Raw genomic sequence first — 56,078 nt, forward strand, 5'->3', positions numbered from 1 at the left:
GCGAGGCCAACGCGCGCCTGGACGGCGAGGCGGAGGCCTTCGACCGGCTTCGGGCCCTGGAGCGCCGCGCTCCCGAAGCGCTGGAGACGGCCGAGGCAGCGTTCCGCGAGCAGACCGGGCGGGTCGTCACGGCTGAGGCGACACTGACCGCGATGCGCGAGCGGTACGCCGAGGCGGCCTCCGCCCCGGTCGCGAGCGACGTCGAGCAGGCCAAGGACCGGCTGGTCTTCGCGACGGCCAACCTCGACCAGGCCCGGCAGGCGCTCGACGCGGACGACAACGGCGCCGCGGCCGTGCACATCAGGGCGGCGGAGAGCGCCGTCGACCAGGCGGCGCGGCTCAGCGAGGCGGTGGACCGGCGGGCACGGGAGCTCGCCGAGGCGGTGGGGAAGCTGCCGACCGCGCTGAGCGAGACCGAGGCCGACCTCGCCGACGCCCGCGGTCTGCTCGGGGGCACGGCGGAGGGGGTCTCCACCGCTGATCTGCGGGGCCGCATCGCACGGGCGGAGACGGTCGTCGCCGATGTGCGGCGGACGGTGGACGCGGGACGTTACGACCCGATCGACGCGCTGCGGCGGGTCGAGGAGGCCGACGGGGCGCTCGACGAGGCGCTGGAGGGCGCGCGAGAGCGCGAGTCGGGAACACGGCGCGCCCGTGCGCTCCTGGAGCAGGCGATGCTGACCGCGCGCTCGGCGATCGGGGCGGCCACCGACTACGTCACGACGCACCGCGGGGCGGTCGAGAGTGAGGCGCGCACCCGGCTGGCCGAGGCCCAGCGCCGGCTGGAGGAGGCGCGGGCGCTGGCCGCCGCCGAGGACCCGCAGGGCGCGCTGGCCGAGGCCCGGCAGGCGGACGTTCTCGCCCGGCGGGCGCAGGACCTGGCCGAGCAGGACGTCCGTATGTACGGGAACCCGGACGGCATGGGCGGTATGACGGGGGTGGGAGGAGGCGGCGGCGGGCTCGGCGGCGCGGTGCTCGGCGGCATCATCCTCGGCGGACTGTTCGGGAGCGGCAGGGGCGGCGGCCACGGCGGGGGATTCGGCGGAGGTTTCGGAGGGGGTCTCGGCGGGGGCGGGAGGGGCGGGCCCGGCAGCTTCGGCGGCGGTGGTACTCGCGGCCGACTGGGCGGCGGCGGCCGTTTCTGACCCATTGGCGTTCAAGGAGAACGAACATGAGCAAGCAGACCATCCTCGGCCGTGTCGCCCAGTTGGCGAAAGCCAACATCAACGCCTTGCTGGACCAGGCCGAGGACCCGCAGAAGATGCTCGACCAGCTGATCCGCGACTACACGAGCAACATCGCGGAGGCGGAAGAGGCCGTGGCGACGACCATCGGCAATCTGCGGCTGATGGAGCAGGACCACCAGGAGGACGTGGACGCGGCCAAGGAGTGGGGCGAGAAGGCCCTGGCCGCGAGCAGGAAGGGGGACGAGCTGCGGGCGGCCGGAGAGACGGCGGGCGCCGACAGGTTCGACAACCTGGCGAAGGTGGCGCTGGGCCGTCAGCTCCAGTCGGAGAGGGAGGCGCGGACGGCCGAGCCGACGATCGCCTCCCAGACCGAGGTGGTGGAGAAGCTGAAGGCCGGCCTGGACCAGATGAAGCAGAAGCTCGGCGAGCTCACGGCGAAGCGCGACGAGCTGGTGGCGCGGGCCAAGTCGGCCCAGGCGCAGAACCGGATGATGGACGCGGTGAAGAGCATCGACGTCATGGACCCGACGAGCGAACTGAGCCGCTTCGAGGACAAGGTACGCCGCGAGGAGGCCAAGGCGCTGGGCAAGCAGGAGCTGGCCGCCTCCTCCCTGGACGCCCAGTTCGAGCAGCTGGACGCACTCGGCGACAGCACGGAGATCGAGGCCCGGCTCGCGGCGCTCAAGGGGTAGGCAGGTCGGCGGTCAGAACATGCTCAGGAGCTGCTCCACCGTCGGCTCGGCGACGCCGTCGCCGTCCGGGAGAGGCAGCTCGAACCAGACCGTCTTCCCCCGAGGGGTCCGGCGCGAGCCCCAGGCGGCGCTGAGCAGTCCGACCAGTTGCAGTCCACGGCCGCCCTCGTCGGTGTCCCGCGCCCGGCGGCGCCTCGGCTGGACCAGGCCGGCGTCCCAGACCTCGCAGACCAGGGTGCGGTCGCGCAGCAGCCGCAGCCTGATCTCCCCCTCGCCGTACCGCAGGGCGTTGGTCACCAGCTCGCTGACGAGCAGCTCGACGGTGTCGACGAGGGGTTCGAGACCCCATGCGGCGAGCTGGACCCGGGCCAGTTCGCGGGCCCGGCCGACCGAGCGTGGTTCGCGCGGCAGCCGCCAGTCGCCCACCGCGTCCGAGGGGAGCCCCTGGATGCGGGCCATGAGGAGGGCGATGTCGTCCTCGCCGTGCTGGGTGTCCAGGGTCGTCAGTACGTGGTCGCAGACGTCCTCGAGGGGCCGGGCGGGGTCGGCGAGCGCGCTGCGGAAGGCGCTCAGGCCCTCGTCGAGCGGGTGGTCCCGGGACTCGACGAGTCCGTCGGTGTAGAGGGCAAGCAGGGAGCCCTCGGGCAGTTCGACCTCCACCTCCTCGAAGGGCTCGCCGCCGACGCCGAGCGGCATCCCCGGGGGCACGTCGAGCAGCAGCGCCGCCTCGCCGGGTTCGACGAGGACGGGGGGCAGATGGCCGGCGTTGGCGAAGGTGCAGCGCCGGGTGACCGGGTCGTAGACGGCGTAGACGCAGGTGGCGAGGTAGACCTCGGAGAGTTCGGGTCCGCGGGCCTTGTGGGCGCGGGGGTTCTGCTGGGCGCCGGCCGGGGCGCCGAGGCCGCGGGCGATCTCGTCGAGATGGGAGAGGACCTCGGCGGGTTCGAGGTCGAGCTGGGCCAGGGTGCGCACGGCGGTGCGCAGTTCGCCCATGGCGACGGCCGCCCGCAGCCCGCGGCCCATGACGTCGCCGATGACCAGGGCGGTGCGGTGGCCGGGGAGTTCGATGACGTCGAACCAGTCGCCGCCGACCTCGGTGGCCGTCGTACCGGGGAGATAGCGGCAGGCGATGTCGAGACCGGCGGCCTCGGGGTCGCCGGGAGGGAGCAGGCTGCGCTGGAGGATGAGGGCGCGTTCGTGCTCGCGCCGGTAGAGGCGGGCGTTGTCGATGCAGACCGCGGCCCGGGCGGCCAGTTCGACGGCGAGGGCCCGGTCGCGTTCCCCGAAGGGCTCACTGCCCTTGGTACGGGAGAACTGGACGAGGCCGACGACGATGTCGTGGGCGACCATCGGCACCACGAGGGTGGTCTGGACGAGGCCGCCGTCCGCGCCCGGCATGGTCCGTATGCGTCCGGTGCGCAGCGCTCCGGCGCAGGGCGAGTTGAAGGGGTAGCGGTGGACGGAGCCGACCTGGACGGGGTCGGTGCCGCAACAGCCGTCGCCGTGGGCGGGGTCGGGGGTCCTGGTCGGGGTGTCGGAGACGGCGCTGGCGACGGCGACCCGGCGCAGTTCGGCGCTGCCGGCTCCGTAGCCGACGTCGTGGGAGCTGCCCCACCGCCCGGGCGGGGCCTCGTCGCCGGTCAGCAGTCCTTGGTAGAGGTCGACGGAGGCGAGGTCGCAGAAGCCGGGGACGGCGACGTCCAGGAGTGCGCGGGCGGTGGCCTCCAGATCGAGGGAGTTGCCGATGCGGGCGCCGGCCTCGTTGAGCAGGGCCAGATTGCGGCGGGCGTTGGCCGCCTCGCGGGCGGCGTTGTGCCGGCGGGTCACATCGATGCCGAGCCCGGCGACACCGATGGGCCGACCGGTGCCGCTGTGCACGCGGTAGAGGTTGATGGACCAGTGGCGCCGGTCCGTGGAGCCGGGGGCCGCGCCGACGATCTGGAGTTCGGTGACGGCCTCGCCGGTCTCCAGCACCCGCCGGAGGGCCGCTGTCATCCGCTCGGCCTCGGGGTGCGAGAGATAGTCGTGGACGGTACGGCCCCGGTGGTCGTCGGCCGATCCGCCGAAGACGGTGGCGAAGCGCTGGTTGGCGCGCTTGACGGTGAGGTCGGTGCCGAACAGAAGAAAACCGAAGGGCGATTGGCCGAAAATGGCCTGTGAGGCGGCGAGGTCGGTCTCGATGCGCCGCAGCGCGCGTACGTCGACGACGATGCAGAGCGCGGCCCGTTCCCCGGTGGAGGTCTCGCTGGGCATGACGTACATCTCGGCGATTCCCTCGGGGCGGTTCTGCCCCGGTATACGGAAGGGGACGAGGCCCGTCCACTCCTTGCCGTCGAGGATCTCCGCGACCCGACGGCGGCCACGTTCGCGCAGGTCCGCAGGCATGAAGGCTTCGACCGGGTCCTTGCCCATCGCCTCTTCGGCGGGCACGCCGAAGAGGTCGACGGCCCGTCGGCTCCACTGGTCGACGAGCCCGTCGGGCCCTATCGAGAAGGAGGCGACCCTGATGTAGTCATAGATCGACCCCGGCGGGCTGCTCTGCCACACGACGCCGCTCGCCGTCTCAGGTATCTCGCTCACGCGACCGTCCCCTCCAGCTCACCGCACCGGACCGGCCATGCCCGCAGTATTCAGCACTACGGCCCCCGACGGCACGACGTTCACGATCACAGGGTGGTCTCGTTCATTTTGAGCCGAGCCCCCGTTGATCGTTGTCCCAACCGTCTTCTAACCAGGCAGGGCCAGCTCGAACCACACTGTCTTGCCCGTCCTGCCTTTCCGGGTCCCCCAGCGGCGAGCGGAACAGGCCACGAGCTGGAGGCCGCGGCCGCCCTCGTCATCGGGTCCGGCGGAGCGTTCGGTGGGCGGATCCGGAAGCGGGTCGGAGACTTCTACGAGGAGGGCCAGGGGGTGGCGGGAGTCCCCGCCGTCGGCGTGGAGGAGGACCAGCCGCACGCCGATGGGGCCCGAGGCGTAGCGCAGGGAATTGGTCACCAGCTCGCTCACCAGCAGGACTGTGACGTCACCGATCACCGCGTCGAGCCGCCAGGCCCGGAGCGTGTCGCGCACCGCGTGGCGGGCGGTGCGCACGGCATTGGCCTCCGCCGGAAAGTTCCATTCGGCGCAGTCGCCTTCGGTGTCGATCACGCCCGATCACTTCCCCAGCCCAGCACCAGCAGGAAGGCCCACGTCCTATTTCGGGGGGTTAATCAGCACATACCCGATATTCAGGGCGGGATATCGCGGGCGGGGGCTCGGTGGGCGCACGGTGGCACGAACGGCGTACAGCTCAGCCGCGCACTCCGTCCGCCGGGACGGCCGGCAGCCGCAGCCCGGCCTCGGCGACGGCGGGCCGGTCCTGGTCGAGCCAGTCGACGGAGGCCAGCTCATGGCGGGCCAGCCAGCGCAGCTCGTCGTGGTCCTCCAGCGGGCGAGGTTCGCCGGAGAGCAGACGCACGGTCCAGACCTGAAGCACATAGCCGGGCTTCAGCGGCCACTCGCCGGGGACGCGCTCACCGGGCTCCGTCTCGATGCCGAGCTCCTCGCGCAGCTCACGGACGAGGGCGGCCTCGGGGCTCTCCCCCGGCTCGACCTTGCCGCCGGGCAACTCCCAGCGGCCCGCGAGCTCGGCGGGGGCGCTGCGGCGCGCGGCCAGCAGGCGCCCCCGGTGGTACACGGCTCCGGCGACCACGACCACCTGGTCGGCGCTGCGATCTGTCATGGGCGGGAGCGTAACCCGCGGGGCTCAGACGGCGGGCTGACCGATGCGCTCCACCCAGTAGAGCTGCTTGTGCCCGCTGGCGTCGAGGCTGTCGGCGATCTTCTGAGCCTCGTCCTTGGTCGCGTACCGGCCGACGCGATAGCGGTTGCCGTTGTCGTCCTGGCGTATGACAAGCCAGGAAAGGACAGGGCCACTGTCGGTCATCGGGCTTCTCCCTCCGCCGGTCCGGGCGTCTCTGAGGATCTCCAGGAAACCGCAATCCGCATATGCCCGAGCCTACGCCTGACCTTTACACAGCGGATATGGATTTTCACAAAGAGAGACGAATCCGGCCGGGAACCGACGAAGGGAGGCCGAAGGTCACGCCCCGGGGAGCGGGGACGCGGGGAGGGGGACGCGGGGAGGGGGGATGAAGGCGAGGACGAGGGAAGTTGAGGCGCCGTCACGTGGCATCACGCGGCTCGGACGCGTACGCCCGTCTGTCCGTCTGTCCGTCTGTCCGTCTGTCCGTCTGTCCGTCTGTCCGTCTGTCCGTCTGTCCGTCAGGTCACCGTACGGGCAGGTGGTACGCGATCCGGTAGCGGTCGGCCGGAACGACCACATCGGCGGTCTCCACGGCCCGCCCCGAGGCGTAGTACGTCCGCTCGACCACCATCACCACATGGCCGGGTACTCCGCCGAGCGCCAGCAGCTCCTCCGCGAGGCCCGGGCGGGCGCCGACCTCCTCGACCACGTTGTCGACCACCACGTCGATGGCCGCCATCCGCTCCACGACCCCGCAACCGCCCAGCGGACCCTCCTCGGGCAGCATCACGGGCGTCCGACCGGTGACCGAGAGCGGCTCCCAGGAGGTGGAGAGCATCATCGGCTCCCCCGCGTCCCGGTAGACGTACCGGGTGCGCATCACGCGCTCCCCCGGCGCGATGCCGAGCCGGGCGGCCACGGCCGCGCTCACCTGCTCCTGCTCGCTCGTGGACTCCCAGGTGCCGCGCGCGCCGTCATCGGCCTGCTCCTGCCGGAAGGGGCTGGCGCCGGACGGCGGCCGGTACCCGGAGCGGGCGATCCGGCGCGGCACCGGCCTCTCCCGTACGTACGTCCCCGAGCCGGACCGGCCCTCGACCAGGCCTTCGGCCATCAGGACCTTGCGGGCCTCCAGGGCGACGGTGTCCGAGACGCCGTACTCCTCGCGGATCCGCGCCTGCGAGGGCAGCCGGGTGTGCGGCGGCAGCGAGCCGTTGGCGATCTTCTCCCGGAGATCGCTCGCCACGCGGAGATAGGCGGGCTGCTCACCGAACGTCACTGGACACTCCCCTCAGGTTGACGGACAGCTACAGCCTGACAACCGTCGGTGCACACCCGCAACCATGGGCCAAAGTTTCACTCGAAGTGATGACTTATTTTTAGGAGAGCGTTACCGCGGGTATGGCCGCCTGCGCCGAAGCGCGCAGCGGCGGGGAACACGTCGAGGGGGCGGTCGTCCGCCGACGACCGCCCCCTCACTCATCCGCACCGCTCACGGGCGACGACTCAGAACTGGAGCGCCCAGGAGTCGATCTTCCCGGTGTCGTAGTTCGCGTTGTCGCTGACCCGCAGCTTCCACGTGCCGTTCGCGACCTCAGAGGAGGCGTTGACCGTGTACGTGGTGTTGATGTTGTCCGCGCTGCCGCCGGAGCCGTACGCCTTCAGCGTGTACGCCGTACCGTCGGGCGCGATCAGCTGGACCTGGAGGTCACCGATGTAGGTGTGCACGATGTTCACAGGCACCTGCAGGGCGGAGGGGGCGTTGCCCGAGACGCCGCTGACGGTGACCGGGGACTCGACGGTCGCGTTGTCGGCGATGGCGTAGTCCGTCGTGTTCTCGAACCTGCCACCGGGCGGCGGGGTGGTGCCGCCGTCACCGATGTACAGCAGCTTGTTCGGCGAACCGGTGCCCGGGCTCGTCACCACGTTGGACGTGGCGGCGCTGGTCAGCGCCGTCGACACCTGGGCCGGGGTCGCGGTCGGGTTGCCCGCGAGGTAGACCGCGGCCGCGCCGGCGACGTGCGGCGTCGCCATCGACGTACCGGAGATGGTGTTGGTGGCGGTGTCGCTGGTGTTCCAGGCCGACTTGATGGACGAGCCGGGCGCGAAGATGTCCAGGACGCTGCCGTAGTTCGAGAAGCTGGAGCGGGCGTCGGTGTTGGTCGTCGACCCGACCGTGATGGCCTCGGAGACCCGCGCGGGCGAGTAGTTGGAGGCGTTGGAGTTGTCGTTGCCCGCGGCGACGGCGTACGTGACGCCGGAGGCGATCGAGTTGCGCACGGCCGTGTCGAGGGCGGAGTCGACGCCGCCGCCGAGGCTCATGTTGGCGACGGCCGGCTTCACGGCGTTGCGGGTCACCCAGTCGATGCCGGCGACGACCTGCGCGGTCGTGCCGGAACCCTGGTTGTTGAGGACGCGGACGCCGACGATCTTGGCCTTCTTGGCGACGCCGTGGGCGGATCCGGCGACGGTGCCGGCGACATGCGTGCCGTGGCCGTGGCCGTCCTGGGCGACGTTGTCGTTGTCGATGGCGTCGTAGCCGTCGGCGGCGCGGCCGCCGAAGTCGCTGTGGGAGATCCGTACACCGGTGTCGATGATGTACGCCGTCACACCCTGGCCGGCGCTGTCCGGGTAGGTGTAGCTCTGGTTCAGCGGAAGGGCCCGCTGGTCGATCCGGTCCAGACCCCAGGACGGCGGGGAGGGCTGGGTGGCGTTGACCTTGAAGACGCGGTTCTGCACGACCGACTCGACCGCTGGGTCGGCGGCGAGCTTCTTGGCCTGTGCCTCGGAGAGCTCGACGGAGTAGCCGTTGAGCGCCGCGGTGTACGTCTTCTTGATCTTCGCGCCGTACTCGGCCGCGACCGCGCGACCCTCGGCCGACTCGGCCCGGGCGGACTCGTCGAGGGTGACGATGTAGCTGCCCGCGACCGTTCCGGGGGCTCCGGCGTTCTGGATGACACCTTCCGGGGCGGCCTCGGCCGCGGTGGCCGGGAGGGTGGAGGCGGTGCCGAGGGCCAGGGCGGCGACGGCTATGGCGCTGGCCGCGGCGAGTCTGCGCCGCGAATCACGCATCACTGACATGTGAGGGATCCTCCTCATTGGTGGTGCGCTGCTGTGGGGGAAGGCATGCGCATGTCAAAGCGGGCGTACAAGGCCACCGTGAGGTGTCCTCACCGTTTCGAGCATCCGGCTGCCGAGCGAAAGATTGACGGATCCATAGGAATCACACAAGGCCTCCGGGCGGCCCTGTCACAGATACGCCATACGCCTGACATCCTGGCGCTCATGACGGCCTACGTGTGCCCCCGGTGCCAGGTTCACGCCCCCGCGGACGCCCTCACCTGGTGTTGTCCCCGGTGCCGCGGCCCCTGGGATCTCGAGTTCACGAGCGGGCCGGTGTCACATGCGTCCCTCACGTCACGCGTGAATTCCTTGTGGCGTTACGAGGAGGCGTTGCCGCTGGCGACGCACGCGCCCACCGTCACCCTCGGCGAGGGCCGCACACCGCTCGTACCGCTCACTGACACCGTTTCAGCCAAACTCGACTTCCTCATGCCGACACTGTCCTTCAAGGACCGGGGCGCGGTGATGCTCGCCGAACTCGCCTTCCGCCTCCACCAGGGGGGCGGCCTCAGCCATGTGCTCGCCGACAGCAGCGGCAACGCGGGGACGGCGATCGCCGCGTACTGCGCGCGGGCGGGCCTCGACTGCGCCGTGTACGTACCGGAGGGCACGTCCCCCAAGAAGCTGGAGCAGATCCGGGCGCACGGAGCCCGTCCGACGGTGGTGGCGGGCGACCGCGAGGCCACGGCGCGGGCGGCCCGCGCCGCCGCCGACGCACCGGGCGCGTTCTACGCCTCGCACGTCTACAACCCGCACTTCCTGCACGGCACGAAGACGTACGTGTACGAGCTCTGGGAGGACCTCGGCGGCCGACTGCCGGACACGCTCGTCGTCCCGGTCGGCAACGGCACCCTCCTCCTGGGGGCCGCCCTCGCGGTGGACGAGCTGTACGGTCACGGACTCGTCGACCGCCGCCCGGCGCTCGTCGCCGTACAGGCCGAGGCGGTCTCCCCGCTCGCCGCGGCCTTCCACGCGGGCGAGGAGGAGCTGTCCGCGCCGGCGGCGGTACGCCCCACCCTCGCCGAGGGGATCGCGATCCCGCACCCGCCCCGCGCCCGTCAGATCCTGCGGGCGGTCCGCGCGTCGGGCGGCACCTTCCTGACCGTGACGGACGATCAGATCCGGGCCGCCCAGGGGGACCTGGCGCGACGTGGACTCTTCGTCGAACCGACGGGCGTGGCCTGCTGGGCGGCCGTGCGGGCGGCGCCGCAGCGGGGCCGGTGCGTCGTACCGCTGTGCGGCGCGGGGGCGAAGACGGGACTCGCGGGCGCCACCCCTCAGTCCGTCCAGTAGGTGTCGTGCTTGACGAAGAACTCCGTCCGCTCCTCGTCCGACATCCGCGCGACCGTCCCCACCTTCTCGAAGTACTCCTCACGCGGCGCGCCCGGCGCGAAGAGGATCAGGAACGACGCGGGGTCGTCGGATTCGTTGCGGAAGGCGTGCAGCCCGCCGGTGGGCACGTACAGGAAGTCCCCCTTCTTCGCGTCGACCCACCGGGCACCGTCGTAGAGGCGGACGGTCCCGTCGAGGATGAAGAAGCTCTCGGAGATCGTCTTGTGGAAATGCGTACCGGGACCGCCCGCCTTGGGCGTCATGTCGACGCGGTAGAGGCCGAACTCACCACCGGTGGAGGCGGTGGTGGCCAGATAGTGGGTCTGCGTGCCGTTGCCGACGGTGAGCTCCGCGGGGGCGTCGGCGCGGCGGAAGGAGGCGCTGACCTCGCCCTTCTCACCGTGGTAGCGGGGCTCGGGATACGACATGGCTGCTCCGTTCGTCATCGCTGTGCCCTCAAGATCCCAGGATTGCCGAGCCGCCGCCGCACGGTCACGGCAGAGAGGTGGGAAAATGAGGGCGGAGGCACCACCCGGATCCGTACCAGGAGGTGGATCATGGGAGAGGCACGCGCGGTCATGGACCGCCTCACCGAAGCGATCACCACCGCGGACCTCGACACCCTCGCCGACCTCTTCGCCGAGGACGCCGTGGCGATCACCCCGGACGCCGGCGAGCTACGGGGCCGCGAGGCCATCGTCGAGTACTGGCGCACGATGACGGGCTCCATCCCGGAGGCGACGTACACGCCGGTGCACTCGTACGAGATCGGCGACACGGCGATCGACGAGGGCATCTTCAGCGGCCGGAACACGGGCCCGATACCACTCCCCACGGGCGAGACCCTGCCGCCGACGGACAGGAACGTGACCATGCGCGGCGTCGACCTGGCCACGGTCAAGGACGGCCGCATCGTGAGCTACCGGATCTACTTCGACCAGCTGGAAATGCTGGGCCAGCTGGACCTGCTCCCTGAGGCCTGAGGCATTTCGCGGGCCTTCGGAAGGACGTCCCTTGCCTTCATGCCACCGTGGGCGGGCTCGGGCGCCCCGGGAGAGAACCTCCAGCGGCTACACCGGTGGCCCGCTCGGCATCGCCATCTGCGTGCGCTTCGTCGAACGACTCATCGCCGATCACCGCGGCATCCTTCAAGTGCCCAGCAACCTGACCGCGCTCCGTGAAATCTGCGACACCTTCATCGACGCGGGCTGGACATCTTCCGCCAGCCGGTCCTGGAATCCGCACATTACAAGGCGGCGTCCCGGCCTCTGGCGCGACCTGGAGATCAGTAGTGATAGCGAGCCGCAAGAATGACGATTTCCTTGTCCGTGACCAGGTAGACGAGGCGGTGCTCGTCGTCGATCCGTCGCGACCATGCTCCGGGCAAGTGGTACTTCAGCGGCTCGGGCTTACCGATCCCCGTGAAGGGGTCACGCTTGACGTCCTCGATAAGCTTGTTGATCCGAGCGAGCATCTTGCGGTCGTTCTTAAGCCAGGACGTGTAGTCCTCCCAGCCCTGATCCTCGGAGACGAGCCTCACGCGGCACCCTCACGTGCCGCATCCGGCGAGTCGGGGTCAATCAGCTCCCGCTCGGACACGTTGATGTTGGCCAGCGCGTTCTCGTACGCCTTGAGCAACCGGCGAGCGTTCGCCGGAGAGCGCAGGAGGTACGAGCCTTCGCGTAGCGCCGCATAGTCCTCGGCCGAGACGAGCACCGCATTGCCGTGCTTGGAGACGATCTCGATGGCCTCGTGGTTGTCGTTGACCTTCTTGATCAGCGGAAAGAGCGCCTTGCGGGCTTCGCTCGCAGTTATGGACATGACCTACCCTTTCCCGATAGTGGTACCGAATAACGTACCACTATCAGCGCTCCCGAGCGGAGTAACTACCTGACGAAGGATCAGGAATCCCAGCGCCGTCCCAGCACGGGAAATAACAGGTGGTCGACTCCTCGAGAAGCCAACCCCCTGCAACTGCGAACTTGACGAAGCGCCTAGCTCCTAGTAACCAGCCGCTCACACAGGGAAGCAGAACGTTCGGCGCAGAGCTGCGACCTGCGAAAACGTGATTTCCGGCCATCTCGTCCGGCCCAGATCCAGCACGGTGCGAATCCCTCCAACACATGCAGCACACGCAACCGTAGCGAGCGAAGCCCGTCCGGCTTCCCGGTGCGCGTTGTGTACACATGAGGCACTCGGTACTCTTGAGCGCATGCCAGAGCCACTGCCCAGAGAGTCCATCCGTGACGTTCGCGCTCACCTGGCCGAGGTCGTGGAGCGCGCGGACCGCGACGACGTGCCCACTGTGATCACACGCCGAGGCAAGGAAGTCGCAGCCGTGGTGTCCATCGAGGTGCTGCGCAGGTACCAGGAATGGGAAGAGCGCGAAATCAACCGGATCATCGACGAGCGCATGGCCAACCCGGCATCTGGTATCCCGATCGAGGACATCATGCGGGAGACGCTGGCGCGCGGTGAGTGAGTACCGAACCGTCTTCCGACCCGAGGCGCAGGCGGAGCTTCGTAAGATCCCTCGCGACATAGCGCTCCGCATCCTGGCCAGGCTGACCGAGTTGGAAAGTGACCCAGTCGGCTTCAACACCACCGCACTCGTGTCCCAGCCCGAGCGCCGCCGCCTACGACTGGGCGACTATCGCGTCGTCTACACGATCGACAACGGCGAGCTGGTGGTGTGGGTCGTGCACGTCGGGCATCGCTCCACCATGTACGACACCTGACACTGCGCCAGGAACACGTGCGGCCGGCCGGAAGCCGCAGGAGGCAGCGGCAGCACTGTCCGGGCCGGCCGCGCCGGACTGTCAGTGGCGGCTGCTTCCATAGCGCCATGAGCACCGTGTACGAGATCGCCACCCTTCTCCCCGACCCGGCCCAACTCCGTGCCCATGTGCGCGCACTGGCCGTCCTGGACACCGGGATCGCTGGCGATCCGCGGTTCTGCCAGTACACCTTCGACGCCGCCTGGGGCCCCGGCGCGGAGGCGGCCCTGATGGAGAACGGCTCGGGGGACGACTTCTCCGTCCTCTTCACCCCGGCCGGCGTGCTCATACGCGGCTTCGACCACGAGTCGCGGATGAGTCCGTACGGGACGGAGGACGAGCAGGTCTGGCCCGGTGTCATCGATGACGTGCCCGCCGCACTCCGCCCGCTCCTGGACGAGCCCGCCTTCCGCGATGAGGGCATCGACGCCCCTCGGGTCACCGCCTGCCTGTGGCGGGAGACCGGCGACACCGTCTGGCGCACCGGCTCGACCATCGCCTTCCCCACTGACAGCGAGGACCCGGACGGCTCCGGCTTCCTCTTCCACCTCCTCACCGACCGGTCCCCCGAGGCTGTCCAGGCCCACTTCGAGGACTACTACGAGCGCCCCGTCCCCATCGACGCCATCCGCCATGTCCTGGCCGGACATCCCCTCACCCCAGCGATCGCCGGGGCCCTCAACCCGGCCGTCCTCTCGGACAACGCACTGCTCCGCAGGATCGCCGCGCAACCCGAAGTAGCCTCCTACCTGGCTTGCGACGGCGAGTTCGACCTCGCCCGCACCGACCCGATCGAGTCCATCACCCTGCCCAACGGCCTCTCGGTGGAACCCGTCGCCGATGCAACGCGGGCGGCACCCACTACCTCTGCGACCCGGCCGTCCCCGACGGCCCCCGCCCCGTCCTCTATACCGACTCCGAGGGCCGGGCCTCACTCATCGCCGAGTCTCTCGCCGAGGCCCTGACCCTCGCCATCGTCCTCCCATCCTGGCACGACGCCCTGGCCGGCTTCCGTCCTCCTGCACTCAACTCCGACTACCTCGACGACCACCCGGACCACCCCACCGTCCGCGACCGCCTCCTCGCCGCACTTCGGCTCCCCCCGGCCACCGACCAGGAAGTCCTGGACCGCCTACTCGCCGCCGCCGCCCGCACCGTCCCTGACGGATACCTCCCGCACATTCCAGACGAGGAGGGGTCCGCCTTCGAGCCGATGCTCGAACGGTCTACCGAGTAGGGGCTGACCCCGCCCGACGTGGCCAACACCTCTTAGTGCGGCCCGGGGCACCGCTGCCACCGCGTCAGAATATCCAGCACCCATCCAGCACGGTGACGACGAAGGGGCCGGACTCGATAGAGCCCGACCCCTTCTGACCTGCACGTTTGCCACGTCAGCGACGTGGTGTTATTTCATCCGCTCAGACGTTGAAGCGGAACTCCACCACGTCGCCGTCCTGCATCACGTACTCCTTGCCCTCCATGCGCGCCTTGCCCGCCGCGCGGGCCTCGGCGACCGAGCCCGTTTCGACGAGGTCCGCGAAGGAGATGACCTCCGCCTTGATGAAGCCCTTCTGGAAGTCCGTGTGGATCACGCCGGCCGCCTCGGGGGCCGTCGCGCCCTTCTTGATCGTCCAGGCGCGGGATTCCTTCGGGCCGGCCGTCAGGTAGGTCTGAAGGCCCAGGGTGTCGAAGCCGACGCGGGCCAGGGTCGCCAGGCCCGGCTCCTCGGCGCCGACGGACTGGAGGAGCTCCATGGCGTCCTCATCGTCCAGCTCGGCGAGGTCCTGCTCCAGCTTGGCGTTGAGGAAGATCGCCTCGGCGGGGGCCACCAGCGCCCGCTGCTCGTCCTTGAAGGCGTCGTCGGTCAGCTCGTCCTCGTCGACGTTGAAGACGTAGAGGAAGGGCTTGGTGGTCAGAAGGTGCAGGTCGTGCAGCAGCTCCGCCTTCTCCGAACCCTGGACGATGCCGTGCGAGAAGAGGGTGTCGCCCTTCTCCAGGATCTCCTTCGCCGCCTCGACCGCCGCCACCTTCGGGGCCACGTCCTTCCTGATGCGCGCCTCCTTGGCCAGGCGCGGCAGGACCTTCTCGATCGTCTGGAGGTCGGCGAGGATCAGCTCGGTGTTGATCGTCTCGATGTCGTCCTTCGGCGAGACCTTGCCGTCGACGTGCACGACGTTCTCGTCCTTGAAGGCGCGGATGACCTGGCAGATCGCGTCCGACTCACGGATGTTCGCCAGGAACTTGTTGCCCAGGCCCTCGCCCTCGCTCGCGCCGCGCACGATGCCGGCGATGTCGACGAAGTCGACCGTCGCGGGGAGGACGCGCTGCGAGTTGAAGATCTCGGCCAGCTTGGTGAGGCGGGCGTCCGGGACGCCGACGACACCGACGTTCGGCTCGATCGTGGCGAACGGGTAGTTGGCCGCCAGCACGTCGTTCTTGGTCAGGGCGTTGAACAGGGTCGACTTGCCGACATTCGGCAGACCGACGATTCCGATCGTGAGCGACACGTTGACGACTTCCCTAGCGGTGTGGAGGCGGTGTGGGCGGTACGGATGATGGGCCGATCCCCCAGTTTACGGGCGTGGCGAACCAGCCAGCGACGTACGTTCCCCGTCGACTCTCGGTCGAACTCCACCGCAAGGTCACCCAAAGGGCGTGTCCCGTGGCGGTGACCCGCCCCTACCCGACCTACGTTGGTGGAGTGGAGCAGCACAGGACAAGTCAGCCTCAAGGGCGCCCGCGGCCGCAGACCCCCCTCACGCCGCCCGGCGCCCTCGTCGAAGGCGCCGCCGTCTACCGCGTCGCCGCCCGTACGGGGCGACCCGGCCGCGGCCGGGTCGAGCGGGCCGGCGGGCCGGTCCGCGGCAGGCCCGTGCCACCCGTCGTGCTCGCCCTGCGGCGGATGCCGAACCCCCGGCTGACCGGCCTCGGCGCCGGACTCTTCGCCTGCGCCGCCATGCTGGTCCTCGGTTTCCTCGACCGGCTGCTCCTCGACGGGTCGCCCCTGGTCTACGGCCTGCTGTTCCTGCCGGTCAGCGCCCTGACCGCGCTCTGGGTCCGTACCGCCGACCTCGTCACCGCCCCCATCAGCGTGCCCATCGCCTTCGCCGTCGGCGTGGTCCCCATCTCCGGCGGCTCGGGCGGCTTCGGCGGCCAGGCCATGGCCGTCGTCACCGCCCTCGCCGTCCACGCCGGGTGGCTGTACGGCGGCACGCTGGTCGCCGGACTGATCAGCAGCGTCCGGAAGGTACGGGACATGGGCCGCCGACAGCGCGTCGCCGCCGCCCGTGCCGCGGCAGCGGCCCCGCAAGGCGGGCGCCGCCCGGCGTCGTAACCGGACGCGCCCGCCCGCTCGATGGTGGCCGCGGATGCCGTAGCCCGCACCCGGGGCCGTAAACCCGGAAAGCCGGCGGTCCCCGACAGCCCGGACAGCCTGACCAGTGGCGAGGGCCTAGCGGGTCGCCGCCGCCATCGCCGCGCCGACGATTCCCGCGTTGTTCTGCAGACCCGCGGGGACGATCTCCGCCCTGATGCCCTCGATCAGCGGCAGGAACTTGTCCGCCTTGCGGCTCACTCCCCCGCCGATGATGAACAGCTCCGGCGAGAACAGCATCTCCACATGCTCCAGGTACTTCTGGAGGCGCCGCGTCGCCCAGTGCTCCCAGCTGAGGTCCTCGTCCTCCTTCGCCTTCGTCGAGGCGCGCTTCTCCGCGTCGTGGCCCTTCAGCTCCAGGTGGCCGAGCTCCGTGTTCGGCACCAGCCGCCCGTCGACGAAGAGCGCCGAGCCGATGCCCGTACCCAGCGTCAGCAGGATCACCGTGCCCTTGCGGCCCTGGCCCGCGCCGAAGGTCATCTCCGCGACCCCGGCCGCGTCGGCGTCGTTCAGGACCGTCACCGGGAGGCCGCCCAGGCGTTCGCCGATCAGTCTGCCCGCGTCGACGCCGACCCATGCCTTGTCGACATTGGCGGCCGTACGGATCGTGGAGCCGGTCACGACTCCGGGAAAGGTGACGCCCACCGGGCCCGACCAGCCGAAGTTCTCCACCACCTCCGCGACGCAGCCCGCCACATCGTCGGGCGTGGCGGGCTGGGGTGTCAGTACTTTGTGGCGCGGCTCGGTCAGATCGCCTCGCTCCAGATCCACGGGAGCGCCCTTGATCCCCGAACCGCCGATGTCCACTCCGAAGACGTTCATGGACTCCACGGTAGGGGGAAACGCCGCCCCGGCGCGGTCACTCCTCCAGGAGAGCCGCCGCCTCCGCCCGCAGGTCCTTGTTGCGCAGTTCCTTGGGGAGGGAGAAGGTCAGGGACTCGTCGGCCGTCTTGACGACCTCCACGTCGGCGTAGCCGCGTTCGGAGAGCCAGGCCAGAACCTCCTCGACCAGCACGTCCGGGACCGAGGCGCCCGACGAGAGGCCGACCGTCGCGACGCCCTCCAGCCATGCCTCGTCGATCTCGCTCGCGAAGTCGACGAGGTACGCCGCCGGCACACCGGCCTGCTTGGCGACCTCGACCATGCGGATGGAGTTCGAGGAGTTCTTCGAGCCGACCACGATCACCAGCTCGGCCTGTCCGGCGAGCTCCTTGATGGCGGTCTGCCGGTTCTGGGTGGCGTAGCAGATGTCGCTGGAGGGCGGCGAGATCAGCTGCGGGAACTTGTCCTGCAGCGCGTCCACCGTCTCCATCGTCTCGTCGACCGAGAGGGTGGTCTGGGAGAGCCAGACGACCTTGGAGGGGTCGCGCACCTCGACCTTGGCCACGTCCTCGGGGCCGTCGACCAGCTGGATGTGGTCCGGGGCCTCGCCGGAGGTGCCGATGACCTCCTCGTGGCCCTCGTGGCCGATCAGCAGGATGTCGAAGTCGGCCTCGGCGTACCGGACGGCCTCCTTGTGCACCTTGGTGACCAGCGGGCAGGTCGCGTCGATGGTCGCGAGCCGGCCCTGCCGGGCCTCCTCGTGGACGGTGGGGGCCACGCCGTGCGCGGAGAACATCACGATGTTGCCCGGGGGGACCTCGGTCGCCTGGTCGACGAAGATCGCGCCCTTCCGCTCCAGGGTCTGTACGACGTACTTGTTGTGGACGATTTCGTGGCGTACGTAGATCGGCGACCCGTACTGCTCCAGGGCCTTCTCCACGGCGATCACGGCACGGTCGACGCCCGCGCAGTAGCCACGGGGAGCGGCGAGCAGGACACGCTTCGGGCGGTTGGTCGCGGGCGTAGCAGTCATGCGTCCCATCGTAAGGCCGCGCCATGAGGCGCCTGCTCGTGCCACTCGCCGAGCCACCCGTCGGGTCCCACCGATACCCGTCCCCGCACGCGCGCGTGGAGGCGCCTCCATGCGGCACGCGCGCGTGGATGTCCGTAAGGCCGCGTCGGTCAGGGGGATGATCGACTGCGTGGCCGAGACTGGCCCCATGGCGCAGGAATCACAGCAGGAGCCGCAGGTCTCCGACCACACCGGGCTGCGGCGGACCCTCGGCTTCCGCGACCTCGTCGTCTACGGGTTGCTCTTCATCGCGCCCATGGCGCCCGTCGGCGTCTTCGGCACCCTCGACGCGAAGTCGCACGGCGCCGTCGCCCTCGTGTACGTCGTCGCCACGATCGCCATGGCGTTCACCGCGTACAGCTACGCCCAGATGGTCCGGGTCGCCCCCCAGGCGGGTTCCGTCTTCACCTACGCCCGCAAGGGCCTGGGCGAGGGGCCTGGCTTCATCGCCGGGTGGATGGCGATGCTCGACTACCTCCTCATCCCCGCCGTGGCCTACCTCTTCGCGGGGATCGCCATGGAGGCGCTGGTTCCGGAGATCGACCGGTGGGTGTGGACCGGGATCGCCGTGGTGATCACGACCCTGCTGAACCTCTGGGGCGTCCGCGCGGCGGCGCGGGTCGGCTTCGCCGTGCTGGCGATGGAGATCGTGGTGCTGCTGGTCTTCGTCGTGTCGGCCGTGACCGTTCTCGTACGGGACGGGGCGCGGCGCGACTGGTGGTCGCCGTTCGCCGGTGACGTGTCGTTCTCGCTCGCCGCCGTGTTGGGCGCGGTGTCGGTGGCCGTGCTCTCGTACCTCGGTTTCGACGCGATCGCCTCCTTCGCGGAGGAGGTCACCGGCGGCTCGGCGAAGGTGGCGCGGGCGGTGCTGTTCTGTCTGGCGCTGGCCGGAGTGCTGTTCGTCGCGCAGACGTATCTGGTGGCGCTGCTGGAGCCCATGTCGTCGGCGGAGCTGGCGGCCGATCCCGCGAAGCAGGGTTCGGCCTTCTACGACGCCGTGGAATCGTCGGTCGGCGGCTGGCTGCACGACCTGGTGGCGGCCTCCAAGGCGATCGGGGCGGCGTTCGCGGCGCTGGCCGGCCAGGCCGCGGGCGGGCGGCTGCTGTTCGCGATGGGCCGGGAGCGGCGGCTGCCGCACGCGCTCGCGCGGACGGACTCGGGCGTGCCGAGGGTGGCGCTGCTGGTCGCCGCGACCGTGACGATGGTGGCCGCGGTGTGGGCGGCGCGGCGGGACGACGGGCTCGACCATCTGGTGTCGGTGGTCGACATCGGGGCGCTGACGGCGTTCGTGCTGCTGCACGCGAGCGTGGTGGGGTGGTTCGCGGTACGGAGGATGGAGGGGCCGCCGCAGTGGTGGCGGCACGTGGTGGCCCCGGTGGCGGGGGCGGTGATTCTCCTCGCGGTGATCGTGGAGGCGGCGACGTCGGCGCAGCTGGTGGGCTCGGTGTGGCTGGGGGTCGGCCTGGTGGTCCTCGCCGTACAGGGCACGTCACCGCGGACCTGACCCGGCGCCGGGGGCGGTGAGCGAGACCGGGCGGGTGCCGGGCGGCTGCCGGCCACCGCGCGAACGGCGGGCTGGCGGGCGCGCTGGCGCGAGAGGCGGGCGCGCGGGGCTTCGGGCGGCGACCGACCATGGCGTGAAAGGGCTGTTCCGCGAGCGCCGGACCGGGCGTCGGGGCGGGTCGGGTGTCCGAGGCTGGGACTAGTCTCGGCGCATGGGTCTCAATACGTCCGCCGAAGCGCCGATTCCCGTAGGGGAGGTCTCCCGGCTCATCGGGGGGTGGATCGACCGGCTAGGAGCCGTGTGGGTCGAGGGGCAGATCACGCAGCTGTCGCGGCGGCCCGGGGCCGGGGTCGTGTTCCTGACCCTCCGGGATCCCTCGTACGACATCTCCATCGGCGTCACCTGCTACCGCCAGGTCTTCGACGCCGTCGCCGACGTCGTCTCCGAGGGCGCCCGGGTCGTCGTGCACGCCAAGCCCGAGTGGTACGCGCCGCGTGGACAGCTCTCGCTGCGCGCCGTGGAGATCAAGCCGGTCGGCATCGGTGAGCTGCTGGCCCGTCTCGAACAGCTGAAGCGGAGCCTCGGCGCCGAGGGGCTGTTCGCGCCCGACCGCAAGAAGCCGCTGCCGTTCCTGCCGCAGCTCATCGGCCTCGTCTGCGGCCGCGCCTCCGCCGCCGAGCGGGACGTCCTGGAGAACGCGCGGCGGCGCTGGCCGGCCGTCCGGTTCGAGGTGCGCAACGTCGCCGTGCAGGGCGTGAAGGCCGTGCCGCAGGTCGTCCAGGCCGTCAAGGAACTCGACGCCCACGACGGCGTGGACGTGATCATCGTGGCCCGGGGAGGCGGCAGCGTGGAGGATCTGCTGCCGTTCTCGGACGAGCAGCTGATCCGCGCCGTCGCCGACTGCCGTACGCCGGTGGTCTCCGCGATCGGCCACGAACCGGACTCGCCGCTGCTCGACCTGGTCGCCGACCTGCGGGCCTCCACACCGACGGACGCGGCCAAGAAGGTCGTACCGGACGTCGGGGAGGAGCTGGACCGGGTGCAGGGGCTTCGGGACCGGGCGCTGCGGACGGTGCGGGGGCTGCTGGAGCGCGAGGAGCGCGGGCTCGCGCACGCGCTGGCGCGGCCGGTCATGGAGCATCCGCAGCGGATGGTGGAGTTGCGGGAGGACGAGCTGGCCGCGCTGCTGGCGCGCAGCCGGCGGACCCTCAGGCACCTCCTCGACCGGGCGGACTCCGAGCTGTCCCACACCCGCGCGCGCGTCCGGGCGCTTTCGCCGGCCGCCACGATGGAGCGCGGGTACGCGGTGCTCCAGCGGGCGGACGGAACGGTCGTGCGGAGCCCGGAGGAGGTCGCCGTGGACGAGGAGCTGCGGGCGCGCGTGGCCGCGGGCGAGTTCGCGGTGCGACGGGTCGACGGGCCCGGGGCCGACGCATCCGGGGCCGACGGGTCCCCGGCCGACAGGGCCCCCGTCGACGGATCTTGATCCTTTGTCCGAACCCACACATAGGCTGGTGCGCATGGCAGGAACGGTGGAAGAGGCGGCGCTCGGCTACGAGCAGGCACGCGATGAGCTGATCGAGGTCGTCCGGCGGCTGGAGGCGGGCGGAACGACCCTGGAGGAGTCCCTGGCCCTCTGGGAGCGCGGCGAGGAGCTGGCGAAGGTGTGCCGGCGCTGGCTCGAAGGGGCGCGGGCGCGGCTCGACGCCTCGCTGGCGGCGGAGCAGGACGGGGCCGGCGAGGACGAGTGACCTGATTCCGGTAAGGTGGGCGATGTGAACCGGATCACTATCCGCATGAGTTAGTTGAAAATTAACCAATCACCGTCGTACCGTCGGGGCAACGGTTTGTTCCCTTGCTTGTCCGGAAGGTACGCAGCATGTCTCTCGCCCTTGACCCCGCCGCCCAGGACCTCCTCTTCCGTGAGGCCCGCACCGCCAACACCTTCACCGACGAGCCGGTGACGGACGAGCAGATCCAGGCGATATACGACCTGATGAAGTTCGGCCCGACCGCCTTCAACCAGTCGCCGCTGCGCGTCGTGCTGGTCCGCTCCCCCGAGGCCCGCGAGCGCCTGGTCAAGCACATGGCCGAGGGCAACCAGCCCAAGACCGCCACCGCACCGCTGGTCGCGATCCTGGCCGCCGACAACGAGTTCCACGAGGAGCTCCCGGCCCTCTTCCCGCACTTCCCGCAGGCCAAGGACGTCTTCTTCGCCGAGCGCCCGGCCCGCGAAGGCTCCGCCGCCCTGAACGCCGCTCTCCAGGCCGCCTACTTCATCATCGGCGTCCGCGCCGCCGGCCTCGCCGCCGGCCCGATGACCGGCCTCGACTTCGCCGGCGTCCAGAAGGAGTTCCTCGACGACGACCACACGCCCCTCATGGTCGTCAACATCGGCAAGCCCGGCGACGACGCGTGGTTCCCGCGCTCCCCGCGCCTGTCCTACGACGAGGTCGTCACCACCGTCTGATCCCACCACGGCACAGGACGAGACAAAGGCCCCCGGCGCTTCCCGCGCCGGGGGCCTTTCCCGTTCCTCACGTACGTCGCCCCGCGTCTAGACCTTCTTCGCCGACTGGAGCGCGCCTGCCATCTCCGCCAGCCGCTCGAACGAGGCCGTACCCGTCACCACCGTGGTCGCCTTGCCGTCCGTCCGCACCAGGGCGTCGTACTTCGAGCCCTCCCAGCGCTGCCAGACCTGACCGGCCACCGTCTGCGTCTTCCCGGTGTCCGCGGCCTGCTGCGTGACCTCGGGAACGAACTTCTTCGGCTCCGCCGTCGACTGATGCAGCGAGACGTACTGCGTGTCCGGGTCCAGGAAGCCGAGGTGCCAGGCGTCGCCCTTCTCGCGCTTGTACGAGACGACCGTCGCCTTCCACTCCTTGTCCAGGCCCTCCGGGGCCAGCACCGGATAGGGCGCCGCCCGCTGGGCCGTCAGAAGCTCGATCCGATAGTCCTTCGCCCGGACCGGGTTCGCGTCCTCGTCGTGCGGGATGAAGAGATACATCACGCCCGCGGCGACCATGATCACCGCCAGGGACTGGAACATCCCGCGTACCGTCTGCCTGCCTCGCATACCTGCCACGCCCCCATGGTCGCATCATGGTGCTGTGCTCATACGTGGGCCCCTCTGCTCAATTTGTCGACGTACCGATAGAGTCGCAGCACCCTCTTTATTTCCGGCCGTCGCCGTACAGAAAGGTGCGCTCCGATGACCGAGCATCATCTGCCGTCCGAGCTCGAGGTCTCTCCCGAGGCCCCCGACCGCAACCTCGCCCTGGAGCTGGTGCGTGTCACCGAGGCCGCCGCCATGGCCGCCGGCCGCTGGGTCGGTCGCGGCGACAAGATCGGTGCCGACGGCGCGGCGGTCAACGCCATGCGGACCCTCGTCTCCACCGTCTCGATGAACGGCGTCGTCGTCATCGGCGAGGGCGAGAAGGACGAAGCACCCATGCTCTACAACGGCGAGCGGATCGGTGACGGCACCGGCGCCGAGGTGGACATCGCCGTCGACCCGATCGACGGCACCACCCTGAACGCCAAGGGCATGCCGAACGCGATCGCCGTCCTGGCCGCCGCCGACCGCGGCACCATGTTCGACCCGTCCGCGGTGTTCTACATGGACAAGCTGGTCACCGGCCCCGAGGCCGCCGACTTCGTCGACATCAACGCCCCCGTCTCGGTCAACATCCGCCGGGTCGCCAAGGCCAAGAACATGGCGCCCGAGGACGTCACGGTCGTCATCCTGGACCGTCCCCGCCATGAGGGGATCGTCAAGGAGATCCGCGAGACCGGCGCCCGGATCAAGTTCATCTCGGACGGCGATGTCGCCGGCTCGATCATGGCCGTCCGCGAGGGCACGGGCGTCGACCTGCTGCTCGGCATCGGCGGAACGCCCGAGGGCATCATCTCGGCGTGCGCGATCAAGTGCCTGGGCGGTGTGATCCAGGGCAAGCTGTGGCCGAAGGACGACGCCGAGCGCCAGAAGGCGATCGACGCGGGTCATGACCTCGACCGGGTGCTGTCCACGAACGACCTGGTCAGCGGCGAGAACGTGTTCTTCGTGGCCACCGGCATCACGGACGGCGAGCTGCTGCGCGGCGTCCGCTACCGCTCGGAGACGGCCACCACGTCGTCGCTGGTGATGCGCTCGAAGTCCGGCACGATCCGGCAGATCGACTCGACCCACCGGCTCGCGAAGCTGCGCGCCTACAGCAAGATCGACTTCGACCGCGCGAAGTAGCGTCGGAGGCGGAGATACGAAGAGGGGCGCCCCCATGTGCGGTGGGGGCGCCCCTTCTCGTACGGCCGGACCGTTCCGCCCCGTCCGGCCGACTGTTCCGTTCCGCGTGGCCGACCGTCGGAGCCCCGACTGTCAGCCGGCCGCGGCGATCCGGTCCGTCGCCGCCTTCCTGAGCTCGACGTCGCGCCTGCGGCGGCGGGCGAGCACGACGCGGCGCTCGGCCGCGGTCAGCCCGCCCCACACTCCGTACGGCTCCGGCTGGAGCAGCGCGTGCTCCCGGCACTCGACCATCACAGGGCATCGGGCGCAGACCCGCTTGGCGGCCTCCTCACGGGAGAGCCGGGCGGCGGTCGGCTCCTTGGATGGGGCGAAGAACAGCCCGGCCTCGTCCCGGCGGCACACCGCCTCCGTGTGCCAGGGGCCGGCCTCGTCCTCCCGTGCGGGGGCACGCTGGGGAGGGACGGCGGCGACCTGGACGGGCTGATGCGGCAGATGCAGCACGGTCTACTCCTGACGACGGCTTCGCGAGCGAGAGACGATGCAGCAGCCTTACCCGCTGTGCGTGCGCCTATGCACTGGGTACTGTGGAGTTCCGGACTCCGGAACCTCAGGGGCGGATTCCGGTCACCGAGAGCCCGTTCCGTTCACGGCCCCTGTCCGCCGGGGGCAGTCGCCCTCCGCTCAGTGGCCGAGGTGCTTGCGCATCCGGTTCTGGAGGTCGGTGATCCACTTGCCCCGCTTGGGCTTCGCCTCGATGTTGCCCAGGATCGAGTAGCCGTTGACCACGACGACCGGCGCCTGCGGGTCGGCGGCCTCCATGTTCACCACCTCGAAGTTTCCGAGGATCCCGGTGCCGTTGCCGCGCAGGCTGATGTTCTCCGGGACGCGCACCTCGACGTTGCCGAAGATCGAGGTGGCGTTGATGGTGGTGAGCCGCTGCGCGAAGAGCGCCTCGGTCAGGTCGATCTCGATGTGCCCGAAGAGGGAGAAGGCGTTGGTCCTGCGCCCCACGCGCCAGCGGCCCTTGCGGGTGGTGCTGGAGAAGACGGCGACCACGTTGTCGGCGGGGGCCGAGGTGTCGTCGGGGCCGTACGCGTAGGCCGATTCGGGATCCTGGCGTGGCCGGGCCCCGGCGGGGAGGTCGCGGACGATGGGCTCCAGTTCGCCCACGGTCTTGGCGCGATAGACGGCGTCGATCCGCTCCGAGTGCTCCTCGGCGTCGATCCGCCCCTCGGCCAGGGCGTCCCGGAGGATGTCCGCGATCCGGTCCCTGTCGGCGTCCGAGGCCCGCAGGGAACCACCGGCAGCGGCGGGGGCCGGCGCCACAGGGGCGGGCTCGGCGGGGGCGACCGGCTTCTGGGGCTGCTTTTCGAGGTCCACGACCTCAGAGTAGCGAAACGCGATAGATCGCGACCAGGGGCGCGGCGCGGCTTCCGGCCATGGGCGGTTGTCGGCCCCGGAGCGGCAAGTGAGCCTTACCTCAGGATCCAAGTGAGCCTTACCTCACAGGATCGGTGTCGGTGGCGCGTCTTACGCTTGAGGACGCGCTGCCAATGGAGGCGGCGCAGCTGTCTGCCGAGTGAGGAATGGCCGCCGTCATGCCAGAGTTTGCGTACTCCGATCTGCTCCCCCTGGGAGAGGACACCACGCCCTACCGCCTGGTGACCTCCGAAGGCGTCTCCACCTTCGAGGCCGACGGCCGTACGTTCCTCAAGGTCGAGCCCGAGGCGCTGCGCCGGCTCGCCGCCGAGGCCATCCACGACATCCAGCACTACCTGCGCCCGGCCCACCTGGCCCAGCTGCGCCGGATCATCGACGACCCGGAGGCGTCGAGCAACGACAAGTTCGTCGCGCTCGACCTCCTCAAGAACGCCAACATCGCCGCCGCGGGCGTCCTGCCCATGTGCCAGGACACCGGCACCGCGATCGTGATGGGCAAGCGCGGCCAGAACGTGCTGACCGAGGGCGGCGACGAGGAGGCCCTGAGCCGCGGTGTCTACGACGCGTACACCAAGCTCAACCTGCGGTACTCCCAGATGGCCCCGCTGACCATGTGGGAGGAGAAGAACACCGGCTCGAACCTGCCCGCGCAGATCGAGCTGTACGCGACCGACGGCGGGGCGTACAAGTTCCTCTTCATGGCCAAGGGCGGTGGCAGCGCCAACAAGTCCTTCCTCTACCAGGAGACGAAGGCCGTGCTCAACGAGGCGAGCATGATGAAGTTCCTGGAGGAGAAGATCCGCTCCCTCGGTACGGCCGCCTGCCCGCCGTACCACCTGGCGATCGTCGTCGGCGGCACCTCCGCCGAGTTCGCCCTGAAGACCGCGAAGTACGCCTCCGCGCACTACCTGGACGAGCTGCCCGCCGAGGGCTCGGAGCTCGGCCACGGCTTCCGCGACAAGGAGCTGGAGGAGAAGGTCTTCGAGCTGACCCAGAAGATCGGCATCGGGGCGCAGTTCGGTGGCAAGTACTTCTGCCACGACGTGCGCGTGGTCCGCCTGCCCCGCCACGGCGCCTCGCTGCCCGTCGCGATCGCCGTGTCCTGCTCCGCGGACCGTCAGGCCGTCGCGAAGATCACCGCCGAGGGCGTCTTCCTGGAGCAGTTGGAGACCGACCCCGCGCGCTTCCTGCCGGAGACCACGGACGAGCACCTGGACGAGGCGGGTGACGTCGTCAAGATCGACCTGAACCAGCCCATGGACGAGATCCTCGCCGAGTTGACGAAGTACCCCGTCAAGACCCGGCTCTCGCTGACCGGTCCGCTGGTGGTGGCCCGCGACATCGCGCACGCCAAGATCAAGGAGCGCCTGGACGCCGGCGAGGAGATGCCGCAGTACCTCAAGGACCACCCGGTGTACTACGCCGGTCCGGCCAAGACCCCCGAGGGCTACGCCTCCGGCTCGTTCGGCCCGACGACGGCCGGCCGCATGGACTCGTACGTCGAGCAGTTCCAGGCGGCGGGCGGCTCCAAGGTCATGCTGGCCAAGGGCAACCGCTCGAAGCAGGTCACGGACGCGTGCGGCAGCCACGGCGGCTTCTACCTGGGCTCGATCGGCGGCCCGGCGGCGCGCCTGGCGCAGGATTGCATCAAGAAGGTCGAGGTCGTCGAGTACGAGGAACTCGGCATGGAGGCCGTCTGGAAGATCGAGGTCGAGGACTTCCCGGCGTTCATCGTCGTCGACGACAAGGGCAACGACTTCTTCCAGAACCCGGCTCCGGAGCCGACGTTCACCCACATCCCGGTGCGCGGCCCCGGTCTGGGCTGACAGCCGCGGGCGGTACGGCGCGGCGGTACGGCGCGGCGGTACGGCGCGGCGGTACGTACGTCGATGATTGGCGGGGCCCTCGGCGGGAGCCGGGGGCCCCGTCGTGGTGCGGGGGCTCGGGGCGTGGAGGGGCCCCTGTGCGGGGCCGGTCTCCGCGAGTACCTGGCACGGACCGCCCTTCCTTCCGAGAGTCGCGCCCTCCGGCGACGCCTCAAGGGCGCTCCTCGTTCCTCGTCGCGTCGCTGCGCGATGGCCTTCGGCCACCCTTGACCCGCCACCTCCGGGCGCGTGAAAACTCTCGGAGGGCGGCCCGGGGGGGCGGCGGCGGGAGCCCGGCTGTGCTCCCGGTCCGTGCGGCGGCCGTCGGGCCCGTGGGCGGCTTTGCGCGGCAGTGGCATGGGGCGGCCCGGCTGTGCTCAGCGCGCTGCGCCCGGTGGGCGGCGGGGCTTCATGCCCCGCTGGTCACCACCGGCGGGGGGTGAGGCCCCCTGCCGACGCACCCGGCCCCGAGAAGAACGGGACGGGCAGCCGAGAAGCACCACCCCGCGCCGCCCGACCAACCACAACCACGCCCTACTCTCCGTAACTCACCCCACGAAGGGGGCGAAGCGGGGCAAAACACCCACCCGGGGGCCGCGACGGCGCACTTACGGTTCGCCCCACCCCACCCAGGGCCGCGATGGCGCGCTTGTGGTCGCGCCCGCCCCACCCAGGGCCGGTGACGGCGCGTTTGTGGTCGCGCCCGCACCACCCAGGGCCGTGACGGCGCGCTTGTGGTTCCCCCGCACCACCCGGGGCCGATGACGCCGCGCTAAGGGTTCGCCCGCACCACGCAACCCCCCACCGGCAGTGACCAGCGGGGCATGAAGCCCAACCACCCACCGGCCCTGGGCCGCTGAGGCGAGCGCAACCACCCCACACCACTCCCGCGCACCCCACCCACGAACCCGACAGCCGCCCACGGAGCCGAACAGCAATCACCGCCCCCCGCGCCTGGCCCCCACCACCCGCCCGACACGAACAGGCAACCCCCACCCCAAGAGCCTCAAGGCGCCAGCCCTTCCGCGAGAACCTCCGCCACGTGCCTCCCCCGTACCCCCGCTGGCCCGCGAGACGTGGCCCCGGAGCCCCTCGGGCGAGACCCCGCCCCGACCTCACTAGGCTGACGCGCATGAGACATCACATACGGGTACGGACCCTGGCGCCTCTCCTCGCCGCGGTCGCGGCCGTCGGCGTGCTGGGCGGCTGCGGTACGGAGAAGGCCTCGACGCCGGAGGTCAAGGAGGCACCGGCCGGCGCCGAGGCCACGACGGCTGCCAAGGGCAAGGCCGCCAAGGCCGCGGCCTCCCTCGGGGGGCCGGGCACCGCCTGCGTCCTTCCCGTCTCCTTCGGGCTCGCCGCGGACTGGAAGCCGAAGGCCGTCAAGGTCGACGAGAATGACGAACTCGCCGCCGCGCTCGGCAAGCAGGGCCCCGCGACCATGGTCTGCGAGATCGACGCCAAGCCCGCCGGGAACATCGGCTACCTGCGCGTCTGGACCGCCCCCGGCGGCTCGGCCCGTACCGCGCTCGAAGGGTTCGTGAAGGCCGAGGAGAACACCTCCAAGGTCTCCTACAAGGAGACGAAGGCGGGCGCGCTGCCCGTCGTCGAGGTGACGTACACCGTCTACAACAAGCTCATGGAGGAGTCCAAGGAGGAGAGCGCCTTCGCGGTCTCCACCCCGAAGGGCACCGTCATCGTGCACCTCGGCGGGCTCGACTCCGAAGAGCACCGGCAGATGCTTCCGGCCTACGAGCTGGCGCGCTCCAGCCTCAAGGCGCTCTAGAGACCGCAAGGCCGGGGCCCCCGTCCCGCACCGGACGAGGGCCCCGGGTCCGTCGCGTCATCGCGTCGCCGCGTCATCGCCCCCGATCGCGCCGATCGCGTCGCCGCCGTTAGGCGAACCGCTGGTTCGCCGAGCCGTCGCAGCTCTGGAGTCGCAGCGGCTCCTTCGCCGCCGCCTGCGTCAGGCACAGCCCGGTCGCGGCCGCCGGCCGGATCGTGGCCCCGTCGCGTACGAACGTCTGGTTCGCCGCGCCCGAGCAGTTCCACACGATCATCGCCGTGCCCGTCTGGTACTTCGCGCCCGGGACGTCCAGGCAGCGGTCCTGGGTCAGCTCCGTGTGGACGGTCCTGCGTGCGGAGTCGTACCACCAGCCCTGGTTGCGGCCGCCGTGGCAGTCCCAGCCGAGGACTCCGGTGCCGTTGGCGCTGTTCGAGGCGTCGACGTCCACGCAGTTGCCCGTGGCTCCGTTCTTCAGCGGCTTGTAGACGTCGTCCCAGGCGTACGGGAAGAGGGCCGGCCTCCCGGACGAGTTGACGTCCGCGCAGCTCGCCTCGCGCACGTTGGCGTTGTAGAGCTGCGTGAGACAGGAGGCGAAGGCGGCGTGGCCGCGGGCGTTGGGGTGGAAGGACTGCCGGACGGAGTTCTCGTCCGGGGTGCCGGGCTTGGAGAGGTCGATGTAGAGGCCCCGGGCCCAGGGATCGTCCATGCAGACCTCGTGGCCGTGGAAGAGCCGCGAGTTGTCGAGGTAGGTGGCGCCGGTGCTCGCGGCGGCCCTGCGCATGCCGCGTTCGAAGGCGGGGACGGCGGTGTTGCGGCCCCAGACGGTGTCGGAGTCGTAGCCGAGTCCGCCGCAGGCGAGCTTGCCGGGGAAGTTCGGGTTGTCATGGAAGTCGGGTCCGATGGGGCTCGGGTAGCCCATGACGACGAGCTTGTAGTCGCGGTCGGCGTAGCCCGCGTCCCGCATGACGGACCTCAGGTCGCGTACGGTCTGCTCCACCTTGGGGACGAGCGCGTCGACGCGGGCCTGCCAGCCGGGCGCGTACTTCGGCTCGCAGGGGCCCTGAAGGGTGAGATAGCGGGTGACGCAGTCGGTCATCACGGGCCCGAACTGCAGGTCGTCGTTGGCCCCGGCGACGAGGAGCACCATCTTGATCCGGGTGTTGCGGGCCTTGATGGCGAGGTTGTCGCTCTGGACGAGTTCGTCGGCGTACTGCTTCGAGCCGCCGATCTTGATGTTTCCGGTGTAGGCGCCGGAGCAGGACACGTTGAACGTGAGGTCCGCGGGGATGCCGGTGCGGTGGACGGCGGCCTCGGGCGAGCGGTGGCACCAGTTGCTGGGGCCGTTGGTCGGCGGCTCGTAGGTGCCGACGCCCTCGCCGGAGATCTCGCTGTCGCCGAGCGAGATCAGACCGCTCTTGCGGTCGGCGAGCGGACGCTCGGCCGGGTCGCCGTAGATCTTGACCGCCTCGGCGGCGCGAATGGCCTCCAGTTCGGGCGAGAGCGGTACGGATGCGATACGAGCGGTGCCGTCGGTCGTGTCGGCCGCGCCGGCGGGTGCCGCGGCTGCCATGGTTCCGAAGGCCGTCGCGGCCGCGGCGGCGGCCGCGACCGTCCAGCGGACTCTGTGCCTGGTGCGCCTCATTGCGCCTCCTGGAGGGTGGGGTTACCCACGGTTTCTACTGGTCGGTACGCGCATTGGGAATAGGCAGAACAAGACAACTGCTCAACTTTTACGGGAGGTTGCGATACATGAGTGACACGAGTGACAACCGGGAAGACTTCCGGATCGAGCACGACTCCATGGGCGAGGTGCGGGTCCCCGCACACGCCAAATGGCGCGCTCAGACCCAGCGGGCGGTGGAGAACTTCCCCGTCTCGGGTCAGCGCCTGGAGCGCGCCCACATCGAGGCCCTCGCCCGGATCAAGGCCGCCGCGGCCAAGGTCAACGCCGAACTGGGCGTGATCGACGAGGACATCGCCGGGGCCGTCCAGGAGGCCGCGGCGGAGGTCGCCGAGGGGCGCTGGGACGAGCACTTCCCGGTCGACGTCTTCCAGACCGGCTCGGGCACCTCGTCCAACATGAACGCCAACGAGGTCCTCGCCACCCTCGCCGGTGAGCGCCTGCCCGAAGGCCGGGACGTCCACCCCAACGACCATGTGAACGCGTCCCAGTCGTCCAACGACGTCTTCCCGTCCTCCATCCACATCGCCGCGACCGCCGCCGTGACCCGCGACCTGATCCCCGCCCTCGACCGTCTGGCGGTGTCCCTGGAGCGGAAATCGGCCGAATTCGCGGAGGTGGTGAAGTCCGGCCGTACGCACCTCATGGACGCCACTCCGGTGACTCTGGGCCAGGAGTTCGGCGGCTACGCGGCCCAGGTCAGGTACGGGATCGAGCGGTTGGAGTCCGCCCTCCCCCGGCTCGCCGAACTCCCCCTCGGCGGTACGGCGGTAGGCACCGGCATCAACACGCCACCCGGCTTCTCCGCCGCCGTCATCGCCGAGGTCGCCCGCGCCACCGGCCTGCCGCTCACCGAGGCCCGTGACCATTTCGAGGCCCAGGGCGCCCGGGACGGCCTGGTGGAGACGTCCGGCCAGCTCAGGACCATCGCCGTCTCCCTGACGAAGATCTCCAACGATCTGCGCTGGATGGCGTCGGGGCCGCGCACCGGCCTCGCGGAGATCAACCTCCCCGACCTCCAGCCGGGCTCCTCGATCATGCCGGGCAAGGTGAATCCGGTCATTCCGGAGGCGGTTCTGATGGTCGCCGCGCAGGTGACCGGAAACGACACCACGGTGGCGGTGGCGGGAGCGGCCGGGAACTTCGAGCTCAACGTGATGCTCCCGGTGATCGCCAAGAACCTCCTGGAGTCGGTCCGGCTTCTCGCCAACGCCGCCCGGCTGCTCGCGGACCGTACGGTCGACGGCATCACCGCCAACGTCGAGCGGGCCAGGGAGTACGCGGAGTCCTCGCCGTCCGTCGTCACGCCGCTGAACAAGTACATCGGCTACGAGGAGGCGGCCAAGGTGGCCAAGAAGTCTCTGGCCGAACGGAAGACGATCCGCGAGGTGGTGCTCGAGTCGGGGTACGTCGAGCGCGGCGACCTGACCGTGGAGCAGCTCGACGAGGCCCTCGACGTGCTGCGCATGACCCATCCGTAGACGGGCGGACGACAGCGGCGGACGACAGCGGTCGGCGAGACCGGAGGGCGAGACCGGCGGGTGAGACCGGCGGGCGGATCGGCGCGTGAAACCGGCGCGTCCGTATCTGACTCATCTCCGACCCCTCCGTGACCTGTGCCGCAGCGGTGGCGGGGGCACGCCCCTAAGATCTGCGCATGACAGGATCGGGCGGCCCCCAGCACTGGGCGCCTGGGGAGCACATCCTCTGGCGCTACCGCGGCAACGGCTCCGGCGCTGTGCATATCTGCCGGCCGGTGACCGTCGTCCAGGACACCGCCGAGCTGCTCGCCGTCTGGATGGCGCCCGGCACCGAGTGCGTCAAACCGGTGCTCACCGACGGCACTCCCGTCCACGAGGAGCCGCTCGCCACCCGCTACACCGCGCCGCGCACCACCGTGCGCTCGCGCTGGTTCGGCACGGGGGTGCTGAAGCTGGCCAGGCCCGGGGACCCCTGGTCGGTCTGGCTGTTCTGGGACCGCGGCTGGCGCTTCCGCAGCTGGTACGTGAACCTGGAGGAGCCCCGGACCCGTTGGGCCGGCGGCATCGACTCCGAGGACCACTTCCTCGACATCTCCGTCTACCCGGACCACAGCTGGCTGTGGCGGGACGAGGACGAGTTCGCGCAGGCCCAGCGGGCCGGCCTGATGGACGCGGCGCAGGCCGCGCGGGTACGGGCCGCGGGCCGGGCCGCCGTCGAGGTGATCCGGGCGTGGGGGGCGCCGTTCTCGGACGGTTGGGAGGACTGGCGGCCGGATCCGCGCTGGAGCGTTCCCGAGCTTCCGTCGGACTGGGATCGCACTCCGGCGCACACGGCACCGTGAGACCCTTGATGCGCCCCCGGGGTGCAAACGTAGGATCGTCCTCCGCAAGACCGTGATCAACCGAGCGTCGCGCCAACCACTGAGCACAGCGCAGGACCTGACCGTAAGTCATCCAAGAGGGGGAGAGCCGTGCGGGACGTGTGCCCGGGTGTTCCGACCCCTGCCGCAGACACCGCTCGCGGGGTATTCACATCCGCCGCCCGCCAGGGGTTTATCGCCGGTGAAGGCGCGGCATCGGCGAGAAGAGCGAGTGCATCGCCCCACCGGCCCGGACGGACGGAATCCCACGCGTGACGGAGCATCCCACCTCCCACGAAGGCCGCCAGCCGCTGGCTGCCCGGCCGCAGGAACGCACCCGCCCCCGCCAGGAGGCGGCGGCCGCGGCGGTCGCGGTGCCCTCGCCCACCGGCGGCGGGGTGGCGCAGGACGTCGCCGCCACGCGGCGGGAGGGCGACCGGCTGCGGTTCGTGGGCGCGGCGACCCGGCGGATCGCGCGCGGGATAGACCTGGACGAGATCGTGCTCGGCCTGTGCCGGGCGACCGTACCGACGTTCTCCGACGCGATCCTGGTCTATCTGCGCGACCCGCTCCCGGTGGGTGACGAGCGGCCGGTCGCGCCGTTCGTGCTGCGGCTGCGCCGCACCGACCGGCTGCGCTTAACGGACCTGGAGGGCGAGGAGCTGGTCCTCGTGCCCGATCCCGACCCCACCCCCGCGGCGGAGCTGTGCGAGGTCCGCTCCGGCGGCGCCCTCGCCGAAGTGCTGCGCGGGGTGCGGCCGGTCTTCGGCGACTCCGCGGCCGCCCTCGCCGCGCTGCCCGAGCTGCTGGGAGCCGATCACGCGCTGCCCGGCGGTCACCGGGCGATCCTCGCCCCGCTGCGCGGCCGGCGGCGGGTCATCGGCGCCGCCGTCTTCCTGCGCCGCCCGGAGCGGCCGGGCTTCGAGCCGAACGACCTGCTGGTCGCGGCGCAGCTGGCGACGCACACGGCGCTCGGCATCGACAAGGCGGTGCTCTACGGCCGCGAGGCGTACATCGCCGACGAGTTGCAGCGCACGATGCTGCCGGACTCGCTGCCGCAGCCGACCGGGGTGAGGCTCGCCTCGCGCTATCTTCCGGCCGCCGAGACGGCCCGCGTGGGCGGCGACTGGTACGACGCGATCCCGCTGCCCGGCAGCCGGGTGGCGTTGGTCGTCGGTGACGTCATGGGCCATTCCATGACGTCCGCCGCGATCATGGGCCAGCTGCGGACCACGGCGCAGACCCTCGCGGGGCTGGACCTGCCGCCGCAGGAGGTGCTGCACCATCTGGACGAGCAGGCGCAGCGGCTCGGGCAGGACCGGATGGCGACGTGCATGTACGCGGTGTACGACCCGGTCTCGCACCGGATCACCATCGCCAACGCCGGTCATCCGCCGCCGATACTGCTCCACCTCGGCGGCCGGGCGGAGGTGCTCCGGGTTCCGCCGGGCGCTCCGATCGGCGTGGGCGGGGTGGACTTCGAGGCCGTGGAGCTGGACGCCCCGGCCGGCGCGACGCTGCTGCTGTACACGGACGGTCTGGTCGAGTCCCGGCTGCGGGACGTGTGGACCGGGATAGAGCAGTTGCGGGAGCGCCTGGCGGCGACGGCCCAGCTGACCGGCCCCGACCACTCGCCGCCGCTGGAGGCGCTCTGCGACGACGTCCTCGACATGCTCGGGCCCGGTGACCGGGACGACGACATCGCGCTGCTCGCGGCCCGTTTCGACGGGATCGCGCCCAGTGACGTGGCGTACTGGTTCCTGGAGCCGGAGGACGCGGCCCCGGGCCGGGCCCGGCGGCTCGCGCGGCGGGCGCTCGCCCGCTGGGACCTGGAGGAGCTGTCGGACTCGGTGGAGCTGCTGATCAGCGAGGTCGTCACGAACGCCGTGCGGTACGCCGAGCGGCCGGTGACGCTGCGGCTGCTGCGGACCGACGTGCTGCGCTGCGAGGTCGGCGACGACTCTCCGCAGCTGCCCCGGCAGCGGCGGGCGCGGGACACCGATGAGGGCGGTCGCGGGCTCTTCCTGGTGAACCGGCTGGCCCGCCGGTGGGGGGCGACCCGGCTCTCGGGCGGCAAGGTGGTCTGGTTCGAGCTGGCCACACGCGGCTGAGCGGCGGGAGCCGCAGGAGTACGCGTACGGCGACGGCCGGGCCCTTGGCGGGGCCCGGCCGTCGCCGTATCAGCACTCAGCGCGGGAGCGGGGTCACCGCGGGAGCCGTGTGCACGGCACGAGCCATGTGCACCGCGGGAGCCGTGTGCACGGCACGAGCCATGTGCACCGCGGGACCCGTGTCACTGCCGTGGGCGCTGCTCGTCCTCGTCGACGATCGGCGGTTCGAACGTCGGCTCCGTCCGCGTGGGCGTCGGCAGCGGCGGTGTCGTGGTCGTCCGGGTCGGCTGCGGCGGCGTGGTCGCGGTCGACGTCGGCGGCGGCGTCGGGTCCGGGGACCCGGTGCTGGTGGCCGGCGGGGTCGGCTCGGGGGACTCGGTGGTCCGCGACGGCGTCGGTTCGGGCTCGACGACCGCCGAGTCGTCGGTCTCCAGGTCGAAGCGGGCGTCGGAGCCGCCACCCAGCGCGCTGGTGGTGTAGGCGCCCCAGATCTGGGCCGGGGTGCGGCCGCCGTTGGCGCGGCCGGGGTTGATCGTGTCGGTCAGGGTGGTCTGGCCGCCCTTGGCCTCCTCGCCGAACAGGCCGACGGCGGTGACCAGTTCGGGGGTGTAGCCGACGAACCAGGCGGAGCGGTTGTTCTCGGAGGTACCGGTCTTGCCGGCGGCCTGGTAGTTGCCGGCGGCCCGGAAGCCGGAGCCGCTGCGGACGACGCCCTGCATCGCCTTGGTGGTGGTGTCGGCGGCCTCGCGGCTGATGACCTGCTCGCCGATCGACTTCACCGGCTCCGCCCTGCGGTCCTTGTGCTCGGCGGACTTCACGATGGTCGGGGTGACCTTCACACCGTGGTTGTCGAGCGTGGCGTAGACGGCGGCCATGTCCCAGGTGGAGGCGCCCATGACCCCGAGCGACATGGAGGGGGTCTCGCCGAAGTCCTCGCCGTCCTTCATGCCGAGGTCGAGGGCGGTCTTCTTGACGTGGGCCGGGCCGACGTCGACGATCATCTGGGCGTACACCGAGTTGATCGAGCTGTTGGTGGCCTTCTGGACGGTGACGGGGCCGTAGCTCCGGTCGTCCTCGTTCTCCGGGTTGAACGGCACGTCGCTGCCGACGACCGGCCGCTTGCTGGTGCCGTCGTAGATGGTGCCGAGGCCGATCTTCCGGCCGTCCTGGGTCTCGGCGCCGTTGTCGAGAGCGGAGGCGAGCACGATCGGCTTGAAGGTCGAGGCGGGCTGGTAGTCGCGGCGGGTGGCGTTGGACATCCAGTGCTCGGTGGCGCCGAGGCCGCCGTAGAGGGCGAGGACCTTGCCGGTCTTCGGGTCGACGGAGGTGGCGCCGGCCTGGACGGTGGCGTCCTTCTCGTCGCCCTCGCGGTCGAGCTTGGCCTCCAGCTGCTCGTCGACCGCCTCGATCAGCGCCTTCTGCTTCTTCTCGTCGATGTTGAGGGTGATCGTCCAGCCGCCGGCCTTGATGTCCTCCTCGCTGATGCCCTGGCGCATCAGCTCCTGGTTGGCGGCCTCGACGAGGTATCCCCGCTGGCCCTCCATACCGGGGGCGGGCTTGGGCTTCTGCGGGACGGGGAACGTCAGGCCGTGCCGCTCGGTCTGCTCCAGCCAGCCCTCCTCGACCATGTTGTCGAGGGTGTAGTTCCAGCGCTCCTCGACCAGCTTGCGGCCGGTGGGGGTGGCGGAGGTCCAGTCGTACTGGTTGGGGGCCTGGAGCAGCGAGGCGAGGTAGGCGCCCTGGGCGACGTTCAGCTTGGAGGCGTCGACACCGTAGTAGGACTGGGCGGCGGCCTGGATGCCGTAGGCGCTGCGTCCGTAGTAGCTGGTGTTCATGTACCCGGCGAGGATCTCGCTCTTCGCCATGCGCTGGTCGACCTTGAGCGCGATCACCATCTCCTTGAGCTTGCGGGTGACCGTCTGGTCCTGGTCCAGGTAGTAGTTCTTGACGTACTGCTGGGTGATGGTGGAGCCACCCTGCTTGCCCTTGCCCGTGACGGTGTTGAGCGCCGCGCGGGCGGTGCCGCGGATGTCGACGCCGTTGTCCTTGTAGAAGGTCTTGTTCTCCGCGGCGACGAAGGCGTACTGCACCTTCGTCGGTATCTTCTCCAGGCCGACGATCTCCCGGTTTATCTCGCCGGTCCGGGCGATGAGCTTTCCGTTGGAGTACTTGTAGACGTTGCTCTGCATGGTGGCCTGGGCGTTGGCGGACGGCACCGGGACCAGCAGGTAGATCGCGTAGAAGGCGCCCATGAGGAGCAGGCAGCCGACGAAGAACGTGCCCAGGAGTTTCTTCCAGGTGAAGAGACGGCGTATCCGTCCGCCCTTCTTCACTCGGCCTTTGTCCGCTCGGCCCATGTCCCTCGTCGCTCCGCTCATCGTCGTCCCGGGCAGGTGTCCGCACCGAGTCAGCTCAGCAAGCTAACACCGCTGATGCAGACAAAGGGCAATCGATCCGGTCTTTTCCGGACGTGAGAATCAGCACCCGTCTCCTCAGGGATCGACGCGTCTGAGGCCCGGATGGTTGTGCGACTCCGGTCACAGCCTGGCTATACAACGTGCGTATACACCGGGTGTACAGTGGCCGCCATGTCAATCGGTCACACCCTTCTCGGGCTCCTGGAGTCCGGACCGCGCCACGGCTACGACCTCAAGCGCGCCTTCGACGAGAGATTCGGCCACGACCGGCCCCTCCACTACGGGCAGGTCTACTCGACCATGTCGCGGCTGCTGAAGAACGGCCTCGTCGTGGTGGACGGCGTGGAAGCCGGCGGCGGGCCCGAGCGGAAGCGGTACGCGATCACCGAAGCGGGCATCACCGATGTCGAGCGCTGGCTGTCGCAGCCCGAGAAGCCGGAGCCGTACCTCCAGTCCACGCTCTACACGAAGGTCGTCCTCGCCCTGCTCACCGGACGCGGCGCGGCCGAGCTGCTCGACGTGCAGCGCTCGGAGCATCTGCGGCTCATGCGCGAGCTCACCCGGCGCAAGAAGGACGGCGACCTCGCCGACCAGTTGATCTGCGATCACGCCCTGTTCCACCTCGAAGCCGATCTTCGCTGGCTGGAACTGACCGCCGCCCGCCTCGACCGGCTCGCCGAGGAGATCCGCCGATGACACCCGCTCCCCTCCTCCGCGCCACCGGCGTCGACAAGGCGTACGGGCCGACGCCCGCGCTCGCCGGGGCGGACTTCGCGGTCCGGGCCGGCGAGGTCGTCGCCGTGATGGGCCCGTCCGGCTCCGGCAAGTCCACGCTGCTGCACTGCCTCGCCGGGATCGTCCAGCCGGATGCCGGCACCATCACCTACGACGGGCGCGAGCTCAGCAGCCTGTCGGACACGGCGCGCAGCGCTCTGCGCCGCACCGACTTCGGCTTCGTCTTCCAGTTCGGCCAGCTGGTCCCCGAACTCAGCTGTGTGGAGAACGTCGCCCTCCCGCTGCGCCTGAACGGCGAGCGGCGCAGGCACGCCGAGGCCAAGGCGGTGGAGTGGCTGACCCGGCTGGAGGTCGACGACATCGCCGCCAAGCGCCCCGGCGAGATATCCGGCGGCCAGGGCCAGCGGGTCGCGGTCGCCCGCGCGCTGGTCGGCTCCCCCCGCGTGCTCTTCGCCGACGAGCCGACCGGCGCCCTGGACTCGCTCAACGGCGAACGGGTGATGGAGCTGCTCACCGACGCGGCCAGGGACACCGGCGCCGCCGTCGTCCTGGTCACCCACGAACCCCGGGTCGCCGCCTACTCCGACCGCGAGGTCGTCGTCCGCGACGGCTCCGTGCGGGACGCGGAGTGGGCGGCATGAGGCTCCGTACCTGGGCGCGCGACCTGCTGCTCGGCGCGCGGTTCGCCGTCACCGGCGGCCGCTCCGGCTGGACCCGGACGGCTCTGACCAGCGTCGGCATCGGCCTGGGCGTCGCCCTGCTGCTCGTCGCCTCCTCGATACCGAACCTGCTGTTCTCGCGCGAGGTGCGCGAGTCCCAGCGGGACGTCAACGCGAGCCAGGAGGTGCCCCGCCCCACGGCGGACTCCTTTCTCTACGCCAAGCCCACCACCCTCTACCGCGGTGAGACCGTCACCGGGCTCGTTCTGCGGCCCGAGGGCCCGCACGCCCCCACCCCGCCGGGTATGGCGGAGCTGCCCGGAGCGGGCGAGATGCTGGTCTCCCCCGCTCTCGCCGAGCTGCTCGCCTCCCCGGACGGCGCCCTGCTCCGCGAACGCCTGCCGTACCGGACCGTCGGCACGATCGGGGACGCGGGCCTCATCGGACCGGCCGAGCTGCGTTACGTCGCGGGAAGCGACACCCTCACCACCGCCGACTACGACGGACGAGGAAAGGATTACGGCTGGTCGGTGCCGGGCGAGCCGCTGAACGCGTTCCTGCTCCTGCTGGTCGTCATCGCCTGCGTCGTCCTGCTCCTGCCGGTGCTCGTCTTCATCGCCACCGCCGTCCGCTTCGGCGGCGAGCAGCGCGACCGGCGACTGGCGGCGCTGCGCCTGGTCGGCGCGGACAGCGCGATGACCCGGCGCATCGCGGCGGGTGAGTCGCTCGCCGGGGCGCTGCTCGGGCTCGGTCTCGGCGCCGTGCTCTTCGCGCTGGCCCGGCAGCTCGTCGGGACGGTCCAGGTGTGGGACGTCAACGCCTTCCCCGCCGACGTGGTGCCGCTGCCCGCGCTCGCCGCGGTCGTCCTCGTGGTGGTCCCGGTCTCGGCGATCGTGGTGACGGTCTTCGCCCTGCGCGGGGTCGCCATCGAACCGCTCGGTATCGTACGGACCTCCACCCCGCGCCCCCGTCGGCTGTGGTGGCGCCTGCTCCTGATCGCCGCGGGTGCCGGCCCGCTCGTCCCGATGGCCGGCGCGGTCGGTTTCCGGGAGACCTCGATGGACACCGTCATGGTCACGGCCGGCGCGGCCCTCGCCCTCACCGGGCTCACCACGCTGCTGCCGTGGCTGGTGGAGACCGTCGTCAAGCGGCTGCGGGGCGGCCCGGTCGCCTGGCAACTGGCCACCCGACGGCTCCAGCTGAGCAGTGGCACGACGGCACGGGCCGTCAGCGGGATCGTGGTCGCCGCCGCCGGGGCCATCGCGCTCCAGATGCTCTTCCAGGCGATGCAGAACGACTTCATGCGGCCCACGAACATGGACACGGCGCGGGCCCAGATGGAGGCGCACACGGACGCGAAGGACGGCGACGAGGCCCGCGAGATGATCGCCGAATTCTCGCGGACCCAGGGCGTGACCGGAGTGATCGGCACGATCACCTCGCACGTCTGGCGGCCGGGCCCGCTCAAGAAGGGTGAGGGGTTCACCCCGATCACCTCACTCACCGTCGCGGACTGCGCCTCGCTCAAGGAGCTGGCGACGCTGCCCTCGTGCACGGACGGCGACGTGTTCATCGCGCAGACGCACGGCCGGGAGGGCCCGGACGACGCGTACCTCGCCGAGACGGCGCGCCCGGGAGCGGTGGTCGCTCTGCGGGACGTCCCGTCGGACGGCGGCACGGTGCCGACCTGGCGGATCCCGGAGACGGCCCGCACGGTCGACTCGCGCCGCGACCCGATGGGCCAGTACCGTTTCGGCGTCTTCGCCACGCCGGCCGCCATCGACGTGTCGGGGCTGGACATGCCGAACGCGTCCGCGATGGTGCGCATCGACCCGGCGGTGCCGGACGCGCCCGAGTACGTACGGAACACGGCCGCCTCGATCGACCCGCTGGTGTGGGTGGGCACCCTGCAGAACTTCGAGCGCGACGCGCAGTTCAGCAGCGTACGGACCGGGATTCTGGTCGGCGCGACCGCGACGATGATCCTGGTGGCCGCGTCGCTCCTGGTCACGACCCTGGAGCAGTTGCGGGACCGGAAGCGGCTGCTGTCCTCGCTGGTCGCCTTCGGGACGCCGAAAACGACGCTGTCCTGGTCGGTGCTGTGGCAGACGGCGGTCCCGATCGCGCTCGGCCTGGCCCTCGCGGTCGCCGGCGGGCTCGGACTCGGCCTGGTCCTGCTGAAGATGATCGACAAACAGGTCGAGGACTGGACGGTCTTCCTGCCGGTGACGGGGGTGGGCGCCGCGCTGATCCTGGCGGTGACCCTGCTGAGCATGCCCGCGCTGTGGCGCGTGATGCGGGCGGACGGGCTCAGGACCGAATGACCGGGACGGATTGACGCCCGGGTGGGTGCCGGTGCCGCTTCAGGCGTCGGCACCCACCACCCGTACCGGAAGCCGCTTCATCGCGCCGCGCAGGGACCGCGCCAGCTCCTCGAACTCCTCGTGCCGGGCCGCTCCGGTACGCATGGCCAGAGCGACCCGCCGCGAGGGCGCCGGATCGGTGAAGCGGCCGGTGAACAGGGCCGTGTTGCGGGCGGTCTCGACCTTGACGGCGGTGCGCGGCAGCAGGGTCACCCCGAGACCGCCCGCCACCAGCTGGACCAGGGTGGAAAGCCCCGCCGCGGTGGTGGTGACGGGCGCCCCTTCCGTACGGCCGGCCTCCCGGCAGATGTCGAGGGCCTGGTCGCGCAGGCAGTGCCCCTCGTCGAGCAGCAGCAGATTGAGTTCCTTCAACGCCTCGCGCGGAATGTCGTCGCGGTCGGCCAGCGGATGCCCCTGCGGGGTGACGAGCACGAAGTCCTCGTCGAAGAGCGGCAGCTCGGTGACGCCCGGAACGCCGAGGGGCACGGCGAGCAGCAGCAGATCCAGCCGCCCGGCGGCGAGCCCCTCCAGGAGCGAGGAGGTCTGCTCCTCGTGGACCTGGAGGTCGAGCTCCGGATAGCGTTCGTGAACCAGGCGCAGGACCGTGGGCAGCAGATACGGCGCGACGGTCGGGATCACGCCGAGCCGCAGCACCCCGGTGAAGGGTGCCTGCGCCGCCTCCGCCTCCTCCATCAGCTCCGACACCGCGTCCAGGACGGCCTTGGCGCGCACCGCGAGCCGCTCCCCCGCGGGCGAGAGCAGCACCTTGCGCGTCGTACGCTCGAGGAGCTGGACACCGAGTGCCTCTTCGAGAGCCGAAACCGCGCCCGAAAGCGCGGGCTGGCTCATCCCGATCGCCGCCGCCGCGTCCCGGAAGTGCAGATGCTCCGCGACCGCCGCGAACGCTCTGAGCTGGGAAAGACTGGGCTGCTTGCCTCGGTACGGGTTGTACGGGGATCCCACTGATAACCACCTTCAATCAACACGACCCAGTCTAGCTATTTCACTGATCAATGCACCGCGTGCCATGCTGGGCGCCGTCCAACCCCCATGGAGGACCCCAAAAGGGACCTTCGACCCCTCTGCAAGGAGAGCGCGTGCTCACTGTCGGTGACCAGTTCCCCACCTACGACCTGACCGCCTGCGTGTCGCTGGAGAGCGGCAAGGAGTTCGCTCAGATCGACCACAAGACCTACGAGGGCAAGTGGCGTGTGGTGTTCTTCTGGCCGAAGGACTTCACCTTCGTCTGCCCCACCGAGATCGCCGCGTTCGGCAAGCTGAACGACGAGTTCGCCGACCGTGACGCCCAGATCCTCGGCGTCTCCGGTGACTCGGAGTTCGTGCACCACGCCTGGCGCAAGGACCACGACGACCTGCGTGACCTGCCCTTCCCGATGCTCGCCGACTCGAAGCACGAGCTCATGCGCGAGTGCGGCGTGGAGGGCGAGGACGGCTTCGCGCAGCGTGCCGTCTTCATCGTGGACCAGAACAACGAGATCCAGTTCACCATGGTGACCGCCGGCTCCGTCGGCCGTAACCCCAAGGAGGTCCTGCGGGTGCTGGACGCCCTGCAGACCGACGAGCTCTGCCCGTGCAACTGGACCAAGGGCGAGAACACCCTCGACCCGGTCGCGCTCCTCTCGGGCGAGTAAGGAACGGGTGAACTGAGATGGCTCTCGACGAACTCAAGTCCGCCATACCGGACTTCGCCAAGGACCTGAAGCTGAACCTCGGTTCGGTGATCGGCAACAGCGAGCTGCCGCAGCAGCAGCTCTGGGGCACCGTCCTGGCCTGCGCGATCGCCTCGCGCTCGCCGAAGGTCCTCAAGGAGCTGGAGCCGGAGGCCAAGGCCAATCTGAAGCCCGAGGCGTACCAGGCCGCCAAGTCCGCCGCCGCGATCATGGCGATGAACAACGTCTTCTACCGGACCCGGCACCTGCTGTCGGACCCCGAGTACGGGACGCTGCGCGCCGGTCTGCGGATGAACGTCATCGGCAACCCGGGCGTCGAGAAGGTCGACTTCGAGCTGTGGTCGCTGGCCGTCTCGGCGATCAACGGCTGCGGTCAGTGCCTGGACTCGCACGAGCAGGTGCTCCGCAAGGCCGGTGTCGACCGCGAGACGATCCAGGAGGCCGTCAAGATCGCCTCGGTGATCCAGGCGGTCGGCGTGACGCTGGACGCGGAAGCGGTACTGGCCGAGTAGGGCCGCCGCTACGCGAGGAAGGGCCCCGGGGGTTGTTCGCCCCGGGGCCCTTCCGTCATGCCGTGAGCCGTCATGCAGCCGGCGTCACGCACTCCGCCGTCACGCCTTGAGCGCGGCCATCAGTGCCTTCATGTCCTGGATCAGCACGGCCTCGATCCCCGACAGATCCCTCTTCCGCTCGGCCGGGACCGCCTGGCCCGTGTCCACGTCCCAGTCCCATTCCGGTGTGATCCAGATGTCCAGCTGGGCCTGGCCGTCCAGCACGCTGATCCAGGCACCGGAGTCGTCTTCGTCGCGGTGGACGTACGCCCGCTCCCCGAGCCCCTCGACCGGCTCGGTGTCCGCCATCATCTCGGCGAGCCTCGGCTCGAACTCCGGCCCGGGATCGGTCACCTTGTGCAGGTCGTACGTGACTTCGGCGGTGAAACCGGTGTCGGCCGAGCCCAGCACGACCGAGCATCGCGCCCTGTCCAGCGCCGGGTGCGTCCGGGTCGGCGTCGGCTGGTCGGTGTCCGGCGTCCTCTTCCCCAGCTCCACCTGGAGCGCCTTCAGCTCGGCCTTCTCGCAGAGGTTCTCGACCGTGCGGTATCCGCCCAGGTCGGGGCCGCCGTCCTGGGTCCTCTCGTACACGTGGAGTCCCCCGGCCCACACCGCCGACGCCACCACCGCGCCGCCCAGCGCCCACAGCCAGGGCAGCCGGGGCCGGGGCGGGCGGGGCGGCTCGGGCGCCGGTCCGATACGAGGGGGCGCGGCGGCCGGGAAGGCCGTACCGCCCACGAGTTCGGGTTCGGTGATCACGTGTCGTTCCTGTCCGTCGATCCCGGCGCCGGGGTCGGTGCCACCGCGTGGGCCGTCGCGCCGCGCGGTTCAGGGGTGCTGCGCAGGGCCCGTTCGGTGCTGTACGCGCGGAGGTAGCCGACCGCCGTGTTGGTGACCGCGACCAGCGGCACCGCCACCACCGCGCCGCCGATGCCCGCCGTCAGACCGCCGGCCGCCACCGCGAGGACGACGGCCAGCGGGTGGACCCGCACCGCCCGGCCCAGGATGAAGGGCTGGAGCACATGGCCCTCGATCTGCTGCACGGCCAGGACCACGACCAGCACCATCAGGGCCGTGAACACCCCGTTGGTGACCAGGGCGACCACGACCGCGAGGGCACCGGAGATGACGGCGCCGACCAGCGGGATGAAGGCGAAGAGGAAGATGAAGACGGCGAGCGGCACGGCCATCGGGACGTCGAGGAAGTAGAGCCCGAGGCCGATGAAGACGGCGTCGATGAGGGCGACGATGACCGTTCCGCGTACGTAGGCGGTCAGCGTCCGCCAGGCGCGCGGTCCCGCGCCCGCGACACCGGGCCGCGCCTGGGCGGGCACCAGCTTCAGCGTCCAGTTCCAGACCTTCTTGCCGTCGTACAGCAGGAAGAGCGTCGAGAACATCGCGAGCAGTATGCCGGTCAACGCCTCGACGACCACCGTCACGCCCTGGAGTCCGGCGGTGGTGATCTGCTCGGTGTTGGCGCCGATGGTGTCGCTGAGGTTCTGCGCGATGTCGTTGATCTGCGACTCGGTCACATGGAACGGGGAGTCGAGCAGCCAGCGCTTGAGCTCCTCGATGCCGTCCCTGACGCGGTCGGAGAGATTGCCGAGGTTGTCCATGACCTGCCAGACCACGAACCAGCCCACCAGCCCCATGACCACGAAGCCGGAGACGGCGGTGACGGCGGTGGCGACCCCGCGGGGCAGCCCCATCCTGCGCAGCCGGGCCACGGTGGGCTGGAGCAGCGCGGTGATGAGGAGCGCGGCGACGAAGGCGAGTACGACCAGCTGGACGGAGCTGATCACCTTCATCAGCACCCAGAGCGTGCCGGCGAGGACGAGCAGCCGCCAGCCGGCCTCGGCCGCGACGCGCATGCCCCACGGGATGGCGTCGACGGGATCGGGCCGCGCGGCGACGGCGGGCGCGTAGGCCGGGGGCGCGGGTACGGACGCGGTGGGGGCGACGGGCGCGCGCCGCCCGGGCCACCGGCCGGACCCGGCACCGGCCTTGGCCGTGCCGCCCGATGTGTCCGGGCCGTCGCCCGCGTCGGGAACGTCGGCGCCCGGCCGGTCGGACGGGCCGTCCGTGCCGGGGGCAGGCGCGTCCGACGGGCCGTACGGGCGGTCGCCGATGTCGTCGTAGGGCGGGCCGAGTTCCTCGTCCGCCTCCGCGCGGGCGCGGCGCTCGTCCAGGCGCTCGCTCATCTGGGCCAGGCGGTCGCCCAGCCGGCTCAGCCATCCTGGCAGTTTCGACATGCTCTTCCTTCTTCCCCCGCTCACTCCCTCCAAGGGAGCCCGGCCTGTCCCGAACCTACATGCGCGGAGCCCCTCACCGTAGGACGGTGAGGGGCTCCGCGAGGTTGAGCTCGCCGGACTAGTACCAGCGGTTGGCCTGCCAGAACGACCACGCGCCGCAGGGGCTGTCGTAGCGGTTGTTCATGTAGTTCAGGCCCCACTTGATCTGGGTGGCCGGGTTGGTCTGCCAGTCGGCGCCGGCCGACGACATCTTCGAACCCGGGAGGGCCTGGACGAGACCGTACGCGCCCGAGGACGGGTTGGTCGCGCGGTAGTTCCAGCCGGACTCGTGGTCCACGATGTTGCTGAAGCACTGGAACTGCGAGGCCGGGATCATCTGACGGGCGATCGCTTTGACCTCGGCGATGGAGTAGGAGCCCTGGGCCGAGAAGCTCGACGCGTCGCGCACCGCGGAACGGTTGGCGCGCTCCTCGGCTTCCTTGCGCTCGCGCTCCGCCTTGTCGGCGGCCTTCTTCTTGGCCTCGGCGTCCTGGGCGGCCTGGAGACGGGCCGCTTCCTCAGCGGACTTCTTCGCGGCCGAGTCGGCCGCGGCGGCCTGGGCGTCGGCCTGGGCCGAGAGCGAGGAGACCTGTACCTGGGCCTGCTCGCCCACGGGGATGTCCGCGAGCAGCGTGGTGTCGGCGGCGGTCGCCTCGAAGTTGTCGTCCGCGGGCTGGGTGCCGCCCGAAGCGACGCCGACGACGGCGCCGACAGTGGTGACCGCAGTGGCCGAAGCCACCGCGAATCCCCGGACCGAGATCCGGCTCACACGGTTTCCTTCCAGCATCGCCCACGCAGGTGACCAAATGGGCGAAATCGTGCCCCTGGCGCTGGTCTTCGACGAGATGGGTCACAGAAGACACGGGCCCGTGGTGCTGTGGGCGGCATACGGCGAACGGTTGTTGAGTTGTGTGGTGCCGCACCCCTGAAGGTGCACGTGTGCCGTATGCGGGGCCTGACGGAAGCAAGACTCTGCCGGACGGCGACGCCGCAAGGCAATTCTGAGTTGCGTGTGAAAGCTCACACCCCGTCCCGCGCACCGGTTTTGGCCGATAGGGAGGACAGCGCGGCGCCGCCCGGCTAAGCTCCTGCGCTTTGCCGGGCGGCGCCAACTGCCGTACCCCTACGGGACGGCGTGAAACGCGTCAGATCTGGCCGTCCTCCAGCATTTCGGTCACGAGCGCGGCGATCTGCGAGCGCTCGGAGCGGGTGAGCGTGACGTGGGCGAAGAGCGGATGGCCCTTCAGCTTCTCGACCACGGCGACCACGCCGTCGTACCGGCCGACCCTGAGGTTGTCGCGCTGGGCGACGTCATGGGTCAGCACGACACGGGAGTTCGCCCCGATCCGGGACAGAACGGTCAGGAGGACGTTCCGCTCCAGGGACTGGGCCTCGTCGACGATCACGAAGGCGTCGTGCAGGGAGCGGCCCCGGATGTGCGTGAGCGGCAGGACCTCCAGCATGCCGCGGCCGAGCACCTCCTCGATGACCTCCCGGCCCGCCACCGCGGAGAGCGTGTCGAAGACCGCCTGGGCCCAGGGGCTCATCTTCTCGGACTCGCTGCCCGGCAGATAGCCGAGCTCCTGGCCGCCGACGGCGTACAGCGGACGGAACACCATCACCTTCTGGTGCTGCCGGCGCTCCAGGACCGCCTCCAGGCCGGCGCAGAGCGCCAGCGCGGACTTGCCGGTGCCGGCCCGGCCGCCCATGGAGATGATGCCGACGTCGGGGTCGAGGAGCAGATCGAGCGCGATCCGCTGCTCGGCGCTGCGGCCGCGGATGCCGAAGACCTCCCGGTCGCCGCGCACCAGGCGTACGTTGCCCTCCGCCGTGATCCGGCCGAGCGCCTTGCCCCGCTCGGACTGCAGCACCAGGCCCGTGTGCACCGGGAGCTCGGCGGCCTCCGGGACGTACAGGGTCTCCTGGTCGTAGAGGATGTCCACCTGGTCGGCACCGAGCGCGATCTCGGACATTCCGGTCCAGCCGGAGTCCGTGATGGCGAGTTCGGCGCGGTACTCCTCCGCGAGGAGACCGACCGAGGACGCCTTGATGCGCAGCGGCAGGTCCTTGGAGACGACCGTGACGTCGTACCCCTCGGCCTGGAGGTTGCGCGCGACCGCGAGGATCCGTGAGTCGTTGTCCCCCAACCGGTAGCCGGCCGGGAGCACGCCGGGGTCGGAATGGTTGAGTTCGACCCGCAGCGTGCCGCCGAGGTCCCCGATGGGGAGCGGGGCGTCGAGGCGTCCGTACCGGACCCGGAAGTCGTCCAGGAGGCGCAGGGCCGCCCGGGCGAAGTAGCCGAGCTCGGGGTGGTGCCGCTTGGCCTCCAACTCGGTGACCACGACGATCGGGAGCACGACCTCGTGCTCGTCGAATCGGGACACGGCGTTGGGGTCGGCCAGCAGGACGCTGGTGTCGAGTACGTAGGTGCGCCTGTCGGACAAGCGGCGCTTAGTGCTGGTCACCACGGAAGGACAGACCCCCTCTGAAGACCCCTGCGAGCGCGGGGTGCGACGGAATCGGTGTCGCTGCGGGATGGGACCGGGCTCTGGCCACGAAAGGCGGGCCGAGCACCGGCCCTCCGCTTCGTCCGTGCATGTCCTGCACGGTCGTCCTGGTGCAACGGGCCTCCCGGGTGGCGGTCTCCGTGCCGCTCACTCTGGAAGGGATATGCCCTGCGGGAGGCGCCGCCATGCCATGGCATATGACGACGTGTTCATACTGTGCCTATCGGGGGAGACCCCCGTGCCCCCCGCCTCGGTGACCCGCGCTCCGGCGCGGGTGCGGCGGGGGACCAGCGCGGGTGTCAGGTGCCGTAGCGGCGGTGCCGGGCCGCGTAGTCGCGCAGCGCGCGCAGGAAGTCCACCTTGCGGAAGGCGGGCCAGTGGACTTCACAGAAGTAGTACTCGGAATGGGCGCTCTGCCACAGCATGAAACCGGACAGGCGCTGCTCGCCGCTGGTACGGATGACCAGGTCCGGGTCGGGCTGTCCGCGCGTGTAGAGGTGCTCGGAGATGTGTTCGACATCGACGGTCTCGGCGAGCTCCTCGAAGCTCGTCCCCTTCTCCGCGTGTTCCAGGAGCAGCGAGCGGACCGCGTCCGCGATCTCCTGGCGACCGCCGTAGCCCACGGCCACGTTCACGAGTATCCCCGTGTTGTCGTGGGTGGCCTGCTCGGCTTCCTTCAGTACGGACTGGGTGCGGGCGGGCAGCAGGTCCAGCGTGCCCACGTGGTGGACGCGCCAGCGGCCGTCGGCCGCGAGGGCGCGCACCGCGTTCTCGATGATGCCGAGCAGCGGCACGAGCTGCTCCTCGGGCCGGTTCAGATTGTCCGTGGAGAGCATCCAGAGCGTGACGACCTCGACGTCGGTCTCGGCGCACCAGCCGAGCAGCTCCTGGATCTTGTCCGCACCGGCCTTGTGGCCCTGCTCGGGAGTCCCGCCGGACGCCTTGGCCCAGCGCCGGTTGCCGTCGAGGATGACACCGATGTGCTTCGGCACCTGGGCGTGGTCGAGGCGGCCTTCCACCCGGCGTGCGTAGAGCCCGTACACCAGGTCGCGCAGGTTCACTGTTCTTAACCCCTCCATGCCGCGGCGGTTCCCCGAAGCCGCCACATTACTGCGCACGGGTCAATGGCTCCCAGCCCGGGACTGTCACAAGACCGTGATAAGCAGAGATACGTGACTGATTCTCCCCTGTACCGCGCCTCAGCGGACCGTTACGACCACATGGAGTACCGCCGCACCGGGCGCAGCGGGCTCCGGCTTCCCGCCATCTCGCTGGGCCTCTGGCACAACTTCGGCGACGACCGGACGCTCGGCTCGCAGCGGGCGATCCTGCGCCGCGCCTTCGACCTGGGCGTGACCCACTTCGACCTGGCGAACAACTACGGACCGCCGCCCGGCTCCGCCGAGCTGAACTTCGGCAAGATCTTCGCCCAGGACTTCGCGCCCTACCGGGACGAGCTGATCGTCTCGACGAAGGCCGGCTATCTGATGCACCCGGGGCCGTACGGGGAGTGGGGCTCCCGCAAGTACCTGATGTCGTCGCTCGACGCCTCGCTGAAGCGGATGGGCCTCGACCACGTCGACATCTTCTACTCGCACCGCTTCGATCCGCACACCCCGCTGGAGGAGACGATGGGGGCCCTGGCCTCCGCCGTCCAGCAGGGCAAGGCGCTGTACGTCGGTGTCTCCTCGTACACCAGCGAGCAGACCGCCGAGGCCGCCGGAATCCTCAGGGAGATGGGCGTCCCCGCCCTCATCCACCAGCCGTCGTACTCCATGATCAACCGCTGGACGGAGGAGGACGGCCTGCTCGACACGCTTGAGGCGGCCGGCATGGGCTGCATCTCCTTCGTGCCGCTGGCCCAGGGGCTGCTCACCAACAAGTATCTGACGGGTGTCCCGGAGGGTTCGCGGGCGACGCAGGGCAAGTCCCTCGACCCGAACCTGCTCTCCGACGAGGTGCTGCGGCGGCTGCGCGGGCTGGCGGAGATCGCCGAGCGCCGGGGGCAGTCCCTGGCGCAGCTGGCGCTGTCGTGGGTGCTGCGCGACGAGCGGATGACCTCGGCGCTGATCGGCGCGTCCAGCGTCGGGCAGCTGGAGGAGAACGTGGCCGCTCTGTCCGGTCCGCCGCTGACCGAGGAGGAGCTGAAGGAGATCGACTCGTTCGCGGTGGACACCGAGGGCACGAACATCTGGGCCGGGCGGAGCTGACGCCGGGGCGGGGGGCAGAACCGACGCCGGGCCGGTGGAAGCACGGGCGCGCCGGGGCGGTGAAGAAAAAACGGGCCGGTCCGTGGGGGGGATACGGACCGGCCCGAGGGGGGGTTTCCACCATAACCCTTCGTAAGTCGTGGTGCGTGCCACCCGGAGCCGACGGATGGCCGGCGAGTCGCCCCAGCCCAGTCGCGGCACGGGTCGTGAGGGCGGTGGCGGGTTTACGCCCGGGCGTGGCGGCGGTTTCCGTACTCCCAAGGGGGACCCCCGGCGGCGGGAGCCCGGTTGACGCGCGGGGGGGCCGGCCGGGGGGACAGTGCGGGGGGGGCGGTGGTCAGGCGGCCTGCTCCGCCTTGCGGGCGAGGATCTCCGCCATGAAGCGCTCGCCCCACTCCCCCAGCGGCATGAGCGCCGTGTTGAGCGCCTCGCCCAGCTCGGTCAGGGAGTACTCCACCCGGGGCGGGACCTCCCGGTAGATCTCGCGGTGGACGATGCCGTCGACCTCCAGCTCGCGCAGTTGCTGGATCAGCATCTTCTCGCTGACGCCGGAGACCTGCCGCCTGAGCTCCCCGAAGCGGCAGGTGCCGTGTGCGTGCAGCGCCCACAGGATCAGCGGCTTCCACTTGCCGCCGACGACGTCGACGGCCGCGTCGAGCCCGCAGTCGTATCCCGTCTTCCCCTTGGCCATCGCCAACTCCTCGAATCGTCTCGGCTGTTCGGTCAAGGCGGACAGCTCCTGACCTATTCCGCTCCTACGGTCGGAGGCATGACCACCACCCCACCACACGTCAGCTGGGACCAGGCAGCCGCCCGGAGGATCCACCGTCAGTTTCTGGACGAGCCGGCCGACGCCCCGCCGGTGGCGGTGACGGCCGCGATGCTCGGCGCGCACGCCCAGGTCCTGTCGGCGGCCGAGCTGTCCGTGGCCCTGCGCACGACCGAGGCGACCCGGACCGACGTGCGGGCCGCGCTGTGGCGGGACCGCTCGCTCATCAAGACGTACGGCCCGCGCGGCACCGTACATCTGCTGCCCGCCGCCGATCTGCCGCTGTGGACGGGGGCGCTCTCCGCGATCCCGTCCGGGCCGCACCAGATGCCGGCGGACGTACGGATGACGGCCGCGCAGACGGACGAGGTCCTGGCGGCGATCGGGGACGCGCTCGCGGGCGCGGAGCTGACCGTGGACGAACTGACGGACGCGATCGTGTCCCGAACCGGCCCCTGGGCGGGCGAGCGGGTGATGGACGCCTTCCAGGACAAGTGGCCGCGCTGGCGGCAGATGACCCACACGGCGGCACATCGCGGGGTCCTGTGCTTCGGGCCGAACCGCGGCCGGAAGACCACCTACACCAGCCCGGGCGTGCGGCCCGCGGAGGGGACCGAGGCGCTCGGCGCCCTCGTCGAGCGCTACCTGTACGCGTACGGCCCGGCGACCCCGCGGCACTTCGCGAAGTGGCTGGCCGCCCCGGCGGGGTGGGCGGGCACGCTGTTCGCCGCGCTGGCCGGGGACGGGCGGATCGAGGAGGTCTCCTTCGAGGGCGCGGCGGCCTGGGTCGTCGCCGGGGACACGGAGTTCCCGGCGGAACCGGCGCGGGGCGTGCGGCTGCTGCCGTACTTCGACGCCTTCACCATCGCCTCGCAGCCGCGCGCACGCCTCTTCCCGGGCGCCGCGTACGAACGGGCGCTCGCGGGCGGGCAGGCCGGCAACTTCCCCGTGCTGCTCGTCGACGGAACGGTGGCCGGCGTATGGCACCAGCGGCGCTCGGGCAAGCGGATCGCGGTCACGGTCGAACCGCTGCGGTCACTGAACGCGGCCCGTACGCGGGAGCTGGAGGCCCAGGCCGAGCGGGTGGCCTCGGTCCTGGAGGGGACGGCGGACCTGACGGTGGGGACGGTGACGGTGGGCCCGCACGCGTGAGCGTTCCGGGTCGGGGCGGGGGCGGGGGCATCGAGTGCCAGGCGATCCGGGGGCCGGGGGCGGGCGGCTCCGGTGGCGTCGAGCGCGCGGCGCTCCGGGGGGGGGCGCGGCGCTCGGGGGCGCGGGAGGGTCAGCGGGCGGTGCGGTGCAGGAGGGTCAGGCCGTCGCGTGCGGCGACGAGTTCGTAGCCGTGCTTGTCCCGCGCCGCGGCCAGCTCCGCCAGCTGCTGTTCGAGCGGGTAGGGCCAGTGGCCGGTCCTGTACGGCCATGCCTCCGGTGCCTGGGCGTCGTGGAGGATCCACTCGGCCGTGGGCGCGGGGAGGTGCTTGCGGTCGTACCGGTAGAGCTTGCTGTCCACCGGGAACGTCGGAAAGACGACGACCGTGCAGCGCGCGGTGAGCTGCGGGACCAGCCGGTTGGACGCGGCGACGGTCGCGCCGTCCGGGATCCTCGCGAGCAGCGTGCGCGCCGCCTCGATGTGAGGGGTGGTGCGCCAGGTGGCCCGCTGGGCGAGCTGGGCCAGCGGGAAGGACGGGATCATCACCGCCGTCACCGCGAGCACCGTGGCGAGCGAGGCGCGGATGTGGCGGGCGGCGAGCGGATGGTCACCACGGCGCCAGACGGTGAGGGCGTCGATCAGCCCGGCGAAGACGACCGGCATGAGCACCGCGCTGTAGTGGAAGGCCGTGCCCCAGTGGAAGCCGTTCTCGGAGAACATCCGCCAGGCGAGGGTCGGTACGGCGATCAGCGAGAGCGGGGAGCGGAGCGCGAGGAGGGCGGACGGGGCGAAGACCAGGACGAGGGTCATCGCCTTGATGTCGGGGCGCAGGGCGTCGAGCGGCGCGTGGGCGAGGGTGGAGAGCAGGGAGCCGTGACCGTCGGAGAGGTTGCCGCCGTGGGCGTAGCCCCCTCCGGGGTTGAACGCGGGCAGCAGGAGGGTGATCTCGACGACGGAGCCGAGCAGACCGGCCACGGCGGTGGCGACGCCGAGCCGGCGCGGGCCTTTGAGCGCGATGTACACGCCGACGGCCGCCAAGGTGAGCCCCAGGTCCTCCTTGACGAGCAGCAGGGGCGCCGCCCAGGCGACGGCCGGGCCCCAGCGCCGCCGACCGAGCGCTTCGAGGCTGAACGCGAGGAGCGGTACGGCGAGGGCCACCTCGTGGAAGTCGAAGGCGGCGGCTGAGGCGATCCCCCAGCTCAGCCCGTACCCGGCGGCGACGACATGGGCGGCCCGGCGGCCGACCGCGCGGGCCGCCCAGCGGGCGAGGGGGACGACGGCGAGGGCGAGAAGCGCGGCCTGGGCGACCAGCAGGCAGAGGGGTGAGGGCCAGAGCCGGTAGAGGGGGGCGAGGACGGCGAGGAGGGGGTGGAAGTGGTCGCCGAGGAGGTTGAAACCCTCCCCACGCAACGGGACGACGGGCGCGCGCAGTTCGGCGTAGGCGCTGACGACCTGCTCGAAGATGCCGAGGTCGTAGCCGGTGGTACGGAGGAGGAGGTGGCGGCGCACGGCGACGGTCGCGTAGAGGACGCACAGACCGGCGGCCCACGCCCAGGGCAGGAGGGCGGACGCTTCCCGGCGCGGCCGGAGGACCGCGGGAACCACCTGAACCGTTCTGTCGGCAATTGTCCGCATACGGCAGGATGCTAGGACCTGAACCTCAGGGGGTGGCGGAGAGCGCGCCGAGGAGGATGCCGAGCAGGGCGCCGCCGAGCATGAAGGGGCCGAACGGGATCGCCGCCTTGCGGCCGCCGCGCCGGGCGAGGACCAGGCCGAGCCCGTACAGCGAACCGAGGAGGAAGCCCGCGAAGGCCCCGGCGAAGAGGATGCCCCAGCCGTACCAGCCGAGGGCGGCGCCGAGGGAGAGCGCGAGTTTGACGTCGCCGAAGCCCATGCCGGCGGGGTTGATCAGGAACAGCAGCAGATAGGCGCCGCCCAGGGCGAGCGCGCCGAGGAGCGCGTGGCTCCAGGAACCGGCGTCGTACGGGAGGAGGGCGGCGCCGCCGAGGAGCGACGGGGTGGCGGCGGCGAGCGGGAGCGTGAGCCCGTCGGGCAGCCGGTGCACGCGGACGTCGACGCTCGCCAGGAGCACCCCGAAGGGCGCGTACAGCAGCCAGACGACCAGCTCGGGGCGGGGCCCGGTGGCGGCGGCGAGGAGGGCGCAGACGAGGGCGGTGAGGAGGGAGGGGGTGAAGGGGGTGGGGGTGTTGGGGATGGGGGTGGGGGTGGGGGTGGGGGCGGAAGTGGTTTCGGGCCCCGGCTGGGGCAGGGACTGGGACTGGGGCTGGGGCTGGGGCTGGGGCTCGGGCTCGGGCTCGGGCTGGGGCTGGGGCTCGGGCTCGGGCTCGGGCTGGGGCTGGGGCTCGGTTACGGGGGGCGCGGCTGCGGTCCGGATCAGGGCGTCGGGGCCGCACGTACGGCAGAGCGGGCCCCCGAGCCAGCCGCCCGCCGGACCCGTGAGGGCGTGGCCCGCCGGGCAGCGGTCACGCCAGGGCTCCCCGGGCTCGACCGACAACCGGTAGGCCGCGCGCGGCACGAGCAGGCCGGCGGCGGCGCCCCACAGGGCGGCGACGGCGATCAGCGTGGCGAACACGGCCCGACCCTAGGCCCGGCGTACCGCTACCGTCTCCCTTATGGGGAGTTGGCGCGACGGCACGGGGACGCTGACCGTCCCGGACGGGACGGTACCGCTGGAGATCGCGGCCTCCTACCGGGCCCGGCGAAGGGGGCTGCTCCGCCGTGACGGCATCAGAGGCGCGCTCCTCATCACCCCGACCAACAGCGTGCACACCTTCGGCATGCGGTTCACCATCGACGTGGCCTATCTGGACCGTTCGTTCCGCGTGATCGACGTGGTGACGATGAGGCCGGGCCGGCTCGGCATGGTCCGGCCGCGCGGCCGGCATGTGCTGGAGGCGGAGGGCGGCGCGATGGCGGCCTGGGGCCTGCGGCGGGGCGTACGGGTCACGGCGGTCCCGACCCCAGAAGCGTGAAGGCGCCGTAGACGGCGGAGGCGAGCGCAAGACCGGCCAGGACGAGGACCCGGTTGCGCACCCGGAGCCGTACCAGCGCCACCGCGGCCGGGAGGAGCAGACCGAACGCCGGCATCATCAGGCGCGGCCGGGAGCCGAAGTACGCGGCGCCGACGAGGGAGACCACGACGACGCCGATCGTGTACACGAGCAGGGGCAGGGGCTGCCTCTGCCGTACGCACAGGACCACGAGCCAGGCGAGCAGGCCGAGGGCCGCGCACAGGCCGAGGGCGGCCAGGGGCGGCAGGCCCCAGATGAAGCGGGCGAGGGCGACCCCGCCGTCGATGGAGTTGCCCCAGGCCGCCTGGACGTCGAAGTAGGCGGTCGCGCTGCCCTCGCGCACGCCGACGTAGGCGATGTACGCGAGCCAGCCCAGCGGCGCGAGCAGAGCGCCGGCCACCACGCGCGCGTGGAGCCCGCGTTCGCGGACGAGGGTGGCGAGGGCCGTGATGCCGATGGCGGCGACGAGCGCGGCCGCGGTCGGCCGGGTGAGCCCGGCCAGCGCGCACAGGGCGCCGGCCAGGACCCAGCGCTCGCGCAGCACGGCGAGGACCGACCAGGCGGCGAGCGCGGTGAAGAGCGTTTCGGTGTACGCCATCGACTGCACGAACG

General features: G+C 71.0%; 54 protein-coding genes (2 of these 54 only partly in view). 27 read left to right on the forward strand and 27 right to left on the reverse strand.

Going from position 1 to position 56,078, the window contains the following annotated elements; genetic code table 11:
- Both ACWDX6_RS01965 and ACWDX6_RS01970 read left to right on the forward strand, forming a co-directional pair.
- Nucleotides 1-1,145, forward strand: partial view of a TPM domain-containing protein gene (locus tag ACWDX6_RS01965; RefSeq protein ID WP_451482997.1) — the 3' portion only. It extends 982 nt beyond the left edge of the window; 1,145 of the gene's 2,127 nt are visible here — the last part of the coding sequence; its start codon lies off the left edge, out of view; it ends in the stop codon at nt 1,143-1,145.
- A gap of 26 nt (nt 1,146-1,171) precedes the next feature.
- Entirely contained in the window at nt 1,172-1,879 is a 708-nt protein-coding gene (locus ACWDX6_RS01970) for a PspA/IM30 family protein (RefSeq protein ID WP_451482998.1), read from the forward strand.
- Nucleotides 1,880-1,891: 12 nt separating this feature from the next.
- Here ACWDX6_RS01970 and ACWDX6_RS01975 read toward each other — a convergent pair whose 3' ends face one another.
- The 6 genes from ACWDX6_RS01975 to ACWDX6_RS02000 form a co-directional block, all read right to left on the reverse strand.
- Nucleotides 1,892-4,459, reverse strand: a complete 2,568-nt coding sequence (locus ACWDX6_RS01975; RefSeq protein WP_451482999.1) for a SpoIIE family protein phosphatase — start codon at nt 4,457-4,459, stop codon at nt 1,892-1,894.
- A 147-nt stretch (nt 4,460-4,606) separates the two neighbouring features.
- Complete coding sequence (locus tag ACWDX6_RS01980; protein ID WP_451483000.1) at nt 4,607-5,026, reverse strand: ATP-binding protein; 420 nt, start codon at nt 5,024-5,026, stop codon at nt 4,607-4,609.
- A 142-nt stretch (nt 5,027-5,168) separates the two neighbouring features.
- Complete coding sequence (locus ACWDX6_RS01985; RefSeq protein ID WP_451483001.1) at nt 5,169-5,600, reverse strand: (deoxy)nucleoside triphosphate pyrophosphohydrolase; 432 nt, start codon at nt 5,598-5,600, stop codon at nt 5,169-5,171.
- Nucleotides 5,601-5,624: 24 nt separating this feature from the next.
- Nucleotides 5,625-5,804 carry an SPOR domain-containing protein gene (locus ACWDX6_RS01990; RefSeq protein ID WP_451483002.1) on the reverse strand — a complete coding sequence of 60 codons (180 nt, stop codon included), beginning with the start codon at nt 5,802-5,804 and terminating at the stop codon, nt 5,625-5,627.
- A 343-nt stretch (nt 5,805-6,147) separates the two neighbouring features.
- Nucleotides 6,148-6,900: a GntR family transcriptional regulator gene (locus ACWDX6_RS01995; RefSeq protein WP_403288264.1), complete on the reverse strand. Its 753-nt coding sequence runs from the start codon at nt 6,898-6,900 to the stop codon at nt 6,148-6,150.
- Between the two features lie 227 nt (nt 6,901-7,127).
- Nucleotides 7,128-8,702: a S8 family peptidase gene (locus ACWDX6_RS02000; protein ID WP_451483003.1), complete on the reverse strand. Its 1,575-nt coding sequence runs from the start codon at nt 8,700-8,702 to the stop codon at nt 7,128-7,130.
- A 204-nt stretch (nt 8,703-8,906) separates the two neighbouring features.
- Between ACWDX6_RS02000 and ACWDX6_RS02005 the strand changes: the two genes are divergently transcribed.
- Nucleotides 8,907-10,037, forward strand: a complete 1,131-nt coding sequence (locus ACWDX6_RS02005; protein ID WP_451483004.1) for a threonine synthase — start codon at nt 8,907-8,909, stop codon at nt 10,035-10,037.
- Here ACWDX6_RS02005 and ACWDX6_RS02010 read toward each other — a convergent pair.
- A complete protein-coding gene (locus ACWDX6_RS02010) occupies nt 10,022-10,504 on the reverse strand; it encodes a cupin domain-containing protein (RefSeq protein ID WP_451483005.1) in 483 nt (160 codons plus the stop codon). The genes ACWDX6_RS02005 and ACWDX6_RS02010 overlap by 16 nt on opposite strands.
- Nucleotides 10,505-10,633: 129 nt before the next feature.
- Here ACWDX6_RS02010 and ACWDX6_RS02015 point away from each other — a divergent pair, with 129 nt between their 5' ends.
- Together ACWDX6_RS02015 and ACWDX6_RS02020 are read left to right on the forward strand one after the other, a co-directional pair.
- On the forward strand, nt 10,634-11,059 hold the full coding sequence (locus tag ACWDX6_RS02015) for an ester cyclase (RefSeq protein WP_451483006.1): 426 nt from the start codon (nt 10,634-10,636) through the stop codon (nt 11,057-11,059).
- 121 nt (nt 11,060-11,180) lie between these two features.
- Nucleotides 11,181-11,390, forward strand: coding sequence for a hypothetical protein (locus ACWDX6_RS02020; RefSeq protein ID WP_451483007.1), 210 nt, complete (start codon nt 11,181-11,183; stop codon nt 11,388-11,390).
- Here ACWDX6_RS02020 and ACWDX6_RS02025 read toward each other — a convergent pair.
- A complete protein-coding gene (locus ACWDX6_RS02025) occupies nt 11,362-11,616 on the reverse strand; it encodes a Txe/YoeB family addiction module toxin (protein ID WP_451483008.1) in 255 nt (84 codons plus the stop codon). The two genes, ACWDX6_RS02020 and ACWDX6_RS02025, sit on opposite strands and share 29 nt — an antisense overlap.
- Nucleotides 11,613-11,897, reverse strand: coding sequence for a type II toxin-antitoxin system Phd/YefM family antitoxin (locus ACWDX6_RS02030; protein ID WP_356575293.1), 285 nt, complete (start codon nt 11,895-11,897; stop codon nt 11,613-11,615). The genes ACWDX6_RS02025 and ACWDX6_RS02030 overlap by 4 nt, the downstream gene beginning before the upstream one ends.
- A gap of 391 nt (nt 11,898-12,288) precedes the next feature.
- On the opposite strand from ACWDX6_RS02030, the gene ACWDX6_RS02035 reads away from it, so the two are divergent.
- From ACWDX6_RS02035 to ACWDX6_RS02045, 3 genes are all read left to right on the forward strand, one after another.
- Nucleotides 12,289-12,558, forward strand: a complete 270-nt coding sequence (locus tag ACWDX6_RS02035) for a type II toxin-antitoxin system Phd/YefM family antitoxin (RefSeq protein WP_451483009.1) — start codon at nt 12,289-12,291, stop codon at nt 12,556-12,558.
- Nucleotides 12,551-12,814: a type II toxin-antitoxin system RelE family toxin gene (locus tag ACWDX6_RS02040; RefSeq protein ID WP_451483010.1), complete on the forward strand. Its 264-nt coding sequence runs from the start codon at nt 12,551-12,553 to the stop codon at nt 12,812-12,814. Before ACWDX6_RS02035 ends, ACWDX6_RS02040 begins: the two co-directional genes overlap by 8 nt.
- Nucleotides 12,815-12,921: 107 nt before the next feature.
- A complete protein-coding gene (locus ACWDX6_RS02045) occupies nt 12,922-13,818 on the forward strand; it encodes a hypothetical protein (protein WP_451483011.1) in 897 nt (298 codons plus the stop codon).
- 453 nt (nt 13,819-14,271) lie between these two features.
- Here the strand turns inward: ACWDX6_RS02045 and ychF are convergent, their stop codons facing one another.
- Complete coding sequence (gene ychF / locus ACWDX6_RS02050) at nt 14,272-15,360, reverse strand: redox-regulated ATPase YchF (protein WP_451483012.1); 1,089 nt, start codon at nt 15,358-15,360, stop codon at nt 14,272-14,274.
- 194 nt (nt 15,361-15,554) lie between these two features.
- On the opposite strand from ychF, the gene ACWDX6_RS02055 reads away from it, so the two are divergent.
- Nucleotides 15,555-16,187: a DUF6542 domain-containing protein gene (locus tag ACWDX6_RS02055; protein WP_451483013.1), complete on the forward strand. Its 633-nt coding sequence runs from the start codon at nt 15,555-15,557 to the stop codon at nt 16,185-16,187.
- 117 nt (nt 16,188-16,304) lie between these two features.
- On the opposite strand, the gene ppgK is transcribed toward ACWDX6_RS02055, so the two are convergent.
- Nucleotides 16,305-17,048: a polyphosphate--glucose phosphotransferase gene (ppgK, locus tag ACWDX6_RS02060; protein ID WP_451483014.1), complete on the reverse strand. Its 744-nt coding sequence runs from the start codon at nt 17,046-17,048 to the stop codon at nt 16,305-16,307.
- A 37-nt stretch (nt 17,049-17,085) separates the two neighbouring features.
- On the reverse strand, nt 17,086-18,090 hold the full coding sequence (locus ACWDX6_RS02065; protein ID WP_451483015.1) for a 4-hydroxy-3-methylbut-2-enyl diphosphate reductase: 1,005 nt from the start codon (nt 18,088-18,090) through the stop codon (nt 17,086-17,088).
- 178 nt (nt 18,091-18,268) lie between these two features.
- Here ACWDX6_RS02065 and ACWDX6_RS02070 point away from each other — a divergent pair, with 178 nt between their 5' ends.
- From ACWDX6_RS02070 to ACWDX6_RS02085, 4 genes are all read left to right on the forward strand, one after another.
- Nucleotides 18,269-19,624 (forward strand): APC family permease, encoded by a 1,356-nt coding sequence (locus tag ACWDX6_RS02070; protein ID WP_451483016.1) that lies wholly within the window; start codon nt 18,269-18,271, stop codon nt 19,622-19,624.
- 211 nt (nt 19,625-19,835) lie between these two features.
- A complete protein-coding gene (xseA, locus tag ACWDX6_RS02075; RefSeq protein ID WP_451483017.1) occupies nt 19,836-21,110 on the forward strand; it encodes an exodeoxyribonuclease VII large subunit in 1,275 nt (424 codons plus the stop codon).
- Between the two features lie 34 nt (nt 21,111-21,144).
- Nucleotides 21,145-21,375, forward strand: a complete 231-nt coding sequence (locus tag ACWDX6_RS02080) for an exodeoxyribonuclease VII small subunit (RefSeq protein WP_451483018.1) — start codon at nt 21,145-21,147, stop codon at nt 21,373-21,375.
- A 128-nt stretch (nt 21,376-21,503) separates the two neighbouring features.
- On the forward strand, nt 21,504-22,094 hold the full coding sequence (locus ACWDX6_RS02085) for a malonic semialdehyde reductase (RefSeq protein WP_451483019.1): 591 nt from the start codon (nt 21,504-21,506) through the stop codon (nt 22,092-22,094).
- A gap of 87 nt (nt 22,095-22,181) precedes the next feature.
- Here the strand turns inward: ACWDX6_RS02085 and ACWDX6_RS02090 are convergent, their stop codons facing one another.
- Nucleotides 22,182-22,709, reverse strand: coding sequence for a DUF4245 domain-containing protein (locus ACWDX6_RS02090; RefSeq protein ID WP_451483020.1), 528 nt, complete (start codon nt 22,707-22,709; stop codon nt 22,182-22,184).
- Nucleotides 22,710-22,835: 126 nt separating this feature from the next.
- Here ACWDX6_RS02090 and glpX point away from each other — a divergent pair, with 126 nt between their 5' ends.
- A complete protein-coding gene (glpX, locus tag ACWDX6_RS02095) occupies nt 22,836-23,867 on the forward strand; it encodes a class II fructose-bisphosphatase (protein ID WP_403288249.1) in 1,032 nt (343 codons plus the stop codon).
- Nucleotides 23,868-23,999: 132 nt separating this feature from the next.
- Here the strand turns inward: glpX and ACWDX6_RS02100 are convergent, their stop codons facing one another.
- Both ACWDX6_RS02100 and ACWDX6_RS02105 read right to left on the reverse strand, forming a co-directional pair.
- The gene (locus tag ACWDX6_RS02100) at nt 24,000-24,368 is read right to left on the reverse strand and encodes a WhiB family transcriptional regulator (RefSeq protein ID WP_451483021.1); all 369 of its coding nucleotides are present in this window, start codon (nt 24,366-24,368) and stop codon (nt 24,000-24,002) included.
- Between the two features lie 180 nt (nt 24,369-24,548).
- Complete coding sequence (locus ACWDX6_RS02105) at nt 24,549-25,247, reverse strand: DUF1707 SHOCT-like domain-containing protein (protein WP_451483022.1); 699 nt, start codon at nt 25,245-25,247, stop codon at nt 24,549-24,551.
- Between the two features lie 218 nt (nt 25,248-25,465).
- On the opposite strand from ACWDX6_RS02105, the gene ACWDX6_RS02110 reads away from it, so the two are divergent.
- Together ACWDX6_RS02110 and ACWDX6_RS02115 are read left to right on the forward strand one after the other, a co-directional pair.
- Complete coding sequence (locus ACWDX6_RS02110) at nt 25,466-27,133, forward strand: fumarate hydratase (RefSeq protein ID WP_451483023.1); 1,668 nt, start codon at nt 25,466-25,468, stop codon at nt 27,131-27,133.
- Nucleotides 27,134-28,304: 1,171 nt separating this feature from the next.
- On the forward strand, nt 28,305-28,958 hold the full coding sequence (locus ACWDX6_RS02115) for a lipoprotein (protein WP_451483024.1): 654 nt from the start codon (nt 28,305-28,307) through the stop codon (nt 28,956-28,958).
- Nucleotides 28,959-29,067: 109 nt separating this feature from the next.
- On the opposite strand, the gene ACWDX6_RS02120 is transcribed toward ACWDX6_RS02115, so the two are convergent.
- On the reverse strand, nt 29,068-30,600 hold the full coding sequence (locus tag ACWDX6_RS02120) for a ricin-type beta-trefoil lectin domain protein (RefSeq protein WP_451483025.1): 1,533 nt from the start codon (nt 30,598-30,600) through the stop codon (nt 29,068-29,070).
- A gap of 107 nt (nt 30,601-30,707) precedes the next feature.
- Here ACWDX6_RS02120 and ACWDX6_RS02125 point away from each other — a divergent pair, with 107 nt between their 5' ends.
- From ACWDX6_RS02125 to ACWDX6_RS02135, 3 genes are all read left to right on the forward strand, one after another.
- Nucleotides 30,708-32,120 (forward strand): class II fumarate hydratase, encoded by a 1,413-nt coding sequence (locus ACWDX6_RS02125; RefSeq protein WP_451483026.1) that lies wholly within the window; start codon nt 30,708-30,710, stop codon nt 32,118-32,120.
- A 176-nt stretch (nt 32,121-32,296) separates the two neighbouring features.
- Nucleotides 32,297-32,962 carry a cytidylyl-2-hydroxypropylphosphonate hydrolase gene (gene fomD, locus ACWDX6_RS02130; RefSeq protein ID WP_451483027.1) on the forward strand — a complete coding sequence of 222 codons (666 nt, stop codon included), beginning with the start codon at nt 32,297-32,299 and terminating at the stop codon, nt 32,960-32,962.
- A gap of 290 nt (nt 32,963-33,252) precedes the next feature.
- Nucleotides 33,253-35,091 (forward strand): SpoIIE family protein phosphatase, encoded by a 1,839-nt coding sequence (locus ACWDX6_RS02135; RefSeq protein WP_451483028.1) that lies wholly within the window; start codon nt 33,253-33,255, stop codon nt 35,089-35,091.
- Nucleotides 35,092-35,273: 182 nt separating this feature from the next.
- Here the strand turns inward: ACWDX6_RS02135 and ACWDX6_RS02140 are convergent, their stop codons facing one another.
- Nucleotides 35,274-37,448 carry a transglycosylase domain-containing protein gene (locus ACWDX6_RS02140; protein WP_451483029.1) on the reverse strand — a complete coding sequence of 725 codons (2,175 nt, stop codon included), beginning with the start codon at nt 37,446-37,448 and terminating at the stop codon, nt 35,274-35,276.
- A 231-nt stretch (nt 37,449-37,679) separates the two neighbouring features.
- Here ACWDX6_RS02140 and ACWDX6_RS02145 point away from each other — a divergent pair, with 231 nt between their 5' ends.
- From ACWDX6_RS02145 to ACWDX6_RS02155, 3 genes are read left to right on the forward strand one after another with little or no spacing between them, the layout of a single operon-like run.
- Nucleotides 37,680-38,204 (forward strand): PadR family transcriptional regulator, encoded by a 525-nt coding sequence (locus tag ACWDX6_RS02145; RefSeq protein WP_451483030.1) that lies wholly within the window; start codon nt 37,680-37,682, stop codon nt 38,202-38,204.
- A complete protein-coding gene (locus ACWDX6_RS02150; protein ID WP_451483031.1) occupies nt 38,201-38,884 on the forward strand; it encodes an ABC transporter ATP-binding protein in 684 nt (227 codons plus the stop codon). Before ACWDX6_RS02145 ends, ACWDX6_RS02150 begins: the two co-directional genes overlap by 4 nt.
- Entirely contained in the window at nt 38,881-41,226 is a 2,346-nt protein-coding gene (locus tag ACWDX6_RS02155) for an FtsX-like permease family protein (RefSeq protein WP_451483032.1), read from the forward strand. Before ACWDX6_RS02150 ends, ACWDX6_RS02155 begins: the two co-directional genes overlap by 4 nt.
- A 39-nt stretch (nt 41,227-41,265) precedes the next feature.
- Here ACWDX6_RS02155 and ACWDX6_RS02160 read toward each other — a convergent pair whose 3' ends face one another.
- A complete protein-coding gene (locus ACWDX6_RS02160) occupies nt 41,266-42,228 on the reverse strand; it encodes a hydrogen peroxide-inducible genes activator (RefSeq protein ID WP_451483033.1) in 963 nt (320 codons plus the stop codon).
- A gap of 134 nt (nt 42,229-42,362) precedes the next feature.
- On the opposite strand from ACWDX6_RS02160, the gene ACWDX6_RS02165 reads away from it, so the two are divergent.
- Nucleotides 42,363-42,917, forward strand: coding sequence for a peroxiredoxin (locus ACWDX6_RS02165; RefSeq protein ID WP_451483034.1), 555 nt, complete (start codon nt 42,363-42,365; stop codon nt 42,915-42,917).
- A gap of 17 nt (nt 42,918-42,934) precedes the next feature.
- Nucleotides 42,935-43,468, forward strand: a complete 534-nt coding sequence (locus tag ACWDX6_RS02170) for an alkyl hydroperoxide reductase (protein WP_356885578.1) — start codon at nt 42,935-42,937, stop codon at nt 43,466-43,468.
- A 99-nt stretch (nt 43,469-43,567) separates the two neighbouring features.
- On the opposite strand, the gene ACWDX6_RS02175 is transcribed toward ACWDX6_RS02170, so the two are convergent.
- From ACWDX6_RS02175 to ACWDX6_RS02195, 5 genes are all read right to left on the reverse strand, one after another.
- On the reverse strand, nt 43,568-44,266 hold the full coding sequence (locus ACWDX6_RS02175; protein ID WP_451483035.1) for a hypothetical protein: 699 nt from the start codon (nt 44,264-44,266) through the stop codon (nt 43,568-43,570).
- Nucleotides 44,263-45,759, reverse strand: a complete 1,497-nt coding sequence (locus tag ACWDX6_RS02180; RefSeq protein ID WP_451483036.1) for an AI-2E family transporter — start codon at nt 45,757-45,759, stop codon at nt 44,263-44,265. The genes ACWDX6_RS02175 and ACWDX6_RS02180 overlap by 4 nt, the downstream gene beginning before the upstream one ends.
- A 118-nt stretch (nt 45,760-45,877) precedes the next feature.
- Nucleotides 45,878-46,567, reverse strand: coding sequence for an aggregation-promoting factor C-terminal-like domain-containing protein (locus ACWDX6_RS02185; RefSeq protein WP_451483037.1), 690 nt, complete (start codon nt 46,565-46,567; stop codon nt 45,878-45,880).
- 376 nt (nt 46,568-46,943) lie between these two features.
- On the reverse strand, nt 46,944-48,266 hold the full coding sequence (locus ACWDX6_RS02190) for a PhoH family protein (RefSeq protein WP_451483038.1): 1,323 nt from the start codon (nt 48,264-48,266) through the stop codon (nt 46,944-46,946).
- A gap of 338 nt (nt 48,267-48,604) precedes the next feature.
- Nucleotides 48,605-49,366: an isoprenyl transferase gene (locus ACWDX6_RS02195; protein WP_451483039.1), complete on the reverse strand. Its 762-nt coding sequence runs from the start codon at nt 49,364-49,366 to the stop codon at nt 48,605-48,607.
- Between the two features lie 111 nt (nt 49,367-49,477).
- On the opposite strand from ACWDX6_RS02195, the gene mgrA reads away from it, so the two are divergent.
- Nucleotides 49,478-50,515, forward strand: coding sequence for an L-glyceraldehyde 3-phosphate reductase (gene mgrA / locus ACWDX6_RS02200; protein ID WP_451483040.1), 1,038 nt, complete (start codon nt 49,478-49,480; stop codon nt 50,513-50,515).
- Nucleotides 50,516-50,852: 337 nt separating this feature from the next.
- On the opposite strand, the gene ACWDX6_RS02205 is transcribed toward mgrA, so the two are convergent.
- Nucleotides 50,853-51,206: a winged helix-turn-helix transcriptional regulator gene (locus tag ACWDX6_RS02205; protein WP_451483041.1), complete on the reverse strand. Its 354-nt coding sequence runs from the start codon at nt 51,204-51,206 to the stop codon at nt 50,853-50,855.
- Nucleotides 51,207-51,284: 78 nt separating this feature from the next.
- On the opposite strand from ACWDX6_RS02205, the gene ACWDX6_RS02210 reads away from it, so the two are divergent.
- A complete protein-coding gene (locus tag ACWDX6_RS02210; protein WP_451483042.1) occupies nt 51,285-52,436 on the forward strand; it encodes a winged helix DNA-binding domain-containing protein in 1,152 nt (383 codons plus the stop codon).
- Nucleotides 52,437-52,566: 130 nt separating this feature from the next.
- Here the strand turns inward: ACWDX6_RS02210 and ACWDX6_RS02215 are convergent, their stop codons facing one another.
- Together ACWDX6_RS02215 and ACWDX6_RS02220 are read right to left on the reverse strand one after the other, a co-directional pair.
- The gene (locus tag ACWDX6_RS02215) at nt 52,567-54,069 is read right to left on the reverse strand and encodes a DUF2079 domain-containing protein (protein WP_451483043.1); all 1,503 of its coding nucleotides are present in this window, start codon (nt 54,067-54,069) and stop codon (nt 52,567-52,569) included.
- 25 nt (nt 54,070-54,094) lie between these two features.
- Complete coding sequence (locus ACWDX6_RS02220) at nt 54,095-55,027, reverse strand: prepilin peptidase (RefSeq protein ID WP_451483044.1); 933 nt, start codon at nt 55,025-55,027, stop codon at nt 54,095-54,097.
- Between the two features lie 40 nt (nt 55,028-55,067).
- Here ACWDX6_RS02220 and ACWDX6_RS02225 point away from each other — a divergent pair, with 40 nt between their 5' ends.
- Nucleotides 55,068-55,427, forward strand: coding sequence for a DUF192 domain-containing protein (locus tag ACWDX6_RS02225; RefSeq protein WP_451483045.1), 360 nt, complete (start codon nt 55,068-55,070; stop codon nt 55,425-55,427).
- Here ACWDX6_RS02225 and ACWDX6_RS02230 read toward each other — a convergent pair.
- Nucleotides 55,399-56,078, reverse strand: the 3' portion of a protein-coding gene (locus tag ACWDX6_RS02230; RefSeq protein ID WP_451483046.1) for a hypothetical protein. Its footprint extends 445 nt past the window's final position; 680 of the gene's 1,125 nt are visible here — the last part of the coding sequence; the start codon falls outside the window, past its right edge; its stop codon occupies nt 55,399-55,401. The two genes, ACWDX6_RS02225 and ACWDX6_RS02230, sit on opposite strands and share 29 nt — an antisense overlap.

Source organism: Streptomyces sp. NPDC003027, from assembly GCF_053591435.1.

Coding starts and splice junctions, on each gene's coding strand:
- ACWDX6_RS02015 (WP_451483006.1), top strand. CDS start 10,634: ATGGGAGAGGCACGCGCGGTCATGGACCGCCTCACCGAAGCGATCACC.
- ACWDX6_RS02215 (WP_451483043.1), bottom strand. CDS start 54,069: ATGCGGACAATTGCCGACAGAACGGTTCAGGTGGTTCCCGCGGTCCTC.
- ACWDX6_RS02140 (WP_451483029.1), bottom strand. CDS start 37,448: ATGGGCCGAGCGGACAAAGGCCGAGTGAAGAAGGGCGGACGGATACGC.
- ACWDX6_RS02210 (WP_451483042.1), top strand. CDS start 51,285: ATGACCACCACCCCACCACACGTCAGCTGGGACCAGGCAGCCGCCCGG.
- ACWDX6_RS02010 (WP_451483005.1), bottom strand. CDS start 10,504: ATGTCGTATCCCGAGCCCCGCTACCACGGTGAGAAGGGCGAGGTCAGC.
- ACWDX6_RS02180 (WP_451483036.1), bottom strand. CDS start 45,759: ATGTCGAAACTGCCAGGATGGCTGAGCCGGCTGGGCGACCGCCTGGCC.
- ACWDX6_RS02080 (WP_451483018.1), top strand. CDS start 21,145: ATGGCAGGAACGGTGGAAGAGGCGGCGCTCGGCTACGAGCAGGCACGC.
- xseA (WP_451483017.1), top strand. CDS start 19,836: ATGGGTCTCAATACGTCCGCCGAAGCGCCGATTCCCGTAGGGGAGGTC.
- ACWDX6_RS01970 (WP_451482998.1), top strand. CDS start 1,172: ATGAGCAAGCAGACCATCCTCGGCCGTGTCGCCCAGTTGGCGAAAGCC.
- ACWDX6_RS02070 (WP_451483016.1), top strand. CDS start 18,269: ATGGCGCAGGAATCACAGCAGGAGCCGCAGGTCTCCGACCACACCGGG.
- ACWDX6_RS02170 (WP_356885578.1), top strand. CDS start 42,935: ATGGCTCTCGACGAACTCAAGTCCGCCATACCGGACTTCGCCAAGGAC.
- ACWDX6_RS02085 (WP_451483019.1), top strand. CDS start 21,504: ATGTCTCTCGCCCTTGACCCCGCCGCCCAGGACCTCCTCTTCCGTGAG.
- ACWDX6_RS02005 (WP_451483004.1), top strand. CDS start 8,907: ATGACGGCCTACGTGTGCCCCCGGTGCCAGGTTCACGCCCCCGCGGAC.
- glpX (WP_403288249.1), top strand. CDS start 22,836: ATGACCGAGCATCATCTGCCGTCCGAGCTCGAGGTCTCTCCCGAGGCC.
- ACWDX6_RS02110 (WP_451483023.1), top strand. CDS start 25,466: ATGCCAGAGTTTGCGTACTCCGATCTGCTCCCCCTGGGAGAGGACACC.
- ACWDX6_RS02150 (WP_451483031.1), top strand. CDS start 38,201: ATGACACCCGCTCCCCTCCTCCGCGCCACCGGCGTCGACAAGGCGTAC.
- ACWDX6_RS02155 (WP_451483032.1), top strand. CDS start 38,881: ATGAGGCTCCGTACCTGGGCGCGCGACCTGCTGCTCGGCGCGCGGTTC.
- ACWDX6_RS02035 (WP_451483009.1), top strand. CDS start 12,289: ATGCCAGAGCCACTGCCCAGAGAGTCCATCCGTGACGTTCGCGCTCAC.
- ACWDX6_RS02145 (WP_451483030.1), top strand. CDS start 37,680: ATGTCAATCGGTCACACCCTTCTCGGGCTCCTGGAGTCCGGACCGCGC.
- ACWDX6_RS02205 (WP_451483041.1), bottom strand. CDS start 51,206: ATGGCCAAGGGGAAGACGGGATACGACTGCGGGCTCGACGCGGCCGTC.
- fomD (WP_451483027.1), top strand. CDS start 32,297: ATGACAGGATCGGGCGGCCCCCAGCACTGGGCGCCTGGGGAGCACATC.
- ACWDX6_RS02225 (WP_451483045.1), top strand. CDS start 55,068: ATGGGGAGTTGGCGCGACGGCACGGGGACGCTGACCGTCCCGGACGGG.
- ACWDX6_RS02030 (WP_356575293.1), bottom strand. CDS start 11,897: ATGTCCATAACTGCGAGCGAAGCCCGCAAGGCGCTCTTTCCGCTGATC.
- ACWDX6_RS02065 (WP_451483015.1), bottom strand. CDS start 18,090: ATGGGACGCATGACTGCTACGCCCGCGACCAACCGCCCGAAGCGTGTC.
- ACWDX6_RS01985 (WP_451483001.1), bottom strand. CDS start 5,600: ATGACAGATCGCAGCGCCGACCAGGTGGTCGTGGTCGCCGGAGCCGTG.
- ACWDX6_RS02115 (WP_451483024.1), top strand. CDS start 28,305: ATGAGACATCACATACGGGTACGGACCCTGGCGCCTCTCCTCGCCGCG.
- ppgK (WP_451483014.1), bottom strand. CDS start 17,048: ATGAACGTCTTCGGAGTGGACATCGGCGGTTCGGGGATCAAGGGCGCT.
- ACWDX6_RS01990 (WP_451483002.1), bottom strand. CDS start 5,804: ATGACCGACAGTGGCCCTGTCCTTTCCTGGCTTGTCATACGCCAGGAC.
- ACWDX6_RS02125 (WP_451483026.1), top strand. CDS start 30,708: ATGAGTGACACGAGTGACAACCGGGAAGACTTCCGGATCGAGCACGAC.
- ACWDX6_RS02120 (WP_451483025.1), bottom strand. CDS start 30,600: ATGAGGCGCACCAGGCACAGAGTCCGCTGGACGGTCGCGGCCGCCGCC.
- ACWDX6_RS02045 (WP_451483011.1), top strand. CDS start 12,922: ATGAGCACCGTGTACGAGATCGCCACCCTTCTCCCCGACCCGGCCCAA.
- ACWDX6_RS02000 (WP_451483003.1), bottom strand. CDS start 8,702: ATGTCAGTGATGCGTGATTCGCGGCGCAGACTCGCCGCGGCCAGCGCC.